Source organism: Hyphomicrobium denitrificans ATCC 51888 (assembly GCF_000143145.1).
GTDB lineage: Bacteria > Pseudomonadota > Alphaproteobacteria > Rhizobiales > Hyphomicrobiaceae > Hyphomicrobium_B > Hyphomicrobium_B denitrificans.
The window spans coordinates 3352467-3408953 of sequence record NC_014313.1 but is presented as its reverse complement, the minus strand read 5'-3'; the positions used below and the strand labels follow the sequence as shown (position 1 = coordinate 3408953).

Below are 56487 nucleotides of genomic sequence, written 5' to 3'. Positions count from 1 at the left end.
ATCTCCTGCCGGCCTTCCCGCTCGACGGCGGCCGCATCTACCGCGACGTGCTCGCGATGTTTACGTCACGCGCCGCGGCCGCCAAGGTCATCGCCGGCCTCGGCGTCATCGTCGGGCTCTGGGCGGCCGTGACGGGCCTGCGCATCGATATCGTGCTGATGCTGATCGGAGCCCAGATCGCCATCATGAACTGGGCCATTCTGAAGCGGCCGAACGATGCCGAGCAGCTTTAGCGCCTCGTGCTTTCCGCACGTCACTCTCGCCGATTTGCCAGACGCGCTCGGCCCGGCCATAACTCGGACGACCTCTACGAACGCTCCGTCGCGATCCGGTCACGAATGTCCGGAACACTCTCCCAACCCCCGCGCCGCCCGGCAACCAACCTCGAACGCCTGACCGATGACCCGCGTTTCCGTCAACCGCACGCTCAAACGCCTCTACTGGCTCCTGACCGCCGTTCTGTTGCTGCTGCTCGCCTCGAAATTCGCCGACGACGCTTCCGGCCTTCCTCCGTTCGTCGTGTCCGCCGCCAATAAAGTCTATGACTTCATGCGCGACATGTCCCTGCTGATCGCGACCGGCGGCGTGGCCTATCTCTCGAACATTTTTCAAAAGCGCTCGAAGTTCGTCGAAAGTCTGGAAGAGGAATGGCGCAACATCGTGCGCACCAAGTCGGCTCTGCTGTCGACGTGTGAGAAGCCTTATCTCGCGACCGACGATTATCTCGCGGCTTTTTACAAGATTAGCGAGACCATCGACACGATGCGCATCGTGTACAAAAACTCCGGCGAAACCGGCACGCTGGTCGGGCTCTATCCGTACGCCCCGCTGCACGATATGCGCCGCGCGCTGCAGACACTCGACCCGCGCATCAATCCGGAGGCGACGGCGGACCAGAAAACCCTCGTTCGCGAGGCGATCCTTCAATCCTTCTTCGCGCTCCGCGAAACCTTCCTGGAAGAGCTCGATCTCGAGGAACCGCAAAGCCCCTTATTAATTTCCGGAGCACGCCGCCTGAAGGTTCCGGGCGCCGACATGGCCGCACGGATCATGCAGGATCATCAACGCCGCCGCCTGGAGCGTGAACCGGCACAGAAGCCCGAGGTCGACGCCTTTCTGACGGCGCTGCGAACGCGCGAAGAGGAAAACGAGCGACCGCAGGCCGAAAAGCCTTTATAAAACGGGTGGTATTCCCGCCGACTGATAAGCCGCACCCGGCCAGAAACCCGCTGCCCTAGCGGCAGGGCAGGCGATCATGCTAGGTGCGGGCGATATTGCGCCGCAGTGCGGTGCCCACCCCGATTCAACTCTAGGTTTCCAATGGCCCTTCGCAATATCGCGATCATCGCGCACGTCGACCATGGCAAGACGACACTGGTCGACGAGCTTTTGAAGCAATCCGGCTCCTTCCGCGAGAACCAGAAGGTTGCGGAACGCGCCATGGATTCCAACGACATCGAGCGCGAACGCGGCATCACCATTCTCGCGAAGTGCACCAGCGTCGAGTGGAAGGGCACGCATATCAACATCGTCGATACGCCCGGCCACGCCGACTTCGGCGGCGAGGTTGAGCGCATCCTGAACATGGTCGACGGCGTGATCGTTCTCGTCGACGCTTCCGAAGGCCCGCTGCCGCAGACCAAGTTCGTCGTCTCGAAAGCCCTGAAGCGCGGCCTCCGCCCGATCGTCGCGATCAACAAGATCGACCGTCCCGACGAACGCCACCTCGACGTGCTGAACGAAGTCTTCGACCTGTTCGCCAATCTCGACGCCACCGACGAGCAGCTTGATTTCCCCGTGCTCTACGGCTCAGGCCGCAGCGGCTGGATGGCCCGCGACCCGTCAGGCCCGAAAGAAAATCTCGCGCCGATGTTCGACTTGATCCTCGAGCATGTGCCGCCGCCCGCCGTCGACGACGGTCCGTTCCGCATGCTGGCGACGACGCTTGACGCCGATCCGTTCCTCGGCCGTATTCTGACGGGCCGCATCACCTCGGGCACCGTCAAGCCGAACCAGGCACTGAAGGCGCTCGACCGCGACGGCAAGGTGCTCGAACAGTTTCGCGTGCAAAAAGTTCTGGCGTTTCACGGCCTCGAACGCACGCCGGTCGAGCAAGCTGGCGCCGGTGACATCATCGCGCTGGCAGGCATGAGCCTCGCGAACGTCGCCGACTCCCTGGTCGACCCCTCCGTCGAGGAACCGCTTCCCGCGCAGCCGGTCGATCCGCCGACGTTGTCGATGAACTTCCGCATCAACGATGGACCGTTCGCCGGACAGGAAGGCGACAAGGTGCAGAGCCGCGTCATCCGCGACCGCCTGCTCAAGGAAGCCGAGCGCAACATCGCCATCCGCGTTCTCGAAAACGAGGACAAGGACAGCTTCACCGTCTCGGGCCGGGGCGAATTGCAGCTCGCCATCCTGATCGAGAATATGCGCCGCGAAGGCTTCGAGCTGACCGTGTCGCGGCCGAAGGTCGTGTTCGAGATCGATCCCGAAACCAAACAGCGGCTCGAACCGATCGAAGAAGTCATCATCGACGTCGACGACAATTTCACCGGCGTCGTCGTTCAGAAGCTTGCCGAGCGAAAAGGCGATCTCCTGGAGATGAAGCCGTCGGGCGGCGGACGCACGCGCATGGTGTTCCACGTTCCGACGCGTGGCCTTCTCGGCTATCAGTCGGAGCTTCTGTCCGACACGCGCGGCACCGGCATCATGAACAAGCTGTTCCACTCCTACAAACCGTTCAAGGGCGAGATTGCCGGACGGCGGACGGGCGTTCTGATCTCGAACAGCCCGGGTGAAGCTGTCGCCTACGCAATCTTCAATTTGCAGGATCGCGGTCCCTTCATGATCAACCCGCAGGATCGGGTTTACGAAGGCATGATCGTCGGCGAGCACACGCGCGACAACGACCTCGAAGTCAACGTCATCAAGGGCAAGAAGCTGACCAACGTTCGCGCCTCCGGCAAGGACGACGCGGTGCTGCTGACGCCCCCGATGCGTCTGACGCTCGAAAAGGCCATGAGCTACATCACCGACGAAGAACTCGTCGAAGTGACGCCGAAGTCCATCCGCCTGCGCAAACGCTGGCTGGATCCGAACGAGCGCAAGCGCCAGAGCCGCAAGAGCGAAGCGGAACGGGCGAGCGGCGCGGCATAATATAGCGGCGATCGGGAAAAATTCCCGGATTGCTTGGGATAATTCACGGCTCCACATATTCGGGGTCACCCCAGCAATCACAGGAGATCCCCGATGAAACGCACGCTGTTGGCTGCCTCCCTGGTCTGCGCCTTTTCGTTGCCAGCTCTGGCGGACGCCCCTTTGAGTGCAGAAGAACAAAAGCAGGCGACCGCAGCCGCCGCGGCTTGGGGCTGCGAAGGCGGCAAATGGGAAAAGGAAACTGAGGGAACCGGCGTCTTCGAACTCGACGACGCCAAGTGCAAGGACGGCGCGGCCTACGATCTGAAGTTCGATAAGGACTTCAAGTTGCGCAGCATCACCGCCGACTGAGCAATTTTCCTCCCTGGACTTGGTGAGCGCACGAGACCTCGGCGGGCCTCGTGCGTTTTTGTTTCCGTTGACTTGAATGGCGAGCTTTCGGATTGTGGATTCGATCCCGAAATCGCCTGGAAGATAAATCGCCGTGATCTGGCCCAAAGGCGTTACGCCGACCCCTGCCTTTGAACGCGCGGCCAGCTTCCTGGAACAGCCCGGCGGCAATCTTTTCGTGACCGGCCGCGCCGGCACCGGAAAATCCACGCTTCTGAAAGCGCTGCGCGACGTCTACGCCGACCGCATGGTTGTACTCGCGCCGACGGGCCTAGCCGCCATCAACATTGGCGGCCAGACGATTCATTCGTTCTTCGGCTTTCCACCGCGCCTGATTCAGGAAAGCGACATCAAGCGCAGCCGCAACGGCCGCGTGATGCGCAAGCTCGAGTTCCTCGTCATCGACGAAGCTTCGATGGTGCGCTCGGATCTGATGTGGGGTATCGACCGGGCGATGCGCGTGAACCGCGGCCGTCCGCGCGAAGCCTTCGGCGGCGCCCGCGTGCTTCTGTTCGCTGATCTTCATCAGCTGCCGCCCGTGATCCAGGAACCCGAAGTGCTCGTGCATCTCACCGAGACCCACGGCAGTCCGTTCTTCTTCCTCATCGAAGCACTGCGAGAAGGCGCCGGCACAGCGCTGCTCGAGCTGACGCAAATCTTCCGCCAGACCGACGACGATTTGATCCGCGTCCTGAATGCGGTCCGCGAAGGCAACGTCAGCGACAGCGATCTCGCATTCATCAACACCTGCGTGCGCCCGATCCGAACCCTTGCCGAAGGCGAGCCCTACGTCATCCTGACGACCACCAACGCCGCCGCCAAACGCATCAACAACCGCTACCTCGAAGCACTGCCCGAGCGGGCCGTTCGCTTCAACGCGACGATCACAGGCGACTTCAACGCCAACATCGAGCCCGCCGACCCGGCGCTCGAATTGAAGCCCGGCGCCAAGGTCATGATGCTGCGAAACGATCCGGACAAACGCTGGGTCAACGGCACGATCGCGCGCATTTCTCGGCTCACCGACAAGCAGGTCTTCGTTGACGTTAACGGCCGCGAATACGAGGTCGAGCCTGTCGCTTGGGAGCACCGCCGCTACGCCTTCGACCAGTCGGCGGAGAAAATCGTCGAAACGGTCGCGGGCACCTTCAAACAGTTTCCGCTTCGCCTCGCCTGGGCGCTGACGATCCATAAAGCGCAGGGGTTGACCCTGGATAAGGTCTACATCGACCTCGGCACCGGCACGTTCGCCCACGGCCAGACCTATGTCGCTTTGTCGCGATGCCGGACGATGCAGGGTCTCGCCCTGGCCAGGCCGCTCACTCGCCGCGACATCATCTTCGACTCTGCCGCTCTCGGCTATCGCGAGGTTTTTCCGCAGCTTCCGACGGAACCTTGAGCCGCCGAATCCGTTTCGCATGTGCGAAGGAGTGGATAGGTATTTACCTACCTAGGAGGGTTAAGATAACCTACTTTCGTAGGCACCAACCATCGTAATCGAGACCAAACGACCCAATTTTTCAGACGCGCTGCAAAAAAGATATTGCGGTGCACAAAACTATCAGCTATATACTTCAGCAAGGTTTCGCCGTCGAGCGTCGACCGCATTTTGAGAGAACGTTTCAAAATTTCTGAGGAGTGTCCCCCATGAACGATGTCTTCACACGTCAAGTCCAGGACTTCACCCGTCAGGCCCAGGAAATGTTTACGGCTGGCAAGGATGCCAAGGTTCCGGAAAACATCTCGGCATTCGCCGAAGATGCGATCGCGAAGTCGCGCGACGCATACCATAAGTTCGCCGCCCTCGCGAAAGACAACGCCAAGGTTGCCGAGGAAGTCCTCCTGACGACCCAGGCTGGCGCGAAGTCGATCGGCGAGAAGATCGTCGCCAACACGCTCGCCAACACGGAAGCCGCTTTCGAAGCCGCTCAGGCCATCGCCCGCGCGCGCACGTTCCCGGAAATCGCACGCCTGCAGGCCAACTACTGGCAGCAGCAGTTCGCGGTCGCCGGTTCGCAGTCGAAAGAGCTCTTCGAACTGTCGAACAAGGTCACGAAGCAGGCTCTCGAGACGGTTGGCGCCGCCACGACGAAGTCTTTCGAGCAGTTCAAAACCGCCGGCTGATCACGCTGCTGCCTTCGGGTGGACGTGTCGGGGCACTTTGAGACGCATGAACGCGAGGCTCCCGCCTCGCGTTTTTTTTATTTGCGATTGCCCATGTGACACTGATGCGTTTTTCCGCGCGCCGCGCTAGAGTGCGCCCATGTTGAACCAGCGTCTGGAAGTGACTGTGCGTAATGCCCGTCCGAGCGACGCTCCGGCGCTGGCCCGTATTTTTCGCGAATCCTGGCGCCTTGCCTATACCGGCATTCTACCGGCGAACCATCTCGAACACGAAATTCAGCGGCGCGACGCAACCTGGTGGCGCCGTGCAATTGCCGCCGAACATAATCTACTCGTCGTCGAACATGGCGAGCATATCGCGGGCTACGCCACGTGCGGACGCGCCCGCGGCGGACGCCGTGATACCGGCGAAATCTACGAACTGTATCTGGCGCCCATCTATCAGGGTATCGGCATCGGGGAATACCTGTTCGAGGCCTGCCGGGCGACGCTCGACCGCCTCGGTCTCGAACGCTTGATCGTCTGGGCGCTTGTCGAAAACGAACGTGCCCGCGCCTTCTACGTTCGCTGCGGCGGTCGCGCGACACGCAAGGCTTGCGTCCGCTTCGGCAATGCGGTTAACGCTCGGATCGCCTACGAATGGTGATATGACGTCCGCCCCGCATTTTCATTTTGACCGCGCATTCGACCTTAGCGGCGTTGTCTCGCGCACCCATTCGCGTCAAAAGTAATCCTGCTAGTCCTGCATCAATCGGAAGGTCGCCCATGCGTCTTGACGCAATCAAGCCCGGCAACACGCCGCCGGAAGACATCAACGTCGTCGTCGAAGTTCCCGTCGGCGGCGAGCCCATCAAATACGAAATGGACAAGGCGTCGGGCGCCCTTGTTGTCGACCGCTTCCTCTACACGCCGATGCGCTATCCCGGGAACTATGGCTTCGTTCCACACACGCTGTCGCGCGACGGCGATCCGATCGACGTTCTCGTCTGCAACACGCGCGCGCTCGTGCCTGGCGCGATCATCAACTGCCGCCCGGTCGGCGTTCTGGTGATGGAAGACGACGGCGGCGGCGACGAAAAAATCATCGCGGTCCCTTCCAGCAAGCTGACCAAGCGCTACGAGTCGGTAAAGACCTACACCGACTTGCCCGCGATTTCGATCGAACAGATCGAGCACTTCTTCGCGCACTACAAGGATCTCGAACCCAACAAATGGGCCAAGATCGATCACTGGGGCCACGCAGACGAAGCCAAGGCCCTGATCATCGCAGCGCTAAAGCGTGCCGAGGGTTAGATAAAACGAATTCCAGGCGCGATTTACGTTGACCATGACGGCAACCGCGGCGATTTCCCGCCCCTGCGCACTTCCTCTCTAGTAGCGACGTTGCTATATCCCGCGGTGTGGGGGTCGCGTTCTCATAACCGCTAGGAGACGAGATGAAGATCGCAGTCATGGGCGCAGCGGGCCGCATGGGCCGTCAGCTGATCGCCGCGATCGCAGCCGAACCCCAAACAATGATCAGCGGCGCGACGGAGCCCATTGGTTCGCCCGCTCTCGGCAAGGATATTGGTGAACTTGCCGGCATCGAGCGTCTCGGCATCGCCGTATCGAGCGATGTCGCCGCCGTGATCGCAGCAGCCGACGCGATCATCGATTTCACAGTGCCAAAAGCAACCGTCGAATTCGCGAGCCTCGCCGCACAGTCGGGCACCGCGCACATCATCGGAACCACGGGCTTCGAAAAAGCCGCGGAGGCCGCCATCGCGGAGGCCGCAACCAAGATCGCCATCGTCAAAGCCGGGAACATGAGCCTCGGCGTCAACCTGCTCGCAGCATTGACTCGACAGGTCGCCGCTGCACTCGGGAACGACTTCGATATCGAAATTGTTGAAATGCATCACCGCATGAAGATCGACGCACCATCGGGAACGGCGTTGATGCTTGGAGATGCCGCTGCCCAGGGACGCGACCTTGACCTGGAAGAGCACTCGGTACGCACGCGCGATGGACATACGGGTCCACGCCATACCGGCGACATCGGCTTTGCCACGCTTCGCGGCGGCACTGTCGTCGGCGATCACACCGTGATCTTCGCGGGCGATGGCGAACGGATCGAACTGACCCACCGCGCGGCCGACCGCGGTATATTCGCAAGAGGCGCGGTGAAAGCGGCACTCTGGACCAAAGACAAGCCGCCCGGGCTCTACGCCATGACCGACGTGCTCGGCATTTCCTGACCTTCTGACGACCGCATCATCGCAAACAAATTGACGAGGCTATGACAGACGCGCTGACAGACAATATTCTCGTGCTCGTGCGCCACGGAGAGAGCGAATGGAACCGGCTCAATCTGTTCACCGGGTGGCGCAATCCGGACCTGACCGAGAAAGGCGTGATTGAAGCTCGCGTCGCCGGCCGCATGATCCGCGATAACGGTGCGAAGTTCGACATCGCATTCACCAGCGTCTTGAAGCGCGCCCAGCACACGCTCGACATCATCCTCTCCGAGCTTGATCAGCCCGACGTTCCGATCGTGCGCGATGCAGCCCTGAATGAGCGCGACTACGGTGAGCTGTCGGGATTGAACAAAGACGAAGCCCGCAAGAAATGGGGCGAGGCGCAAGTCCGCGATTGGCGCCGCTCTTACGATATCCCGCCGCCCGGCGGCGAAAGCCTGAAAGATACGCTGGCGCGCGTGCGGCCGTACTACGACAGCGCGATCTGGCCGCAAATCACCCAGAGCAAGAACGTCATCATCGTTGCTCATGGCAATTCGCTGCGTTCGCTCATCATGATACTCGAAGGGCTCAGCGGCGACGAAATCCTCCAGCGCGAGCTTGCGACCGGCGCACCAATTCTCTATCGCCTCGGAGCAGACGGCAGGGCCATCGATCGCAAGGATCTCCTGCCGGCGCGATCGCTTGCGGCCCCGCCGGAAGATCGCATCGTCTGACAAGCATCTAGTCGCATATCGGGGGTAGTCATGGCGTTTGAAGAACTCGGGCGGGATGCCGATCGCGAGAACTCAAAAGGCCGCGACAAGCTCGTCGGCGTCTATATCGCCATCCTCGCCGTCATTCTTGCGATCTGCAGCCTCGGCGGCAGCAACGCCCAACAGGATGCCACCCAGCAGAACATCGCCGCTTCGAACGTCTGGGCCTTCTTCCAGGCGAAGAACGCGCGCCGCCAAGCGCTCAGACTGCACGCCGACGAATTCGAGGTGATGCTGAAAGCGACGCCCGCAATGCCGGACGACGCCCGAAAATCCATCGAAGAAAAGGTTGCGAGCTACAAAGAGCTGGACAAATCTCTGACGAGCGACCCGAAAAGCGGCGAGGGTCTCGACGAGCTGTTCAACAAGGGCAAATCGCTCGAAGCCGATCGCGATCAATCTCTTCAGCGCGGACCCTACTTCGACTACGGGCAGGCCTTGCTGCAGATTGCGATCGTCCTCGCTTCCGTCGCGATCATTTCCGGCGGAAACCTGGTCCTGTTGGCGAGCTTCTTCCTCGGGGCTCTCGGAAGCGCGGCAACGCTCGGCGGCTTTACGCTTGCGTTTCCACTGCCGTTCGCCGGCTGACGACGAAGCCTGACCGGCTAGCAATCGTCTCTGCACCGTTAACGGGCGAATTCTGCGCCAAAGTGCCTTTTTGCGGCCGGACGCTTGCCCCTGAGCGTCCGGAACGCTAGCACTCCGGCGACTGATTTCCCCTGACAAATGCTGCAAGGACGGCCGCCATGACCACGCATTCGCTTTTGCTTCTGCCCGGCGACGGGATCGGCGTCGAGACGATCGCCGAGGTCGAACGGCTGATCGCCTTCTTCAACGCCAAAAGCAACACGGCGCGCTTTCACGTCGAGCGCGATCTCGTCGGCGGCGCGGCCTATGACGCGCACGGTGTCGCGGTCACCGACGAAGCGATGGACAAGGCCCAGAAAGCCGACGCCGTGATGTTCGGCGCCGTCGGCGGACCGAAGTGGGCCAGCGTTCCCTACCAGCATCGCCCCGAAGCGGGCCTTCTCCGCCTGCGCAAGGATCTCGATCTCTTCGCCAATCTTCGTCCCGCCATCTGCTACCCGGCGCTGGCGGACGCATCGAGCCTGAAGCGCGAACTCGTCGAAGGCCTCGACATCATGATCGTTCGCGAGCTGACGGGCGGCGTCTACTTCGGCGAGCCGAAGGAAATCGTGACGCTCGAGAATGGCGAAAAGCGCGCCGTCGACACCCAGCTCTACACGACGCATGAAATCGAGCGCATCACCAAGGTCGCGTTCGATCTCGCAAAGAAACGCCGCAACCTCGTCCATTCGGCGGAAAAGCACAACGTGATGCGGACCGGCGTGCTCTGGAAACAGGTCACGACCGACGTGCACAAGTCCTACGCGCCGGACGTCAAGCTCGAGCACATTCTGGCCGACAACTGCGCCATGCAGCTCATCCGCAATCCGAAGCAGTTCGACGTCATCGTCACCGACAACCTCTTCGGCGACGTGCTGTCGGATGAAGCCGCGATGATGACCGGCTCGCTCGGCATGCTGCCGTCGGCCTCACTCGGCGCGCCCGATCCCAAGACCGGACGCCGCAAAGCCCTTTATGAACCCGTGCACGGCTCGGCGCCCGATATCGCCGGTCAGGGCCTCGCCAATCCGATCGCGACGATCGCGTCGTTCGGCATGGCGCTGCGTTATTCCTTCGACATGGGCAAGGAAGCCGATCTCGTCGACCAGGCGATCGCGCGCGTTCTCGACAAGGGCCTGCGCACCGGCGACATCATGCAGCCCGGCATGACGAAGGTCGGAACGAGCGACATGGGCAAGGCCGTCGAAACCGAGCTTAGAGCGCTCACAGTCTGAGTTTAACTCCCGCGCGTTGCGGCCGGCTCCCCATAGCGTGCTTCCGGAAAAGTGGGCACCGGTTTTCTGGTGAGAAGCACGCCAAAACGAGAGCTGCAGCCTTCCGCCAATGAAAGGCTGCAGGGGAGTCGCAACGCGCAAAACAAAGAGTCTATCACACGCTCGGCTGATCGTGGCACGAGCTGGCTTGGCCTTGCAGCGCACCACGCGCCGTCCAGGCCGGCTTGCCATCAGCCGGACCGGGCGCTGCTGCCTCGGTTCGCGATACGAAATAGAATTCGTAGCAATTGCTGTCGACGCGTGCGACGCGATAGCACCCGCCCGACGCATCGCCATCGTAAATCGTGCACAAAGTCCCCTCGGTCACCGACCAGCGCCCCGCAAGCGACATCCCTGGCTCCCTGTAGGTGACCCGGCCGTCGGCGGCGTATCGCTCCGTAAACGCCTTCCCGCTCGCATAGCGGCCATCGATCGTCTGATCGCCGAACCGGTTGAGGATTTCTTCGCCATCGAGCCAAACGGGCTGCGACGGAACAGCTGCAAGCGGTCCTGCGGCAAACAGGGCCGCGGCTATGCTAAAACCGGCAAGCGAAGCTGGGTATCTGAGACGCATGACGCCGTCCTGCAACTGAGTGTCCGTAAAGGACCGGCAGATTGTGACCCAAGCATGCCATTAAGGTCCAAAATTGCGAACAAACTTGAAACTCGTGGCCCTCCCGCGTATGTGACTTTCCGTATAAACCATCTGCCGCGCTGGCCGAGCCAATCGCGCGCACCGGCAAACTCAAGGACATGGATGATGGGCTACAAGGTCGCCGTCGTTGGCGCCACCGGCAATGTGGGCCGCGAAATGCTGAACGTGCTCGCGGAACGGAAATTCCCGGTCAGCGAGCTTTACCCGCTGGCATCGCGCCGCTCGATCGGCACCGAAGTCTCGTTCGGCGACTCCGTCCTCAAATGCCGCGACCTTGAAACGTTCGACTTCAAGGGCGTCGACTTCTGCCTGATGTCGGCTGGCTCGTCGGTGTCGAAGGACTGGTCGCCGCGCATCGGCGCGCAGGGCACCATCGTCATCGATAACTCGTCGTGCTGGCGCTACGACCAGGACGTGCCGCTCATCGTCCCCGAGGTCAATGGCGACGCCGTGCGCGGCTTTACGAAGAAGAACATCATCGCCAATCCGAACTGCTCGACAGCCCAGCTCGTCGTCGCGCTGAAGCCGCTGCACGATGTGGCCGGCATCACGCGTGTCATCGTCTCGACGTATCAATCCGTGTCGGGCGCCGGCAAAGACGCGATGGACGAACTCTGGCACCAGACCAAGGGCAAGTACGTTCCGGGCCAGGAAGTCGAGCCGAAGAAATTTCCGAAGCAGATCGCCTTCAATTGCATTCCTCAGATCGACGTCTTCATGGAAGACGGCTACACGAAAGAGGAATGGAAGATGCTGGCCGAGACGAAGAAGATTCTCGACCCGAAGATTCGCCTGACCGCCACATGCGTTCGCGTGCCGGTGTTCGTCGGTCACTCGGAAGCCGTCAACATCGAGTTCGAAAAGCCGATCAGCCCCGATGAAGCGCGCGAAATTCTGCGCGCCGCGCCCGGTATCATGGTCGTCGATAAGCGCGAGCCGGGCGGCTACGTCACGCCCGTCGAGGCTGCCGGCGAGTTCTCGACGTTCGTCTCCCGCATCCGCGAAGACGCGACCGTCGAGAACGGCCTGACGATGTGGATCGTGTCCGACAACCTGCTGAAGGGCGCCGCACTCAACGCGGTGCAGATCGCCGAAACGCTTATCCATCAGCGGCTGGTGCGTCAGGCAGCTTGAGCCGCCCGCAGGTCAAATACGGCGACGTAAACAGGCTGGCGGAACCGCCAGCCTTTTTTATTGCTTGGTGGCTGCTTCCTTGGCCTTGAGCCGGGCCAGCGTCTGAACGATCGCATTCAGATCCTGCAAGAAGCGCTCGCGCTGCGCGACGGCGAGACTCGCCAGAATGCGCTCGTCGACACGACGCGCCAGCGGATCATGCGCTTTGAGAATGCGCGTACCCTGTTCCGTGATCTTGACGGAATAGGCCCGGGCGTCATTGCGCGTCCGCCGTCGTTGCAGCATGCCCTTCTTCAGCATGCGCCGGATGATGTCCGCCAGCGTCGAACGATCGATGCCCGTCAGCTCGACGAGCTGCGTCTGATTCAATCCCTCATTCTGCGCGACCGTGAGCAGAACAGCGTACTGCCGCGGCGTCAGACCATCGGTCCCGAGTTCGATCTGAAACATCTCGGCCGCGCTCTGGCCGGCCCTGTGAAGAAGATGAAGAGGAGACCGTTCAAGTCGGTTGTGTGCAGGTTCCCGTGCCATTCCGCATCCTGACGCTCGCCCGTTTTGGAAAACGGCAAGCCTCGTTGCGCCGCATAAGATGGACACAAGTTTCGAGGCCGCGTGCGTTGTGTTTGAGAAGTTTAAGTAGCCGCCCTAAACCACGAGCAAGAGCATCGCGTCCAGCAAAAATAATTTTCAACTGGGAAACAAATCGTAAAGCAGTGCTTCAACTGACGTATACTGATGATCGTTCCAAAAATACTGCAGGATTGCTTGATCCGATTAAGTACTCTCAGAGGTTGTGTCTTCGTACTTCTTCAATATGCCGATCTGGCAGAGAGCGAATATGAAAGTGATCGGCATAATGCCGAAGACTTTGAACGCGACCCAGGTGTCGGTCGAAAAGAACCGCCACATCACCTCGTTGAGCCCGGCGAGAAACACGAAGAAAAACGCCCAGCGAAACGTCAGGATACGCCATCCCTGATCGGTGAGCCGCATCACTTCGCCGAACACGATCTTCAGAAACAGCCGCCCAGTCGCAAGACCTACGAACAGGATCGCCGCGAACAGGCCGTTGACCATCGTCGGCTTGATCTTGATGAAATGGTCGTCCTGCAGCCACAGCGTCAGACCGCCGAAGACGAGAACGAAGACGCTCGTGATCAGCGGCATGACGGCGATACGCCCGAGCAACGTCCGCGACGCGATCAGCGAAATCACCGTCGCGACCATAAACGCGCCGGTGCCGGTGTAGATGCCGTATCGGCTATTGCCGACGAAGAAGACCAGCAGCGGCCCGAATTCGACGACAAGTTTGATAAGCTGTTTGCGGTCGAAAAACTGCGCGTTCTCCGCTGCAACGACCTTATTCTCGTCCGACATGGCAATCCTTCAGTCGTGAACCGGATCCGGCAGGCGGTACTTTTGCATGAGGCGCGTGACAACCCAAGCGTAGATGCCTGACACCGGCAGCACGATCGCCACCTTGAACAGGATCCACACGTTCACGCCGCTCATCGAGTAGCCGAAAATGCGATAGAATTCCTCGTCGTGGTACACGCGACGCACATACTCGTTCGCGACCGCCGTCAGCAAAAAGAAGATCGCGAAGCTCCACGTGAACTTGTTCCAGCCCTCGTCGGTGTAATGGAACGTCTTGTCGAACACGTACTTGAAGAAGTTGTGCTTGACCCAAAGCCCGCCGACAAGAAACAGCGCGAACAGAGCATTGAAGATCGTCACCTTGATCTGCACCCACATCGGGTCGCCGGTGATGATCGTCAGCGCTCCGAAAACGACCGTGACCGTCGACGCGATCAACGGAAAAATCGGCGGCCGGTGGAACATGTACAGCATCGCGACGATCGCCATGCCGGTCGTGATGATCAGCGCCCACGTGCCGACGTTGATGCCGTAGATGGCATTGACGACGAACATCGTGACGAGCGGGCCGAACTCGCTCAGCAGATTGATCGTCTGCTCCGCGTTGAACGGAAAGAGGCGCTTGCCCGGGCGCGTCCGGACCTCGTTCCCCACGTTCGCGTCTTGCGTCATTCCTGACCTCAATTCCTGATTTTATGTCCCGGCGATGGCGCGTGCGAATTCCGCAGCCTCGAACGGCTGCAAATCGTCGGCCCCTTCCCCAACGCCGATCGCATGTACGGGTAAACCGAATTTGTCGGCGATCGCCACCAGAATGCCTCCGCGCGCGGTGCCGTCGAGCTTCGTCATAACCAACCCTGTGACGCCTGCGCGGTCGCGAAAAACTTCAACTTGCTGCAATGCATTTTGCCCGGTCGTTGCGTCCAGCACGAGGATGACATCGTGTGGAGCAGTCGAATCGAGCTTTTTTAAAACGCGTATGACTTTTTCAAGTTCTTCCATCAAGGCTTGTTTGTTCTGCAGGCGGCCCGCTGTATCGAGCAAAAGCACATCGGCGCCAGTGCCTTGTGCTTGCTTCAACGCATCGAACGCCAGGCCCGATGCGTCTTCGCCGACCTGGCGCGCGACAACGGGACACCCCGTCCGCTCGCCCCAAACCTTCAGCTGATCGATTGCCGCAGCGCGAAACGTGTCGCCGGCCGCGAGCACAACCGACTTGCCTTCCGCCTTGAGCTTCTGCGCGAGCTTGCCGATCGTCGTCGTCTTGCCGGTGCCGTTGACGCCAACCATCATGATGACGTGCGGCTTGCGCGCGGCGTCGACCTCGAGCGGCTTGGCGACCGGTTTCAGGACGCGTTCGACTTCGCTGCTGAGAATGGCGCGAACCTCGTCCGCCGAGATGCCTTTCTCGAAGCGGCCCTTACCGATGGCGTCCGTGATGCGGCCCGTCGTTGCGATACCGAGATCCGCCTGAATGAGAAGATCCTCGAGATCATCGAGCGTCGCCGCATCGAGCTTGCGCTTGGAAAAGAGATCCGTGATGCCGGATGTGAGCTTGGCGGACGTTTTGCCAAGCCCCGATTTCAGCTTTTGAAACCAGCCGCGCGGCTGAGGCTCCGCCTCGGCTGCGGGCACCGGCACGGGCACAGGCGCCGCAACGGATGCTTCGACCGGTGCAGCGACCGGCACTGGCACGTCAGCGACTTCAGGCTCCGGAGCGGATTGAGGTGCAGGCGGCGCGTTCGCTTCCGTCTCTTCGACCGGCTTCTCAGCCTGTTGCGGCTGAGGCTGAGGCTGAGGCTGGGGTTGCGAACCACCGAGAAGCCGCGCGAAGAAACCCTTGCCTTTTTCGCGTTGCTCACTCACGCGCGAACCTCGCCGATCAAACGTGTGGAACTGGCGCCGGTAATGACGGCATGAACGATCTCGCCTGCCTTCGCACCACTGCTGCGCATATCGACTTCCGCGAACTGGGGCGTTCGTCCCATGCCGTCGCTTTCCAGAAGAACATCGACAGTCCGGCCTTGTTGCGCAGCAAGATAGGATGTGAGCACAGCCTGCCCTCTCGCTCGCAACTCGGCGGCGCGTTCCTTGACGATGTTCCCCGGAACCTGCGGCATGCGCGCCGCCGGCGTTCCGCGCCGCGGCGAGAACGGAAATACGTGCAGATAGGTGAGCCCGCACTCGTCGACGATTTTCAGAGAGTTCTCGAACATTGCATCGGTTTCAGTTGGAAATCCCGCAATTAAATCGGCGCCGAAAACAACATCGGGACGCAGCGTCCGTGCCCGCTCACAAAACATGATGGCGTCGGCGCGGCTGTGCCGCCGTTTCATGCGCTTGAGCGTCATGTCGTCTCCGGCCTGCATCGACAGATGCAAATGCGGCATCAGCCGCTCTTCTTCACCCAGCGCGATCATCAGATCTTCGTCCGCTTCGACCTGATCGATCGACGACAGCCTGAGACGAGCCAGATCGGGCACATGCTTCAGAACTTGCCGCACGAGTTTGCCGAGCGTCGCGACACCGGGCAGGTCGCGTCCGTAGGACGTAATGTCAACACCTGTGAGCACGATTTCAGCATAGCCGTTCGCAACGAGACGGCGGACCTGCGTGACGACCTCTCCCGCCGGAACCGAACGCGACGGACCCCGGCCAAAGGGAATGATGCAGAACGTGCAGCGATGATCGCAGCCGTTTTGTATTGCGACGTAAGCCCGCGTGCGCGAACCGAAGCCCTCGATCATATGCGACGCCTGCTCGCGCACCGCCATGATGTCGTTGACCTGCACGCGTGCGCTCGAGGCGATCGAAAGCCCGGCGAACGTTTCCGCGAGCATCTTCTCGCCGTTTCCGACAACGTGGTCGACTTCCGGCATGTCGGCGAAGCGCTGTGCTTCGGTCTGCGCCGCACACCCGGTCACGATAATGCGCGCATTGGGCTTGTCGCGACGAAGACGGCGGATCGTTTGTGATGCTTGGCGCACAGCCTCGCCCGTGACGGCGCAGGTGTTGACGATGATTGCGTCGTCGAGCCCGGCGTCCTGCGCATGCCGCCGCATCACCTCGGATTCGTAGGCATTGAGCCGGCAGCCGAGCGTTATGACTTCGGGTTCAGACATCAGGCGTGGATCGCACATTCCGCAAATGCGCTGGCACAACCGAGCGTGAGTGCTCGTCAGGCCGGCGCGTGAGTGAGTTTCGAGAGATCGATGACGCCCTCGTATTCGAATTCGACGGGGCCCGTCATCAAAATACGATTGTTGTCCGCCCAGGCGACATTGAGAACGCCGCCGGGAAGCGTCACATCGACAGTTCGCTCAGTCAGACGCTTGCGCGCTGCCGACACCGCTGCCGCACAGGCTGCCGATCCGCACGCCCGCGTCAGACCGGCGCCGCGTTCCCACGTCTTGAGCCGAAGCGAGCGCGGCGACGTCACCTGCGCCAGCGAAATGTTCGCGCGCTCCGGAAAAACCGGATGGCATTCCAGCATCGGACCGAGACGCCCGAGGTCGTAGGCTTCGACATCATCGACCCAGAAGATCGCATGCGGATTGCCGACATTGACGACGGACGGCGAATGCAGGACCGGCCTGTCGATCGGACCGATCTGCAATTCGATGGCGCGCGTGTCGCGAAATTCTTCCGCCAGCGGAATATCCTGCCAGCCGAACCTCGGCTCGCCCATATCGACCGTGATGGATGTCTGGTCCCTGACGACGGTATCGAGCACGCCCGCCCGCGTCTCGACCTTGAATTGCTTTCGGCCGATGTCGTTCGCGAGAATCCAGCCGACGCAGCGCATGCCGTTGCCGCAGGCGCCGGCTTCCGAACCGTCAGTATTATAGATGCGAACCAGCGACTCCGTTCCGGGCGTCTTGGCCGGATGCAGCACCATCATCTGGTCGAAATGCGATTTCCCATCGGCCGCGATCGCCGCAGCCTCATCCGCCGTAAAGACCTTCGCGCTCTCCCGCAGATCGACGACGACGATCTCGTTGCCGAGGCCGTTCATTTTGACGAAAGGGAGGGAAGAGGCGGCGTTCATGGGGCCTTATATGGCGAGAAGCGTTCGAATTGACAATTCGGCAGCGGGTCAGGGACACTTATTCAACAGATCGCGCGCCGTGGAGATATTCTCTCGGACGGAACAAGAACCCGCCGAGGGGCATTAACCTCGGCACGCAAACCAATCCCGCCGTTTAGCAGCATGACGCATACCACAGTCCGACGCACACGCCCCCGCCAACGCCCGAACCGCCTCCTGTTCCGCATCGCTTTCGCGAGAGCCCGCCCCTGCTACTGCTACGGCTGCATATGCCTGACGCCGGAGGAGCGCGCCTATGAACGACGGGTGTTCAGACTGGCCCGCGCCTGGGGCCACTTCCTGAAAAAGGAACGCCGAAGGCAGGCTCTTGAGCGTCTTGCCCATAAAGCAGACTAAAACCCGTCCTCTGTGACCCCGGCGCAGCGCATCGTAAATTTCGCAGCCGCCTGCTTGCCGGGCGTCATGAAACGGAGCAGAGCATTGAGCCGCCCTTGGGGGACTTGTTGGCTCATGAATGCTTTGATCCGTGCTGCCACGGTATGCGGTTTTTCAGCGATCCTGGCCGTTGGCGCGGGAAATGCTGCGCTCGCTGACGATCTGCTATACGCCTTGAAAATCGGTGTCTTGGCGCACGACGTGCCGGACCTTTGGAGCGGCTTTCAAGTCGAGCACAACGCCGCCGACATCAACATCGAAGCCCAATTCGCGGCCGCCTGGGCGCTGCCCTGGGGCGCCATCCGCCCCGTCGTCGGCGGCACGATCAACACCCGCGGCGACACCAGCCACGCCTACATCGACGCCCGCTGGCAGGGCGACCTGCCGTCCGGCATCTTCTTCGGGGTTGGTCTCGGAGCGGCGATCCATGACGGCGAAACCGGTGGCGCGGGATCGGACCCCGACATGAAATGGCTCGGCTCGCGCGTCCTGTTCCATATCCCGTTGGAAGTCGGCTACCACATCGACGCCCACAACGACCTCTCGGTCTATTTCGAGCACACCTCGAACGCCTACACGCAGAAGTATAATGAGGGCCTCGACCGCATCGGCGTCCGGTACGGCTACCGCTTCTAGCGACCGGTTGCCGCAGCATGTCGCGTGGCCCGGCGGGCTGCCCTGAAATCGGCAGGCTTAGTTGACTTGCCGACCCCTTTCCCTCATACACGCCCAATTCCGACGGCCCTGACCTCAGAGCCGCCGCCCTGCACATGGCCATTTCCCAGCGAAAAGGTCCGGGAGGCAGGGGGGTTAACATCCGGCAGCGCGTTGCGCCTCCGGGTGCGTTTGTGTTTTGGGCAACGCACAAGCGTTCCCACATCCATCGTCATCCCGGCGAAGGCCGGGATCCATCCAGGTCGAAAGCTTGGGCGGATCCCCGCCTCCGCGGGGATGACGTCCGAAACGGATTAGAAACGCGGGTTCGCACGGCTGAATGTTTCAAAGTCTCTCAGACCGCCTTTCAGGCGTCCTCGATAAGCTCACCCGTCGCGGCGCGCTGACCGAAAGCGACGTCGTCGAGGCGATGCGCGAGGTTCGCCGCGCCCTGCTCGAGGCCGACGTCGCGCTCGATGTCGTCAAGGACTTCACCGAGAAGGTGAAGGCGAAGGCTGTCGGCGCCGAAGTCCTGCGCTCCGTCACGCCCGGCCAGATGGTCGTCAAGATCGTCAACGACGAACTGGTCGCGATGCTCGGCTCCGACGCGCAGCCGATCGACCTGCACGCGGCACCTCCGGTCGGAATTCTGATGGTCGGCCTGCAGGGCTCCGGCAAAACGACGACCACCGCCAAGATCGCCTACCGCCTGACCAACCGCGATCGCAAAAAAGTTTTGATGGCGTCGCTCGATACGCGCCGCCCGGCAGCCCAGGAACAGCTCCGCGTTCTGGGCGAGCAGACGAGCGTCGCGACGCTTCCGATCGTCGCCGGTCAGACGCCGCTGCAGATCGCGCGCCGCGCCGAGGACGCCGCCAAGCTCGGCGGCTTCGACGTCATCATCTACGACACCGCCGGCCGCGTCACCGTCGACGAAGAGCTGATGGACGAAGTCCGCGACGTCAAAGCCGCGATCCATCCGCATGAAACGCTGCTCGTCGCCGACTCTCTGACCGGCCAGGACGCCGTCAATACCGCGAAGGCCTTCGACGGCCGCATCGGCGTCACCGGCATCGTCTTGACGCGCGCCGACGGCGACGGCCGTGGCGGCGCCGCCCTTTCGATGCGCGCCGTCACCGGCAAGCCGATCAAGCTCATCGGCGTCGGCGAAAAGTGGGACGCGCTCGAAGACTTCCATCCTGGCCGCATCGCATCGCGCATCCTCGGCATGGGCGACGTCGTCTCGCTCGTCGAGAAGGCCGCTCAAACGATCGACGTCGAAAAAGCGACGAAGATCGCGGAAAAGATGAAGAAGGGGTCGTTCGACCTCGAAGATCTTTCCGAGCAATTGAAGCAGATGCAGAAGCTCGGCGGCATGGGCGGCGTACTCGGCATGTTGCCCGGCGTCGCCAAGATCAAAGGCCAGATCAACGAAGCCGGCCTCGATAAAAGCCTCGTGCATCAGCGCGCCATCATCTCGTCGATGACGCCGAAGGAACGCCGCAATCCGAAGATTCTCGACGCCAAGAGAAAGCGCCGGATCGCGGCCGGTTCCGGAACCAAGCCGGAAGACATCAACAAGCTCATCAAGATGCACCGCCAGATGGCGGACATGATGAAGACCATGGGCCGCAACGGCGGCATGCTGAACAAATTCCTTGGCCGTACGGGCGGCGGGCCGTCCGAAGCCGACCTTCAATCCATGCAAGCCGAGCTCGCAAAGCTCGATCCCAAAGCCCTCGAACAACTGCCGGCCGATCTCAAAGAACAGATCGCCAAAGGCACGCCGGCAGCGCCCGGCGGTTCCTTGCCCGGCCTCGCGCGCGGGCTGCCGGGCTTTGGCGGCGGCCTTCCGAAAGGTCTTCCGGGCTTGGGTGGTGGAATGCCGAAATTCCCGGGGCTCCCCGGAAAGAAACGTTGATCTGCGAACACACTTTTTCGAACACATAGGAGAACGAAAGCATGTCGGTCAAAATTCGCCTCTCGCGCGGTGGCGCCAAGAAGCGTCCCTACTATTACGTCGTCGTCGCCCACAGCGTCAGCCCGCGTGACGGCCGCTACATCGAGCAGATCGGCACGTTCGATCCGATGCTGAAGAAGGACGATCCCAACCGCATTAAGCTGAACGACGAGCGCGTGAAGCATTGGCTCGGCGTCGGCGCCCAGCCGACCGACCGCGTGCTCCGCCTGCTCGACGTGAAGGGCCTCGCGAAGCGCACCGCATCGAACAACCCGGAAAAAGCCAAGCCGAAGAAGAAGGCCCAGGAACGCGCAGCCGCTGCCGCCGAAAAGGCGAAAGCCGCTGAAGGCGCGCAGGGCGACGCCGCTTAAACCATTAACATCAACGCAGTTTTCAAAGCCTTCCGGTCATCCGACCGGAAGGCTTTGTGTTGCCGATCTCACTGGCCCGAGTCTTGGAGGTGCGCTGGCGTCGAACTTGAAATGATACAAATCCGTAAAAGCCATGCACGCGGACGGACTCTATGAGATTGCTTTATGCCGGCACCGAAAACCTGTCGCTTCGGCAGGCCATGCGCTTCTTGTTTGCCGATCCGGCCGTCTGTTCGGAGCCGACGCGCGCGGTCGCATCTATAAAGGGCGGCTGCGGCTGTACGCGAAGCACGCGGTCCGCAAAGGCTTCCTCGACGCCATTTACGAGACGCCGCCGCGCGTAAAGCCTCGTCGCGGGACGACGGTCGATATGCAGAGCAGTGTTTCGGTCACCGGCGAGATCGACCCGATGGCCCGAATCCAGCTGACCAAACTTCTTGTCGGCCGCAAGACCGTCGCCGTGAAGATAACGTACATCGGCCCCTTGCCGTAACGCCTTGGGCACGGCATCAGAGGCCGATGACAAAAGACGAACATTCAAAACGCATTTTGCTCGGCGAAATCTCGGGCGTGCACGGCATCCGCGGCGACATCCTGGTGCGCACCTACACGGCGACACCCGACGCCATTGCGAGCTACGGTCCGCTGACCGATGCAACAGGCACGAAAACCTTCTCGCTCAAGATCGTCCGCGTGACCGACAAAGGCGTCGTCGCGCGTATTGCGGGAATTTCGGACCGCACCACGGCTGAAGCTCTGCGCGGCACGAAGCTTTTCATTGCACGCGAGAAACTTCCCGAGACCAGCGCTTCGGAATTTTATCATTCCGATCTGATCGGCCTCAACGCCGTCGCAGAAGACAATACGCCAATCGGCAAAATCGTATCCGTTCAGAATTTCGGCGCCGGCGATCTTCTCGAATTGCAGCCGCCCGAAGGCGCGAGCGAGTTCATTCCATTCGAGGACCAATGGGTGCCGAAGGTCGATCTATCGGCGCGCACTGTCGTCATCAGACGGCCACCATCGACCGGCGACGAAACCGAAGACGCCGAAACGGACGAACCGGAGCAAACCTAAATCAAACCGCCTCGCCGCGCGCGAGCTTCGGAAGCTCGCCTGTCAGCCCGGCGGCTTCCGCAAGAATGAGCTTCTTGATGCTACCGACGTGATCGAGCGCACCGAGCGCCGCGCCACGGCCCGCACGCAGCACAATGCCATCGACGGAGAAGATGCGATTGATGCCATCGTAGAGCGACGCCGACATCAGCGAGTCGAACCGCCGCCAGCGCTGATAGATCTCGAGATGCGGACCTGAGCCGATATCGAGACCCAGCCGCGCCGCATCCGCAATCACCTCGATCAGCGCCGCCGCATCACGAAACGCGAGATTGACTCCCTGACCGGCAACCGGATGAACGCCATGCGCGGCATCTCCGATGAGCGCGAAACGCGGCGCGATCAACTCGCGCGGAACGACGATATCGAGCGGCCACGACTGCCGTGGTCCATCGAGAGCGATCGATCCGAACCGGCCGCCGATCCTGAGATCGAGTTCGGCAAGGAACCCTTCATCGTCGAGCGCCGTGACGCGCGCCGCTTCTTCGCGTGCGGCGCTCCAAGTGATGCACGCACGATTGTCTTTGAGCGGCAGAATTGCGAAAGGCCCGCCCGGAAGGAAGTGTTGGATCGCAACGCCGTTGTGCGGCTCACTGAACTTGACCGTCGCGACGATGCCGGTCTGATCATAGCCGCGCCGGAGCGTCGTGATCCCGGCCGCGTCGCGAAGTTTCGATGTCCGGCCGTCGGCCGCGACGACAAGAGACGCGCCGATATGCGACCCGTCGCGCAACGCAATATCCGCCGAGTGCTTGCCGAGGCTCAGGCTTTCGGCCTCCGCCGGCGCGATCCACGTCACGGACCGCTCGCCCTCGATGGATGCAAACAGAGCAGAAGCCAGCGCCGCGGCAGGCACCATGTAGGCCGCCGGCGCGCCATCGTCCGTCAGCGCATCGTATGTGAGGCGCGTCGGCCGGATGCCGTCCGCCAAGGCTGAATCCGAAATCTCGATCGACGTCATCGGCTGCGCGTCCGGCGCGATCGCATCCCAGACGCCGAGGTTGGTAAGGACCGCCTTCGCGCCAGCCCAGATCGCAAACGCGCGGCCGTCATTAGGCGCAACGCCGGGTTTCGCCGCCCGGTCGATGATCGCAATCCGCAAATCAGAACCCAGCGCCTGCACCAGTCCGCGAACGAGAGCGAGCCCAGCAAAGCTGCCGCCCGCCACCGCGATATCGAATTTCTGTTCTGTTGTCCGGCCGTCCATCGCGCCGCAATTACCCCAACTTGCTTTTCAGGCTAAGCGTGAGACCTTAGGCCAGCCGAGGCCCGCTTGTCTGCCGCCGCCTGCATCTTAGCAAACGTTCCGGAAAATCGCTCCATGACAGCCAAGTCCGCTGCTCCAACGGCTCTCGACAGCCTGATCGCGACGCTGACGCCGGAGCCGCTAGAGGACAACCTCTTCCGCGGCCCGCGCTCCAGCGAAGGTTGGCAACGGGTCTACGGCGGGCTCGTGCTCGGACAATCGCTCGCGTCGGCGGCGTTAACCGTCGATCCGTCACGACCAATTCATTCGCTGCACGGCTATTTTCTTCTCGCCGGCGATCCGGAACGCGAAATCATCTACGACGTCGAGCGCATCCGCGACGGCGGTAGCTTCACAACCCGCCGCGTGCGCGCCGTCCAGCATGGCCGCGCCATCTTCTCGATGAGTGCCTCCTTCCATAAGGCCGAAGAAGGCTACGACCATCAGTCGACGATGCCCGACGTGCCGCCGCCGGATAAGCTTCCGAGCGCCCAGGAATTGATGCGCGGCGTATTGGACCACCTGCCGGAAAACATGCGCAAGTATTGGAATCGCGAGCATCCGATCGACGTGCGCATCGTCGACGCTTCCCGCTATGCGAGCCGGAAGCCGCAAACACCCGCGCAATCCATCTGGCTGCGCGCCAACGGCACGCTCCCCGACAGCCCCCACCTGCACCAGGCGATCCTCACCTACGCCTCGGACTTCACCCTCCTCGACACGGCCCTGATCGCCCACGGCAAGGTTCTGTTCGACAGCGATATCCAGCTTGCGAGCCTCGACCACGCGATGTGGTTCCATCGCCCGTTCCGGGCCGACGACTGGCTGCTTTACGTCCAGGACAGCCCCAGCGCCTCCGGTGCACGCGGCTACTGCCGCGGCTCCATCTTCGATCGTCAGGGCCATCTGGTGGCGTCGACGGTCCAGGAAGGCCTGATGCGGCCGCGCGAGACTGCCTTTCAGATTAAATAACAGGCAAACGGCATTCAGTGCATAATTTCTGTGCTTATTGAGCGCGCCAGGACCACCTTCCGCGCCCGCGAAGATAAGTTTTATCTCGTAATATCAATGCATTGAGCATTCGCGCCCAAACTGGCACGCGTCTTGACTCCCTCTTTCCCCATCTCGCTTCGGCGTAGGCCGAAAGCGCAGTCGTGGACATCCGGTTGGAGAGGAGGGGGCGCACCCATGAAACTCATTACTGCTGTCATCAAACCGTTCAAGCTCGAGGAGGTCCGTTCGGCATTAACGGACCTGGCGTTGCAGGGCATGACGGTCACCGAAGTCAAAGGCTACGGACGCCAGAAGGGTCACACCGAGATCTATCGCGGCGCCGAGTACGCCGTGAGCTTCCTGCCGAAAATCAAAATCGAAGTCGTCGTGCCCGCCGCTCAGGTGGACAAGGCCATCGCCGCCATTCAGCGCTCCGCCAAGACGGGCCAGATCGGCGACGGAAAAATCTTCGTCTCTCCCATCGAGCACACGGTCCGCATCCGAACCGGCGAAGCCGACGAAGACGCGCTCTAGGCGATTTTCAAAAACCTGCACTTGTTTTCCTTCAATCAGGGAGCACACAACATGAAGTTTCGAAACTTGGCGCGGTACGCAGGGGCCTTTGCAGCCCTTGGCGCGACCGCGCTCCTCATTGATCCAGCGCTCGCCCAGACCGCGGCCGCAACGCCCGTGCCGAACAAGGCCGACACGGCGTTCATGTACACCGCAGCAATCCTCGTGCTGCTGATGACGGTTCCGGGCCTCGCCCTGTTTTACGGCGGCCTCGTTCGCACGAAGAACATGCTGTCGATGTTCATGCAGGTTCTCGCCACGCTCTGCCTCGTGGCGTTGCTCTGGGTGTTCTACGGCTACTCGCTGGCCTTCACGAACGGCGGCGCGCTGAACGACTTCGTCGGCGGCTTCTCGAAAGCCTTCCTGAAGGGCGTCGATTCGACGACCGTCGCCGGAACCTTCTCCAACGGCGTCTACATTCCGGAATACGTCTACATCGTCTTCCAGATGACGTTCGCCTGCATCACGCCAGGCCTGATCCTCGGCGCCGTCGCCGAACGCCTGAAGTTCTCCGCCATGCTCGTTTTCATGGGCCTCTGGGTGACCTTCATCTATTTCCCGATCGCGCACATGGTCTGGTACTGGGGCGGCCCGGATGCCTTCGCATCCGCCGCAAAGGCGCTCGCTTCGGCAGCTCCCGAAGCGAAGGCGCAGGCTCAGGCCGCCTATGACGCGGTGATGAATGACGCCGGCATTTCCTTCAAGTGGGGCGCGCTCGACTTCGCTGGCGGCACGGTCGTCCACATCAACGCCGGTATCGCGGGCCTCGTCGGAGCCCTCATCCTCGGCCGTCGCATTGGCTACGGCAAGGAGCAGATGCCCCCGCACTCGCTGGTCAACTGCATGATCGGCGCCTCGCTTCTGTGGGTCGGCTGGTTCGGCTTCAACGTGGGCTCTGGCCTCGAGGCAAACGGGTTCGCCGGGCAGGTGTTCATCAACACCTTCGTCGCCACCGCGGCTGCGGCGCTCTCTTGGATGATCATCGAGTGGACCTCGAAGGGTAAGCCTTCCGCTCTCGGCCTTGCATCGGGTGTTGTCGCGGGTCTTGTCGCGATCACACCGGCCTGCGGATTTGCAGGCGTGATGGGCTCGATCGTGCTCGGCCTCATCGTCAGCCCGATCTGCTTCCTGTTCTGCTCGGCGATCAAGAGTGCACTCGGCTATGACGACAGCCTGGACGTCTTCGGCGTCCACTGCATCGGCGGCATCGTCGGCGCGCTCGCAACCGGCCTTCTGGTCAACCCCGATTGGGGCGGCGCCGGCATCGCCGACTACGTATCGAAGCCCGGCGAGATGGTCGCTGGCACTTACGATATGGCGTCGCAGATGGTCGCACAGTTCAAGGCCGTCGGGTTGACCCTGCTCTGGAGCGGCATCGGTTCGGCGATCCTCTTCAAGCTGGTCGACATCATCATCGGGCTGCGTCCGTCGGAAGAGCGCGAGCGCGAAGGCCTCGACATCACCGACCACGGCGAACGCGCCTATCACTACTAAGTGAGAATGAGATCGCTCGCGGCTCCACGGGCTGCGAGCGATCAGCAACCTCTCCCGAGCACGGTCCCCGCTTTATCGTGCTCCCACTTGGCTCGGCACCCTTCGCTGCCGGGCCTTTTTTGTTTCAGCCGCTAAACTTCAATGATGATTTGACTGTGCCGCTTGATCACTTGCAGCACGCGCCTGAGATCAGATGCCCCCAACGCGACGCATCCCTCCGTCGCGGCAAAGCCCGGTCGCGCGACGTGCATGAAGACGGCGCTGCCGCGATGCCGGACACGTGGTGCGTCATTGTGGCCTAGGACGACGACGAGATCGTAAAGATTGTCGTTGCGCCAGAGGCGTTCCACGCTGGCTCCATAAGGCAGCGAAACTCTGCGATTATAATTTCGATCGGACGGGCAATCGCACCAACCGTCAATCTTGCGGATAGAGCGCAGATCTAACTGCGTTCGCGGACGCGCGCATCGTGCGGGATTGTACAAAACACCACGCAACACGAACCTTCCTCGCGGTGTTGCCAAGTCTCGCTCGCGCTTCAGCGCTTTGATTCCGGAACGCCCGAGCGCGCATGGCATGCGGAACGATCCGACCGCGAGACACCCCCGCTGCGCCGCCGCATTCAAAGCTCTGACAACGAGCTTGGTTGATGCGCCATGCCGTTGTATCGGCCGTACCGGGAACATGGGGAACTAGCCATTCCTCTTGTCTGTTTGCCACCAAAGCCTATGTTGCCCCAGCGCGCGATGCTAGTCTTCTGCCCCGCGTGAGCAGTCCAATAATGCTGGAGCCAATCTCCATGAGCACGGCCCGAAAGGTCCTCCTCGTCGACGACGATGATGATTTGCGCACCTCCTTAAAAGATCAACTCGTGCTGCACGACGAGTTTGAGGTGTACGAGGCCGGAACGGCCAGCAAGGGCATGGAAGCCGCACGCAACGGGCGTTTCGATCTCGTCGTCTTCGACGTGGGATTGCCCGACATGGACGGCCGCGAAGCCGTGAAGCTTCTGCGCCGCTCCGGCTATAAAACGCCGATCGTGATGCTCACCGGAAATACGTCTGACGCAGATCAGATCTTGGGACTCGACGCCGGCGCCAACGACTACGTTTTGAAGCCCTTCAAATTCGCCGTCTTCCTCGCGCGCATTCGCGCCCAGCTCCGCCAGCACGAGCAAAGCGAAGACGCCGTTTTCACGATTGGACCTTACACCTTCAAGCCGGCCTCCAAACTTCTCATCGACCAGTCGGGCAGCAAAATCCGCCTGACCGAAAAGGAAACGTCGATTCTGAAGTATCTCTATCGTTCGGGAGACAAGGTCGTTTCGCGTGACGTGCTTCTGCACGAGGTCTGGGGCTACAACGCCGGCGTTACGACGCACACGCTCGAAACGCACATCTATCGACTGCGTCAGAAAATCGAAAAAGATCCCTCGAACGCCGAGCTTTTGATCACCGAAAGCGGCGGTTACAAGCTCGCGCCCTAACACTGCTTCTCAGCATTTCCGTTGCACGATCACACCCATCCACAGACTCATGCCTTCGGATGACTTATCCACGTTCAGCCACAGGCGGACTCGTGTATTGAAAGCCGTTGCTGCCGACATCGGCGGCATGGGCGCGTCGCATCTCGGTCCCATCATGAAGTGTTCATCCTGTGAATTGGACCGATGGCCATCGACGCCCTCGTTAAACCGTTTCTGGCGCTGCCTCTCTTTCGCGATCTCAAACCGCTGCAGATCAGCGAAATTGCGCGCCATGCCGAGCGCATCGTCTACCGCAACGGCGACGTCGTAACCGCCGAAGGCCAGATCGCTGACGCAGCTATTCTCATCGTCTCCGGAACCTGCATTCGGCGCGCCGTCGATCGCAAGCAATCACGCGAAGAAATTCTTCCCGAGGGATCACTCGTGGCGGAGTTGGCGATGATGATCGAAATCGCTCATCCGACGACGATCATTGCGCGCGATCAGGTCAGAGCGCTCCGGATTTCGCGCGAGAAGATGCACGAGCTGATGCGCCAGGATGTCGATCTGGCGTCGCACTTCTCATCATTGATACTAAAACGTCTGCACACGCTTGCGACCGACTTGCTCGCTGTAGAGACATTGCTCTCAGGTTCAGTCACCGCTGCAGTCGCTTCGGAATCGCGACTTGAGTTTTCGCAAGGAGATCGAGCGCGCGCCATGCAATGACTGCGTTGCTCTAGATGACTTGAAAAATACGGGCCACAAAAGAGTGCGCCCAGTCCCGGGGGGAGGGACTGGGCGCGATGCGCATTTACGCGCTCGGTACCGGGAGGGAAACCGATACCAGAGGCGGCGTCTTCGGCTAGACGGGGGGCACTACCGAATACAGGGTGACGCCACCTGCATGTCCATGAGTTAAGCGCAAAGCCGGGAAATTCAATAGAGCCCGCGAGAGCCGATCACGAAAATGTGAACTGGCTCAAAAAAATATCCCCAGGTTGCGCATTGCGTCGGGCAAATGCGCAACACATTGATTCACCGCGAAAATCTTCAGTTCGGCGTCGTACGGTGTGGTCCAAGTGATTGAATTTTAAACAAATTACTATCGAGGTCGTTGCTTTTTTCCAGACCCAGCAGCTCCACCCGGGTGTTCAGACCCTGCGCGTCGGTGGTCACCCATTCTTTCAATTCGATGTTGGGCTTGGTCGCGAGGTAGAGTTTGATCTTGCCCGGAGCGTCGGGATCTTTGTCTTCGAGGCCTAGCACGATCAGATCGTCCGCCTGCTGGACTTCCGTGATCTTTGCATCGCGCAGCAGATCGACATCCTTGCGCAGCAGCATCCTGAACGGCGTCTGATCTAGCGACACCCGGTCCTCGTTGTTCAAGTCGAGATCCTGGATCGCGAGGTTCTCGCCGTCCGAAATGATGATCTGCTTGGAGGGAAGCGAGTAGTCGAACCGGAACCGGCCAGGACGCTTGACGAAGAACTTGCCCTTCATCCGCTTGTTGTCGGCATCGACCTGAACGAATGCACCCTTGAGCCCCTGCACGGAGCCGAAATAATCGCTCACCTGCTTCACGAGCTTGGTCTGCTCGGCGTCGAGCACCACAGTGCCATCGTTTTTCGCGGCCTCAACCTGACCCGTCCAGCCTTTGACAGCCGTCTTGTCTTTCGCCGCAACCGGGTTGGCCAGGGTTTCGGACGGTCCGCTCGGGTCCTGGCCGAAAGCGTGGCCGCCGAATGCGAGCGCAAAAACTGCCGTAGCAGCCAGCAGGCGCTGGAAATCCCTCATGTAGCTCCCCATAGCGGCCCCCACGGCCCCGAGCCCAACGGGCTCCAATCGCAGATTACTCGTTTCGACAAAGATTGCGTCCAGAACTTGGCGAATCGCTGCCGCGCTATGCGTAAAGCGCCCGCCATGAGAATCGCAAGCATGCAATGCGCATGTGATTGTGAGATGCGTTCAAATGTTACGCGGCAGCATCCGCGCCGCTACCACGCGACATCAGGATCTCGCGTTTGCCGACGCCGTTCGCGGGCGAAATGAGCCCGTCGCGCTCCATCCGTTCGATGAGATCCGCAGCGCGATTGTACCCGATCGACAGACGGCGCTGAATGTAGCTCGTCGAAGCCTTGCCATCCCGCATGACGATCGCGACGGCGCGATCATAGAGATCTTCTTCGCCCGTACCCGAGCCGCCGAGTGCAGGCTCGGCAGCCGAAGGCATATCTGTGATCCCTTCGACATATTTGGGGGCGGCTTCTTGCCTCAGAACGTCGGCGAACGCGACGACTTCTTCGTCCGAAACATAAGCGCCGTGCACGCGCACGCACTGTCCCGCGCCAGTCGAATAGAGCATGTCGCCCTGTCCGAGCAGTTGCTCCGCGCCCTGCTCGTTCAAGATCGTGCGGCTGTCGATCTTCGACGTGACCTTGAACGATACGCGCGTCGGGAAATTCGCCTTGATCGTGCCGGTGATGATGTCGACCGACGGACGCTGCGTCGCCATGATCAGATGGATGCCAGCGGCGCGCGCCATCTGCGCGAGACGCTGAACCGACGCTTCGACCTCTTTGCCCGCGACGATCATCAGATCGGCGAACTCGTCGACGATCAGCACGATGCGCGGCAACGGCTCGAGGTCCATCTTCTGCGTTTCGAAACGTGCCTGTCCCGACGTGTCGAAACCCGTCTGCACACGGCGCGACAGGATTTCGCCGCGCTTCTTCGCATTGCGCACGCGATTGTTGAACACGTCGATGTTGCGAACCGAAAGCGCCGCCATCTGCTTGTAGCGCTCTTCCATTTCGCGAACTGCCCAGTTCAAGGCGGCGACGGCTTTATGCGGATCGGTGATGACCGGCGTCAAAAGATGCGGAATGCCGTTGTAAACCGACAGCTCCAGCATCTTCGGATCGATCATCAGCAAGCGGCAATCGTCGGGCGAATGACGATAAAGCAGCGACAGCACCATCGCGTTGATGCCGACCGACTTGCCCGAACCCGTCGTGCCCGCGACGAGCAGATGCGGCATGCGCGCGAGATCGGCGACAACAGGCTCGCCGCCAATGGATTTGCCAAGTCCGATCGGCAACGTCAGCGCGTCGGATTTGAACGGATCAGCTTCGAGGATCTCACGCAGCAGAACGGTTTCGCGCCGCGCATTCGGTAGTTCGAGCCCGATCGCATTGCGTCCGGGAACCACGGCGGCACGCACGCTCGCGAGACTCATCGAGCGCGCGATGTCTTCCGCGAGCCCGATGATGCGCGACGACTTCGTGCCGCGCGACGGCTCGAATTCATACAGCGTCACGACCGGACCCGGCCGAATATCCTTGACCTCGCCTTTGACGCCGAAGTCAGCGAGCACGTCTTCCAGCAGCCGCGCGTTGCCGCGCATGACCGTTTGCGACAGCTCGGGATTTGGTTTCGCCGCGGTCGGACGCTTGAACATGTTGAGCGACGGCCGCTTCCACTGCGGGGCCGCGCGATTTTTGAGACCGCCGAGCAGCCCGCCCGCGGCTTTCGGAGCCGCCACAGGCTCCGGCGCGGCTGGCTGCGGGACCGGCGGTTGTGCTCGGGATACTGGAGGCGGAGGTGCGGACGGCGCGACGCGGCCCTTCGCGGACGCCGGAGCAAAGCGCGCCGCAATCGCACGGCTCGAGTCTTCAATATTGTCGTCGAACGCGTAGATCGGATCGTTTAGATCATCGACCGGAACGTCCTCGACACCATGAGAAGCTGCCGCATGCGAAACAGCGCCGTGCGGCACAGCCGGTGCAGCCGGATGCCGCTCGCGCGCCGGCGATGCAGCCGCCGCTGCCGGCATCGCAAGCGTATGGGCTGCGAATTCGGTCGGCCCGCTGCGCGGATCGTCATGCAGGCTATCGATCTCGAGACGGCCGAACGCATCGGGAGCATGGCTGAGGCTCGGCTCGGCCGGATGCGGCGCGCCGTAAGATTCAAGAGAGGTGTACGACTGATCGTCGGCCGCGGCGCCTCGGAAACGCGCCCACAAACCCGTCGCGGATGTCACCGCAACAGCGGGCGCTGTCCGGATGATGTCCGCGCGCGGCTTCGTCATCGCCTGATGGAATGCGGCGCCCATCGATTTGAAGAACGTGCGAACGATAGCTTCGGCCTCGAAGCCCATCGCTTTGCCGGCAGTCTGAAAAGCAGCAGCAGCCAGGACAAGGCCCGCCGCGATCGGCGCGCGCTCATCGCTCAAGATGCTGAAGACCTTGGTTGCGAGATGCAGCAACGAATCTCCGAGCAATCCGCCATAACCGTGCCGCAGCGGCCAGCCGTCGAAAACGGGGAGCGCCGAGATGGAGCCCGCAAATGTCAGAATGGAGATCGGATAGAAGCCAAGCTTCGAGCGTCCGCCCGCGACCTGTTCGGTACGGAGCAATTCGATGCTCCAGACGAACGGCGCGATCAGCGCGACGACTGCCCCGAAGCCGAGCGTCTGAAACAGAAGATCGGAAATGATCGCGCCGACCGGCCCGGCGAAATTGCGTGCTTGGACCGTCGTCGTGTGCGTGAGGCTCGGGTCGAGAACCGACCACGACGCGAGGCTCGCCCAGACCACGAGCGTCGAGGCAAGCAGAAAGGCTCCGCCGAAGCGGCCCATCCAGCCTAAAAGCCGGTCCTCCAACGACTGCGGCAGCAGTCTACGAGGATCGATCCCTCTCGTATCCAGCGACATCTCAGCGAACGTACTTCTTTGACGCAGCACGGAAATCGTGCGTTCGAGCGATTTCTGGAATTGTCGCTAGACTTCGCCTTCGCTGCTTACGCGCACGTCGGGTACAGTCTTGGATCAACGCCAAAGGCCGCCGCAGTAACCTTGACGCCGCCGGGTTGCCATATGGTTACCGCTGCCGACCATTCGACTCGGATTGAGCCATTGAATTCGCGGGGATATCAGTTGCACCAGCAAGCGCTCGACATGGAAGTCAGCGCCGGACGTTCGCCAGGCTGCGAGAGGCGGGGGCACCGAAGATGCGGCGGAACTCGTGCGCGAAGTGGGCCTGGTCGCAGTAGCCCGCAGCGTGCGCCGCCGTCGTCAGATTGGAGCCGCCCACGACATCGCGCACCGCCGCCCGCATCCTGAGCCAGCAGAGGTAGCGGCGATAGGGAACCCCGACCTCCGCCTTGAAGACATGCTGAAACCGCGACGTCGAGATTCCCGCGTCGACGGCAGCCGTTGAAACCGACGGCAGATCGTCGCCATCGCGTGCGAGGCTGTCGCGACCGGCCAGCGCATCGACGGCACGAGCGATGCGGGGATCAATCTGCCGCCGTGCCCGCGCGTTCGAAAAATCGACGAGGTCAACAATCGCCGGCGCGACCCATGTCGCGCTGTCCGGATCTTCATAGATCGCGCGAAGAGCCGCGACTTCGCCGTGCCGGCTGATCAACGCGCCCGGAAGCTCCTCGACGTCGCGCATCAACGTCGCGAAGCCCTCGGCGGAAACAACATTCGGCTCGCCGTAGATGACGGCGAGCGGCCGGCCTCCGGCATCGAATTCATAAGGTATGCCGGCGCGGATGACGGCCATTCGGCACGTGACCCACCGCCCTTTGCCGACCCTCAGTTCGAAATCATCATAGAGACCGGCGAGCAGAACCGACGTGCTGTGGCTGTGCAGCGTGTTGCGCCCGAGACATCCCGCAAACAGCATGCGCGAGGTCCCGACATGCCACAACGGCTTCAAGTCCTGAACGCCAGTTGCAGCAGATTGATACAAGCGCAGTTCTCCGCCCGCGGATTACCTTAGACCTTCGCACGACAGTCTAACGTCCGAACGGTCCGGAGGCCACAAACTATGAGCGATACGTCAGAGCCGATAAAGCGACCCTTCAACCTCGATCGCAGACAGCTGCTCGCGGCGAGCCTCGGGCTTGCCGCCGCACCCGCGCTTTCTTTCGCAACGAGTTCGAACGCCCGCGCCGCAGCGGCGCTCCTAGGATCTGCACAGCCGAAGTTCTACCGCTTCAAGCTCGGGGATTTCGAGATCACGACGATCTCCGACTCGGACGTTTTCATCGACGGACCGTTTCCGCTTATCGGCGGCAACGCCAGCGAGCCCGACGTGCACGCGCTGATGCGCGACAATCTCTTGCCCGAACGCAAATATCAGCCGGGCTTCACGCCGACGATCGTCAACACCGGCAAGCAGCTGATCTTGCTCGACGCCGGCAACGGCGCCAACGGCTTCGTGCCACGCCCCAACGGCGGATGGCTTGCGGCGCAGCTCGGACCGGCAGGCTTCAAGCCGGAAGACATTGATGTGGTGGCGCTGAGCCACGGCCACCCGGACCACGTCGGCGGCATCATTGAAAACGGCAAGCCGCTCTTTCCCAACGCGCGCTATGTCATCGGGCAGATCGAGCACGATTTCTGGACGCCGGAAGGCAAGCTGCCGGATGACCTGGAAAAGTTCGCGCAGGTTTATCGCGCCAACTCAAAGCCGGTGATGGAGAAGATAAACTTCATCAAGCCGGGCGACGATGTCGTGACCGGCATTCGCGCAATCGAAGCCTATGGCCACACACCCGGCCACCTCGCCTTCATGATCGAAAGCGGAGGCAAATCGCTTCTCTGGTGGGGAGATTGCGCGCATCACCAGGTCGCGTCGCTCGCACGTCCCGACTGGCATTGCGTCTTCGACGCCGACAAACCACTGGCCGCCGCTACGCGTCGTCGCGTGTTCGACATGGCCGCCACCGATCGCCTTCCGGTGATCGGCTATCACATGCCGTTCCCGTCGATTGGCTTCGTCGAGAGAACTGCCCCCGAGAGCTACGGCTGGCTCGCACACACCTATCAGCTCAACCTCTGAGCCGAACCGCAAGCGCCTGGGCAGACCGAAGCCTCGGTCTGCCCAATGCGACTTCGATTAGCCGACGCGGAAGACGGCGCCCGCAACCGAGCGTGCACGCTCGCGCACGGCATTGCCGTCGTTGCCGGACTTCACGATCCACTGACCGTTCGATGCCCGCCCCGTGATGATGCCGACGTGATGCGGCCACACGACCACGGCGCCGACCTGCGGACCGCTCGAGCGACCGTAACGCCGCCAGTTGGCTGCCAGATTATATTCCGGACCGCCCCCGAGCTGGGTGCGCATCCACCAGCCGCACCATGCGCGCGGACGACCGCCGACACCTGCCGACGCGTAACGGCGCCCCGTATGCCGCTGCGCATAACGACGGCTTACGCCCTGCCGATGTGCATATCTGGAATTCTGATTAATCACGCGCCGTCCGTAAGAACCGCGGTAGGAATGACTTGCGTATCTGTGGCCCCGCCGTTGCGAATAGCCGCGGTTCGAATACCGCTGCTTCCCCGACCATTTCGCATGGGTCCGCTCAATCCGATGACTATTATAGCCCTTGTACGGATGAGCCTCGACCGACGGAACGCCGACAATGACTGCCAGCAGCGCCGCCACTGCGAACAAGCTCAATCGCATGGTTACTCTCCTCACTTGTCTTAACAAACGGCGCGCATCGAGCGTCGTAATGCGGCGGAAACAAGGGAGGATTCGCCGCGCGACATATCGTCGTCGACGTTTGCAACTGGCACGCGTGTCGATATTTTTCGGGGCTTTTTCGGACCTTAACGGCGATTAATCAGTATCCAGATGGTCCGATCGCTACCAATAAGCGAAAAAATTGTGAAGATTGCGAACGGAATTGGCAATTCCGTGATCGCAATTGTTTCTAATTTACATGCCTATTTGATGAGTGCGGTGTGGCGATGTTCCGCATTCGCGCGCCCTGAAAAAGGCAATTGCCAGCATTCGAGGAACTCATAATGGAATATCGACGCCTCGGCTCGTCCGGATTGACTGTTCCACTCCTTTCTTTTGGCGCGGCGACGTTTGGCGGCGCGAGCGAATTCTTTCGCGCCTGGGGTTCGACGGACGTCACGGCAGCCCGCCGGATGATCGATCTCTGCCTCGACGCCGGCGTCACATTATTCGATACCGCCGATGTCTATTCCGACGGCGTATCGGAACAGGTTCTCGGTGAAGCCCTCAAAGGCCGCCGCGATAAGGTTCTCATCTCGACGAAAGCCACGTTCCGTTTCAGCAACGCCCCCAACGACGTCGGCTCGTCACGTTTTCACCTTTTGAAATCCTGCGACGAAGCGCTGAAGCGCTTGCAGACGGACCATATCGACATTTTCCAGTTGCACGGCTTCGATGCGATGACGCCGCCGGAGGAAGTGCTGTCGACACTCGATCAATTGGTGCGCGCCGGCAAAATCCGCTACGTCGGCGTTTCCAATTTCTCCGGCTGGCACTTGATGAAATCGCTCGCCGTCGCCGACCGCTACGGCTATCCGCGCTACGTCGCCAATCAGACATATTATTCGCTGCTCGGCCGCGACTATGAGTGGGAGCTGATGCCGCTCGGACTCGACCAGGGCGTCGGCGCTCTCATTTGGAGTCCTCTCGGCTGGGGACGTTTGACCGGAAAAATCCGCCGCGGTCAGCCGCTGCCCGAGACGAGCCGCCTGCATCAGACGGCCGACAAAGGACCGCCTATCGAGGATGAGCGTCTTTTCCGCATCGTCGATGTGCTCGACGAAATCGCGAAGGAAACCGGCAAGTCGATACCGCAGATCGCGCTCAACTGGCTGTTCCAGCGCCCCACCGTTTCGAGTGTCATTATCGGCGCGCGTGACGAGAAGCAGCTCAAGGACAATCTCGGCGCCATCGGCTGGAACCTGACGCCGGAACAGGTCGCCAAGCTCGACGCCGCAAGCGAGACGACGAAACCGTACCCATATTGGCATCAGTCCGGCTTCAGCGAACGCAACCCGTCTCCGGTCTGAGACGAACAGGATTTTCGAGCCGCGCCAAAGGCTAACACTGTCATAAGCCTGTCATCGGGTTCGCGTGTCTATGGCCGGTATCGCCGAAGAGACCGCCACAGGACCAAACATGATTGACGAACGCGAGAAGTACGACGGCATGGCAGCGCGCATCGAAGCTGAGATTGCCGACAGCCTCGATGAAGAACTCGAGATGGAGCTGGACGACGATCGTCTGCAAAAGCTCATCGACGGGAAAGAGCAATCAGACAGCGACAGCGCGCTCGATCGCAAAGTCTATTTCCAGGAACTGTTCCGCCTGCAGCGTGAGCTGATCAAATTGCAGGATTGGGTCGTAACGCAGAAACTGAAAGTCGTCGTGCTCTTCGAAGGGCGCGACGCTGCAGGCAAAGGCGGCGTCATCAAGCGCATCACGCAGCGCCTCAATCCGCGCGTCGTGCGCGTCGTGGCGCTCCCGGCGCCAAGCGAACGCGAACGTTCGCAATGGTATTTTCAACGCTACGTTCCGCATCTTCCGGCGGCCGGCGAAATGGTTCTGTTCGATCGCTCCTGGTACAATCGCGCCGGCGTCGAACGCGTCATGGGCTTCTGCTCGGACTCGGACGTCGAAGAGTTTTTCCGTACCGTTCCCGAATTCGAAAAGATGCTCGTGCGCTCCGGCATCACGCTCATCAAGTACTGGTTCTCGATCTCCGACGACGAACAGCATCTGCGCTTCCAGATGCGCATTCACGATCCGATCAAGCAGTGGAAGCTGTCGCCGATGGATCTCGAATCCCGGCGACGCTGGGAAGCCTACACCAAAGCCAAGGAAGCGATGCTCGAACGCACGCACATTCCAGAGGCGCCGTGGTGGGTCGTGCACGCCGACGACAAGAAGCGCGCGCGCCTCAACTGCATCAGCCATCTCTTGACGCAAATTCCCTATCAGGAAGTCGTGCGCGCGCCGATCGCGCTTCCGGATCGCGTGCACAATCCCGATTATCTGCGTGAGCCCGTGCCGGACGACATGTACGTGCCGGCCAACTATTGATCCGCGAGACCGTGCTTTGAAAAACAATTCGGCGGGCGATGCCAAGCATCCCCGCCGATATTTTTATGCGAACGCCGGCGAGCCTTCGCCGAAACGCGATGCTCAGCGGATGCGCCGCGGATTCATATAGAGATCGGCTTCCTGACGCTGGATATTGGGCTTGATGCGCCCGTCGCGAATGTCATGCGCCAAGGCTTTTACGTGGCGTCGTGCCTGGCGATTGAAGACGATCATGCCCGTAAACAGCTTCATCACCTGAATGAGACGCGGATCGGCATGATCGCCACGCACCTTGCAGCGCCATCTGCCGCCGATGGTCAGAATGGCGCCATCGATATGGCCCACATGCTCGTCGTGCTGGTTGATGAGGGTGTAATCGCCGCCAAGATTGATGAAGTCGCGCCGGAACCGATAGAATTTCGGCTCACCGCCCTCCATCAGAAAAAATGAGAAGTTCTCCGGCAACAGCGGCCATTTGTTTGCCGATCGCTCGAGATAGACGAGATAGTCGTCTTCGCTGGTGTTGATCGAATACGTGGTCACCGGAACGCCGCGCGCGCCAAGCGTCTGCTGAATCGAACGGCCGAGCATCATGTCCATGCTCGCTTTCCAGTTTAGCGTGTCGGAGAACAGCTTGAACACAAGTCGCTTATCCATGCCCGACGCGTCTTTCCAAATCTCCTTGCGATAACCGAGGACGCCGGTCCGCGTGCCGTTCTCGATGATCTCGGCGAAGATATCCATGTCGGTGGTAAACTGGCGCGACTTGCCGCGATTGCGCTCACGCTTCCACGGACCGAACTCGATCGAGTTGAAGTTCGTGATCCAGACGTTGACCTCGAAATCGTACCACTTCTTGCGCGCATCGGTCGTCGCGTCTTTTTCGGCTTTCTTCAGCTTCGAGACGGCGGCCTTGCTTGTGGTGGCGTCCTTGCTCTTCTCGAGAATTTCCGCTCGCACGTCACGGGCGGCTTCCGCCGCCGACGCATTTGCCTCAGCTTCGATCGGATCTTTCTTCTGAGAAGACGCGGTCATGTCGAGCCCCTATCGCGCACCGGCCCAAATACGCAGCCGAATCAGCGACGGAGCCTAGCACCGCGACTCGAGATCGATGCGGCGGCCACAAAAAATGCAGTGGGAAACGACCGGCGTGCTTCACACACCCGCTTTACCGTCCCCCGAATATCGCGCTCCCGACGCGAACGTGCGTGGCCCCGAAGGCAATCGCCGTCTCGAAATCGCTACTCATGCCCATGCTGAGGCTTTTGAGACCGCCTTCTTTCGCGAGCTTCGCGAGAAACGCGAAATGCACCGCCGGCTCTTCGTCCACCGGCGGAATGCACATCAGCCCGACGATCGGCAGCTTGAGATCCGATCTGCAAAAATCGACGAACGCTTTCGCCTCGCTCGGCGGCACGCCGGCCTTTTGCGGCTCTTCGCCCGTGTTGACCTGCACGAAAAGTTTGAGCGCCCGCCCCTGCCGCGAAATTTCTTCCGCAACCGCGCGCGCGATCTTCTCGCGATCGATCGTATGAATGACGTCGAACAGCGCGACCGCGTCCTTGGCCTTGTTCGATTGCAACGGCCCGATCAGATGCAATTCGACATCCGCGAACTCGCGCTTCAGCTCCGGCCACTTGCGCTCGGCTTCCTGCACGCGATTTTCGCCGAACACGCGTTGCCCCGCAGCCAGCACCGGACGCACGGCGTCGGCGTCGAAAGTCTTTGAAACTGCAATCAGTTCGATATCTGCTGGCGAGCGCTTGACCGCCTCTGCGGCCGCGACGATCTCATGCCTTACGCGCTTTAACCTATCCGGCGCGGTATCGTGGTAGGTGTCGTCTGTCACGCTCTGTCCCTGAACTGCTCACCCTCTCCATAACGCTTCCGCCGCTTGAAGAACAAGTGTCGCAATGGTGTGCGGAGAGCCAACGCATATATGCGCATCGTCATCTTTGGATCGACAACAGGAGCCCCCATGCTGAAACTCGAAGACGCCCGCCGCATCATTGACGCCGCCGAGAAGAAGGCAATCGAGATCGGCCAGCCGATGAACATCGCTGTGGTGGACGAAGGCGCCAACCTCATCTCCCACATCCGCATGGACAAAGCCTGGATCGGCTCAATCAACATCGCAATCAACAAGGCGTTCACCGCGCGCGCGTTCAACATCTCGACCAAGGAACTCGCCGACAACAGTCAGCCGGGCGATCAGTTTTATGGCATCCACGTTTCGAACCACGACCGCGTCATGATCTTCGCGGGCGGCATCCCGCTCAAGGATCAGAACGGTGTCGTGATCGGCGCCATCGGCGTCTCGGGCGGCAGCGGCGTTCAGGACCAGACCGTCGCCGAAGCCGGTGCCGCGGCGCACACCTGCTGACACTTGCCTTTATGAGTTGAAGGATTGCTGCGGGTCGCACGTCACGTGCGGCCCGTTCTCATTTCTTCGACTGCGCCGATGCCGCCGGCTCGATCTTCGCAAAGGCATCGAATGTGTTGGCGTCGCCGCTGAGAAGCGCCGCATAGCGCACGTTGAGAAAAAGCTTCTCGCGCCCGACTTTGATTTCGCGCAGCACGCCGATGGCGACGAGATGCTTCAGATCCCGCGATGCCTTTTCCCGATGCGCAAGTCCGCGTTCGACGACATTCTGAATGCGGCTGTAGGGCTGCATGAAAATGACGTCGACAAGTTCGCGCGTATAAATCTTCGGCGCCGCGTCGCGGACATAAGCAACCGTCGCATCGATGAGATCGTAGATCGCGCCGATCTTTTCCGCCGTCCATCGCGCGGTATTCTCGATGCCGTCGAGCATGTAGAGAATCCACGCCTCCCAGGCCTGCTTCGTCGTTACGTCGAGAAGCAGCCGATAGTAGTCCGCCCTGTTCGCAAGAATATACCTGCTGAGATACAGCGTCGGCAGGTCGAGCAATCCCTGCTCGATCAGAAACAGAATGTTGATGACGCGTCCCGTGCGGCCGTTGCCGTCGATAAAGGGATGAATGGCCTCGAACTGATAATGTCCGACGGCCATGCGCACGACGGGATCGAGCTCCGTCGCGTCATTCAAGAAACGCTCCCAGTTCGCGAGCAGCTCGCGCAGCAGAACTTCGCCTTCGGGCGGCGTATAGATCACGTCGCCGGTATTCGTGTTGCGAAGCTTCGTGCCGGGCACGCTCCGCACATCGAGATCGACGCCCTTGAGGTCGGAACAAATATCGACAGCGGTCCGCGTCGTAATCGGCCGATGCGCTAATGTCTGAAAGCCAAGCTGCAGAGCCGATCGATAGCGCGACGCTTCTTTGGTGGCCGGGTCCGCGTCGCTGTCGTCTTTCAAACTGGCGTCGCGGAACAGTGCATCGCTCGTCGTGACGATGTTTTCGATCGCCGAGCTGTCCTTGGCTTCCATGATCGGGATCGCATTGATGAGAACGCTTTGATCCGGAATGCGGCGGCCTCGCTCCTTGAGCGCGGCAAGCGCGGCGTGCACCGACGCGCATTTTTTCAGGACGGCTTTCGTCTCCAAGTCGCCGGCAGGCGGCAGCTTGGGCAAAGCATTATAAGGACTAGTCGGATCGAAAGTTTTCATGTGTCGGCAATTCCGGATCTCGCCGACACGTCAGCCCGATATGTCGGCGGCAACGACATATGACCAATACATGTCGTGAAAACAATATTTATACGACATATTATAGGGGATATGTCGGACGCTACGACACGTTCTCCATATATGTCGCAGAAACCGCATTATTGCGACATATCAGCCAGCGAAGCCGACGACTTGACCCTCTCGACCTTTCGGGCTTTTTACGGCGCTAACCAATTCAAAATCCCAGAAAGAATGGGCCCCATGGCCACTGAACGCTACAACGCACCCGACCGCGAACGTTATTGGCAGCATATCTGGGACAAAAACCAGATTTTCCGCGCCTCCGAAGATCACAAGCAGGCCAAATGCTACGTCCTCGAGATGTTTCCCTACCCCTCGGGACGCATCCATATGGGCCACGTCCGCAACTATGCGATGGGCGATGTCTTTGCCCGCTTCAAGCGGGCAAAGGGGTTCAACGTCCTGCATCCGATGGGCTGGGACGCATTCGGCATGCCGGCCGAGAACGCCGCGATGGAGCGCAAGGTCCACCCGGGCACATGGACCTACGCCAACATCGACACGATGCGCGGCCAGCTGAAGTCGATGGGTCTGTCGCTCGACTGGTCACGCGAGATCGCGACCTGCTCGCCGAACTACTATCGCCATCAGCAGAAGCTGTTCCTGGACCTGCTGAAAAAGGGCCTCGCCTATCGCAAGTCCTCGAAGGTCAACTGGGACCCGGTCGACCACACCGTTCTCGCCAACGAGCAGGTGATCGACGGCCGCGGCTGGCGCTCCGGCGCGCTGGTCGAACAGCGCGAGCTGACGCAATGGTTCTTCAAGATCACCGACTACGCCGAGGAATTGCTGAGCGACCTCGATACGCTCAACAACTGGCCCGAGAAGGTGCGCCTGATGCAGGCGAACTGGATCGGACGCTCCGAAGGCATGCTGATCCGCTGGGCATTGGACAAGGACACGGCGCCCAAAGGCTTCTCCGAGCTTGAAGTCTACACGACGCGGCCCGACACGCTATTCGGCGCATCGTTCCTGGCGGTCGCCGCCGATCATCCGATCGCGCGCGCCGCCGCTGAGAACAATCCGGCTCTCGCCGCGTTCTGCGACGAGTGCCGCCGTCTCGGAACCTCGGTCGCCGAAATCGAGGCCGCCGAAAAGCGCGGCTTCGATACCGGCATTCGCGCCGTGCATCCGCTCGACAAATCCTGGCAGCTGCCGGTCTACGTCGCGAACTTCATCCTGATGGACTACGGCACCGGCGCCATCTTCGGCTGCCCGTCGGGCGATCAGCGCGACATGGATTTCGCGCGCCGCTACGAGCTTCCGGTCGTGCCCGTCATCCTGCCGCCGGGTGAAAACAAGGACACGTTCGAGATCAAGAACAAGGCCTATTCCGAAGACGGCACGATGATCAATTCGCGCTTTCTCGACGGCCTGACGATCAAGGCGGCCTTCGACAAAGCTGCCGATATTCTCGAACAGCAGAAACTGGCGAACCGGCCGCAGGGCGCGCGCAAGGTCAATTTCCGCCTGCGCGACTGGGGCATCTCGCGCCAACGCTATTGGGGCTGTCCGATCCCCGTCATCCATTGCGAAAAATGCGGTGTCGTCGGCGTTCCGGAACAGGACCTGCCAGTGACGCTGCCGGAGGACGCGACCTTCGACAAGCCGGGCAATCCGCTCGAACGGCATCCGACGTGGAAGCACGTCAAATGCCCGACCTGCGGCGGCGACGCGACGCGTGAAACCGACACGATGGACACCTTCGTCGATTCCTCCTGGTATTTCGTGCGCTTCACGGCGCCGGAAGCGAAGACCCCTGTCGACAAGGACGCCGCGCATTACTGGCTGCCGGTTGACCAATACATCGGCGGCATCGAGCACGCGATTTTGCATCTGCTCTATTCGCGCTTTTTCGCGCGCGCCATGTGCGACACCGGCCACCTGAAATTTGCGTCGAACATCCGCGAGCCGTTCTCGGCCCTCTTCACGCAAGGCATGGTGACGCACGAGACGTACAAGTCTCAGGACGGTTTCTGGCTGTTGCCGAACGACGTTCGTCTCGAGGGCGAAGGCGCCAGCCGCCAGGCGATCGAGATCGCGACCGGACGTCTCGCCGCCATCGGCGCCATCGAAAAGATGTCGAAGTCGAAAAAGAACCTTGTCGACCCCGACGACATCATCGCCCATTACGGCGCCGACTGCGCCCGCTGGTTCATGCTGTCCGACAGTCCGCCGGAACGCGACGTAATCTGGACGGAAGCGGGCGTTGCGGGCGCGAGCCGTTTCATTCAGCGCGTCTGGCGTCTGATGGACGACATCCTCGAAGCTTATCCTCAGAAGCCCGACAAACGTCCCGACACGTTTGGACCGGATGCGCTGGAGCTTCGCAAGGCCGGACATCGCGCGCTCGACAACGTCGGCAAGGCCATCGAAGCCCTGCGCTTCAACGTGGCCGTCGCCAACATCCACGAGTTCTCGAATGTTCTCCAGACCGTTCTAACCAAGAGCGAACCGGGCCTCGCCTGGACCGCGCACGAGGCCGGCGCCCTGTTGGCTTCGATGATCGGCCCCATGATGCCGCATTTGGCGGAGGAATGCTGGGCGCGGCTCGGTTACAACACGCTGCTCGCGAACCAACCGTGGCCGGCCGTCGAACCGGACCTACTCGTTGACGATCAAGTGACCATTGCCGTACAGGTGAATGGTAAGCGACGGGACGAGCTCGTGGTTTCGCGCACTGCGAAATCCGAGGAGGTGGAAGCGGCAGCGTTGAAGCTGGATTCGGTGGTCCGTGCCCTTGATGGCCGCGCCCCGAAAAAAGTCATCGTTGTCCCGCAAAGGATCGTGAATGTCGTTGGGTGACGGGATGAGGGGGCAGACAGGGGCTCGCCGGTCGAAGTACCGGACCGGGCTGCTGTCGACGTTTGGCATTGCCGTAATCTGCGCCCTCGCCGGCTGCAGCGACGGCGCCAGCTTTCGCCCGCTCTATGGCTCGGCGGCCCTCGGCGGCGCCGCGACCCAGGAAAAGCTCGCGACGCTCGACATTGCCCCGATCCCGGGCCGCGTCGGCCAGAGAATTCGCAACGAGCTGATCTTCCAGACGACCGGCGGCGGCAAAGCTCAAACGCCGCAATACCGGCTCGACATCGCAATCCGCGAATCCGTGGTCTCGACACTCGTCATGACCAACGGCAACGCGGGCGGACAGATCTACAGCATCGAAGCCTCGTACAATCTGATCCGGCTGAGCGATAAGAGCGTCGTCGCCTCGGGCAAGAGCTACGGCCGCGCCTCGTTCGATCGCGTCACGTCGATCTTCGCCAACGTCGAAGCCCGCCAGGACGCTGAAAATCGGGCGGCTTCGTCGGTCGGCGAAGAATTGCGCACGCGCCTGCTCGCGATCCTGTCTTCGACCGCCTGATCGCGCGCCTAAGACAAGCGCCGTTTATTCGTGAGCTTCCCGCATGGTCGCCATCAAGGCTCATCAGGCCGAGTCGTTCATGAAGTCGCCGCCGGCGCAATTGGCGGCGGCACTGTTCTTCGGCTCCGATCCGGGACTTGTCAGCGAGCGTTCGACGGTGCTGGCGCGCACCCTCGCGGCGCGCGAAAACCCGCCCGGCGAAATTCTGCGGCTCGATGACTCCGAACTCGACGAAGATACGGGCCGCCTCGAAACCGAGCTGCAAATGCGCCCGATGTTCGCCTCGCGCCGCATCGTTCGCGCCATCGCCGGACGCCGCATCTCCGCACAGCTTCTGAAGCCAATTCTCTCGTCCCCATTCGAGGGCCTGCTGATCGTTGAAGCCGGCAACCTCAAAACCGACGACACCCTGCGCGCGCTGTTCGAGAAGACCGAAAACTGCTTCGCCGTCGCCTGCTATCCCGACGCTGCCGCCGACATCGACGGCCTCATCGCGGAAGTGCTCTCGTCATTCTCGCTGTCGATCGAAGGTGACGCGCGAGCGCTATTGCAGTCCCGCCTCGGCGCCGACCGGGCGCTCTCGCGCGCCGAGATCGAAAAACTTGCGCTGCACAGCCTCGGCAAGCAGATGATTACGCTCGAAGACGTCGAAAACGTCGTCGGCGACGCGGCCGACCTCGCGCTCGAACGTATCGCCGAGGCTGCCGCCGAAGGCCGGACTGCAACCGCTATGACCGACTTCGGCCGCGCGCTGGCGGCTGGCGAAAGCGCACAGGCGATCATTCTCGTGACCCAGCGCTACTTCCTGAAACTCCACAAGGTTCGCAGCGACGTCGATGCCGGCCAACGCCTCGACGACGCGCTCAAAGCTGTGCGGCCGCCGATCTTCTTCAAGCAGCGCGATGCCTTTGCGCGCCAGATCCGCAACTGGCCGAGGCCGCAGCTCGACCAGGCGCTGCGCCGGATTGCCGAAACGGCCAAGTCCGCGCGTCTTTCGAGCCGGTACGAAGATCTTTACGCCGAACGCCTGCTTCTGGCCCTCGCCTCAATGGCCGCCGCCGGCCTTGCCGCGTCTCCTCGCCGCTAAGCCCAGCCTTGCGGCACGTCCTCCCCCTTCTATAGTGCCGCGCAAATTCATTCAGGGGATCTTCATGACAGCGGCACGCTTTGACGTCATCGGAATTGGCAACGCGATCGTCGACATCATCGGCCGCTGCGACGAAGCCTATCTTGCAACCATCGGCGCAAGCAAAGGCAGCATGCGCCTCGTCGGAGCCGACGACGTCAAAAACATTTACGCCACGATGGGAAGTGCCGTCGAAGTCTCCGGCGGCTCGGCGGCCAACACGATCGCAGGCGTTGCGTCCTTCGGTGGCAAAGCCGCATTCATCGGCACCATTGCGAATGACGAGTTCGGAAAAATATTCACGCACGACATTCGTTCCATCGGTGTCGAATTCGATGTTGCGCCGATCGCAAACGGCGCACCGACGTCGCGCTCTCTCATTCTCGTCACGCCCGACGGCGAGCGCACGATGAATACATTTCTCGGAATTTCGACGAGCCTCGATGAATCGCAATTGAATCTCGATTTAATTCGCGACTCCGCAATTCTTTATCTCGAAGGTTATCTCTTCGATGAACCGCAAGCGAAACAGGCATTTCGAAAAGCACTGCAAACCGCGAAAGCAGCGGGCCGCAAAGTCGCGCTGACTCTATCGGATGGCTTTTGCGTCGATCGTCATCGCGCCGAATTTCTCGAACTCATTCGTTCCGGCATCGACATTCTTTTCGCAAACGAATCCGAGATCAAATCGCTTTATCAAACCGAGTCATTCGAACTCGCATCGAAGAACGCGAGCAAGGATGCGAAGCTTGCAGTGCTGACACGCAGCGCAAAAGGTTCGGTTATTTTTTCCGACGGCGACGCAATTGAAATTTCGCCCGAGCCCATTTCCGAATTGATCGACACGACGGGCGCCGGAGATCTCTACGCGGCCGGTTTCCTATTCGGATATTCGAAGGGATATAGCCTCGAAATTTGCGGCCGTTTGGCCAGCCTCGCGGCGGCCGAAATTATCAGCCATATCGGCGCCCGCCCCGAACTTCCGCTCAATCAATTAGCTCAGCAGCGCGGTGCCATTTAGAGGTATCCGAATCCCGGAAAGGCAATCGCGCCGTCCGCATTTCATATACTATTCCAAATGAACGGCGTTCAAAAAGAGAATCTTTAGGGGGTATTTCGTGTCCAATTTGGCGAATTAATTATTCTCCCTGGAAATAGGGGAATTCTTCGAGCAATGTCGGAATCAACGAATCGCTTCGTTTTGAGGTTCGCCTGATGCTCCACACTCCCATTCGTCGCGGCCGGCCGAAAGGCACTGGAATTGACGATAACCAGCGTCTCGCACAGCTTGCCGAACTCTTGAGAATTCGGCCGGACCTGCGCCCGACGACGGCAATCCGGCAAATGGGTTATTCCGACCCGTCCGCCATCCGGCGGCTGCGCGACAAATACAAAGTCTTCGCATTGGGCACCCACGCTTCGTTCAAAGACCTGGTCGTATCGGCCAACGCTTCGAACGACGCGAAACATGCGCAATCAGTCGCTCGCTAGAGTGCTTCCGGAAAAGTGGGAACCCGTTTTCCGATAAGAAGCACGATCAAACAAAGGCTCTAGACGCGCCGATCGCAATTCCTTCGTGCACTTTATACTCCTGTGATATCTCCGAGGGCCGCTACCCCAAGCGGCCCATTTTTTTGCGCGCGCTCTGGCGCATCGAAGATCAAAGCTTGCGCAGCAGCGCCGCCTTCACACGATGATTTTCGGCCTTCTGCAAAATAAGCTGCGCGCGCCGGCGCGTCGGCAAAATATTCTGCTCCAGGTTCTTCAAGTTGATGTTGCGCCAAAGGCTGAGCGCCGTGCGCCGCACTTCGTCGGGAGCCATCGCCGCGTACTTGTGAAAATAAGCGCCGGGATCGCGAAACGCCGTGCTGCGCAAACGCATGAACCGCGCCATATACCACTTCTCGATCGTCGCGACATCGGCGTCGATATAGATCGCGAAATCGATGAAGTCGGAGACGAACGGAATTGTCGTTCCGTCCTTGGGCATTTCGGCGGGCTGCAGAATATTGAGCCCCTCGATAATCAGAATATCAGGCTGCTCGATCGTGATTTCCTGCCCCGGAAGCACGTCGTATTGAAAGTGCGAATAGACCGGCGCCGACACCTGCGCGACGCCCGATTTGATATTGCCGAGGAAGCGCAAAAGCCGCTCGGTATCGAAGCTTTCAGGAAAGCCCTTGCGATCCATCAGCCCGCGCCGTTCAAGCTCGGCGTTGGGATACAGAAATCCATCTGTGGTCATCAGATCGACGCGCGGATGATCCGGCCAGCGCGCCAGCAGCGCTTTCAAAATACGCGCCGTCGTGCTCTTGCCGACGGCAACGGAGCCTGCAACGCCGATCACGAACGGAACCTTCGTGTCCTTGCGCCCAAGGAATTCCGAGCTGACGGAATAAAGCTTTTGCGCCGCCGCCACGTAGAGATTGAGCAAGCGCGACAGCGGTAGATAAATCGCTTCGACTTCCTCGACGGAAACGTCTTCGATAATACCCGACAGCTGTTCGAGTTCATGCCGCTGCAAGGGCATCGGCGTATCGGCGCGAAGCCGCGCCCATTCCGCGCGCGTGAAAACGCGATACGGAGAGAAAGGCTTGCCCTCGATCTCCCCGCTGGCGTCATCGGTTTTCGAAGTCTTACGCACCTCGAAACTGACGCGGCCCTTCACGATGTGCTCTGTGGACGTGACGCCTTCTCCTCGATGCCGGACATGCCCATGCGCCCTTCGAGAACACGCAAAACATCGTCGAAGGCGACATGACGCGATTCAAGCAGAACCAAGAGATGATAGAGCGTGTCGGCGGCCTCGGCCCTTAGAGCCGACGCATCTGAACCGAGCGCGGCGATGACCGTTTCAACCGCTTCTTCGCCGAACTTCTTTGCGCACCGTTCTGGCCCTGCGTTCAACAGTTGGGCCGTATACGATTTGTCCGCGCTATCGGAGCGGCGCGAATGGATCAGCGCCGCCAGCTTCGTCAATGTATGCGTATCACTCATGAACTCTTTATCTCGCGGCGGCGCGCTGGACGCCATGCGACCGCACACCATCAACCCGCCGCCTGAACGTCAAGCGGTCGAAAGGAGGATTACCGCGAAAACCTTAAAACTCAGCCGCCGCCGAGCCGCTGGCGGATATAATCGAGCTGGTCGTAGTTGCCGTACTTGACGACCAGCGTGCCGCTTTCGCCCGAACCCTTCCGGATCTCGACCTTAAGGCCCAGAAGATCCGTGAGTTCCTTCTCGAAGGCTTTGGTATCGGCGTCCTTGTCACGCAGCTTGCGGATACCGCCCGCCGTACCGGTTTCGCTGCCGAGCCCGTGAACCATGGCCTCGACGTCGCGAACGTTCAAACTGTCACTGATGATCTTCTGCGCCAGCACCTCGGCGTCATCGCGTCCGATCAGCGCCCGTGCGTGACCCGCCGTCAGCTGCCCCTGTTGTACCAGCGACTGAACGCCGGTCGGTAATTTCAGAAGCCGCAACGTATTAGCGACGTGACTTCGGCTCTTGCCGATGATTTCCGAAAGCTGCTCCTGGCTGTAATCGAAGCGCTCGACGAGTTCCCTATAGCCGGTCGCCTCTTCGATCGCGTTCAAGTCCTGCCGCTGCACGTTTTCGATGATCGCGAGTTCGAGCAGCTCGCGATCCGTCAGCTCACGGATGATGACCGGGATGGTATGAACGCCGGCCTTTTGCGCCGCGCGCCAGCGGCGTTCGCCCGCGACGATCTCATAGCCGCCCGCCATTCCGTTCGGCCGGACGACGATCGGCTGGACAAGACCTTTCGTGCGGATCGACTCCGCAAGCTCCGCCAAATCCTCATCGCGAAAATCCTTGCGCGGGTTCAGCGGGCTCGACTTTACTTCCGCGATCGACACCATGCGCTGCTCGCCTTCCGGCGGCAGGCGATGTCCGAGGGGCGCCGGTTCTCCGATCAAAGAGGCCAGGCCGCGGCCAAGTCGGCTCTTCGGTACGACGGAGTTCATTTTCGGACTGCCCCCTGCTCACAAAGTCTCGGTTTCACAATAAGCACAATTCGATTCGCCTTACGCGGCCTTGAAGCGCTTTTCCCGTTCGATAATTTCGGTCGCGAGCCGAATGTAGGCTTGGCTTCCCGCACAATCGTAATCGTAGAGCAGCAGCGGCTTGCCGTGCGACGGCGCTTCCGCGACGCGCGTGTTGCGCGGGATCACCGTCTCGTAGACCTTCGGCCCGAAGAACGCGCGCACGTTGTCGGCAACCTCGCGTGACAGCGACGTGCGTTGATCGTGCATCGTCAGCACGACGCCTTGAATTTCCAAACGCGGATTGAGGCTGGCGCGGATCTGCTCGATCGAATCCTTGAGCTGCGAAATACCTTCGAGCGCGAAGAATTCGCATTGCACCGGAACAAGTACCGCGTGCGCCGCTGTCATCGCATTGAGCGTCAGAACGTTGAGCGACGGCGGACAATCGATCAGCACGTAGCTGAAATGCGTGTCGGCCGGGCGGTTACGTTGCTGCCCGACCAACGCCGTCACCGCATCGCGCAGCTTGAACGGTCGCGTCTGCGGATCGCCCGCAAGCGCCGTATCGATGCCGACGAGATCGCTGTTCGCCGGAACGACGAAAAGATTTGGAACCGCCGTTTTCAGCACGGTATCGAGGATTGACGCCGCACCGGTCAGAATGTCGAATGACGTCTTGAAGCGCGACTCCGGATCGATGCCGAGGCCGGTCGACGCGTTGCCCTGCGAGTCGAGGTCGAGAACGAGCACGCGCTCGCCCACGGCCGCGAGCGCCGTACCGAGATTGATGGCCGTCGTCGTTTTGCCGACGCCGCCCTTCTGATTGGCGATTGCCACCACGCGCGGACCTGCGCTGGCGCCGCCCGCGCCTGAAACGTAGCCGGCCACGGGACTACCCCTCCCTCTTGGGCTTCAACGCGTTGAGCAACACGATACGGGCATCCGCATCCGTCATGCTCGGCTTCAGTTCACAATCGAACTGCCAGGCCTGCGCGGCTTGCTCGACTTCGGCCGCCGCATCCTTGCCTTTTAGAAACAACCCGAGCGTCGCGGACGTAAAATAAGGAGCCGACATTTCAAGCAGGCGCGGAAGCGGTGCGAGTGCGCGCGCCGTCAGGCAGTCGACCGACTTTACTTTAGCGCGAGTCTCGGAATTTTCGATTCGCATGCACAGGATGTCCACAGTGATGCCGGTCGCACGGGCCACTTCCCGCAAGAAAGCGGCTTTACGCGCGTCGCTTTCGATCAAGATATGGTGAGTCGCCCCGGTTTCGGCACCAATGATTGCGAGCACAAGTCCGGGAAATCCGGCGCCCGAGCCGATGTCGAGCCAATTCCGGGCGTTCGGCGGCCGAAATCGCCAGAGCTGGGCGCTGTCGGCGAAATGCCGATTCCAGATATCGCCGAGCGTGCTCGGCGCCACCAGGTTGATCGTCGCCTGCCAGCGCGTCAGAATTTGCGCATAAGTTGTTAGACGATCTAGCGTTTCACGTGAAATTCCGAACTCAGCCTGAAACGATTCGGGGGCATCGATCCGCTTGAGAGGCGCCATTACGCGGACTTGCGGGCGCGACCCGCCTTGACGCGCGCCAGCAGCGTCAGCAACGCCGCCGGGGTAACGCCCTCGATCCGTCCCGCTTGCGCGATCGTCCCGGGCCGGTGCTGAACCAATTTCTGACGAACCTCAGCCGAAAGGCTTGGAATAGCGCCGTAATCGAAATCCACCGGAATGCTCACGGCTTCATCCCGCTTGAGTTGCGCCACGTCTTCGTCCTGTCGCCGAAGATAGGCGGCATAACGCGCGTCCACGCCCAATTGCGCGGCGATCTGCGGTGCAAGGCCCCCAAGCTCCGGCCAAATCGGCATGAGGTGATCGAACGAGATATCCGGAAACGACAAAAGCTCGAACGCCGTCCGCCGCCGGCCGTCACGATTGACCGTCAACCCATGCCGCGCCGCTTCGGTCGGCGTCAGCGAGAGTTGGTTCAACAAGCTCAGGCCTTCGCTGAGCGCCTTCGTTTTCGCTTCGAAATGCGCCTGACGCGCGCGCCCGACGCATCCCAGCACGATTCCCGCAGCTGTCAGGCGCTGATCGGCGTTGTCCGCCCGGAGCTTCAGCCGGAACTCGGCGCGCGACGTGAACATCCGATAGGGCTCCGAAACCCCGCGCGTCACGAGATCGTCGACCATGACGCCGACATACCCGTCCGTCCGCGAGACCACGAACGGATCGCCCGCGCCTCCCGCCGCCAGCGCCGCGTTGATGCCGGCAAGCAGCCCCTGCGCGCCCGCTTCCTCGTACCCGGTCGTACCGTTGATCTGCCCGGCAAGAAACAACCGCGGCAGACGCTTCACTTCCAACCCGGACGTCAGCTCCCGCGGATCGACATAGTCGTATTCGATCGCATAGCCGGGCCGCTTGATGACGACATTGGCGAGGCCCGGCATCGTCCTGAGAAACGCGTCCTGCACCTCGACCGGCAGCGACGTTGAAACGCCATTCGGATAAATCGTGTCGTCATCGAGCCCTTCCGGCTCGAGGAAAATCTGATGCGAGGAGCGGTCCGCGAAACGCACGACCTTGTCCTCGATCGACGGGCAGTAGCGCGGCCCAATGCTCTCGATTTGCCCCGAAAACATCGGCGAACGCGCGAGATTCGCACGAATGATGTCGTGCGTTTCCGGCGTCGTGTAGGTGATCCCGCACGCGATCTGCGGCGTCGTCACCCGCTCGGTGAGAAACGAGAACGGCACCGGCTCGTCGTCGGCCTTCTGCATCTCGAGGCCGGACCAATCGATCGACTTGCCGTCGAGACGTGCGGGCGTTCCGGTCTTCAGGCGCCCGAGCTTCAGACCCAGCGCATAAAGACGATCCGACAGCTTCAAGGCGGGCGCTTCCCCGGCGCGACCAGCCGGGATCTTCTGCTCGCCCATATGAATGAGGCCGTTGAGGAACGTGCCCGTCGTGAGCACCACCGCCCCGGCGCTCAAAGCTCGGCCGTCGCCCGTAACGACACCCGCGACCCGGCCATCCTCGACGATCAGGTCCTCGACTCCGCCCTCAACGACATCGAGTCCAGGAATGGCGGCGATTTCCGCCTGCATGGCCTGACGGTAAAGCTTCCGGTCGGCCTGGGTCCTCGGACCATGTACCGCCGGCCCCTTCGAACGATTGAGCAGCCGGAACTGGATGCCGGCTACGTCCGCGACCCGGCCCATCAGACCGTCGAGCGCATCGATTTCCCGGACGAGGTGCCCTTTTCCGAGCCCGCCGATCGCCGGATTGCACGACATCTCGCCGACGGTCGCGAACGAATGGGTCACCAGTGCCGTGCGCGCACCCATCCGCGCTGCAGCGGCCGCTGCCTCGGTCCCGGCGTGCCCGCCGCCGACAACAATCACGTCGTAGGTTCGAGAAGTCATGGGCAGATCCCTACCTCATCCCCAAACGGCGCAAAAGGGCGCTTCTTCGCGCCTCAACGCCCGGCGAGGCCTCAAAAACACCGCCTCAGCGTTCGAGTTGGTTAACAAACTTTGATTCACGTGAAACAAAACGGTTCAGCCGGACTGAGTCCCGTCAAGCTGATTCACGTGAAACACTCTGTTAACCACGTCATTTCCCGATGCAGAACCGGCTGAAAACCTGATCCAGCACGTCCTCGACATCGACGCGGCCCGTAATTCGCCCGATGGCATGAGCCGCCCGCCGAACGTCCTCAGCCCGGAGCTCGACCGCTCCAGAATCCCCGTTCAGAAACGCTTGGATCTCGTCCCTGGCCGCTTCGAGGCTTTGCCGGTGCCGCACCCGCGTCAACGCTGGGTCCGTCCGCGTCCCGACGGCCTCGCTGGCACGCCGGGCAATCTCAGCCACCAGCCGGTCCAGGCCCTCGCCGGTTACAGCCGAGACCGCCAGCAAATCTGCTGTTGATTCCCGGCAAAGATCAGCTTTGGAACGAATTGCAAGGCTTGTTTCACGTGAAATTGGCTCGGGAGGCGTTGAGTCGCCCGCCTCGCTCAACCAAACTACGAGATCGGCATCACGGGCGGCGGCAAGACTGCGCCGAATGCCCTCCTGCTCGACCAGGCTCTCCGCTTCGCGAATTCCGGCGGTGTCCGAGACGACCACCGGCAAACCGGCCAGATCCAGCCGAACCTCGATCACGTCGCGCGTGGTCCCGGCTTCCTCCGACACGATCGCGGCGTCGCGCTTCGCCAGCGCGTTCAGCAGGCTCGACTTGCCCGCATTCGGAGCCCCGAGAAGCGCCACGCGAAACCCGTCGCGCACGATCTCGCCCCGATGCCCGTCATCGAGATGCGCGCCGATTTCCGCCGACAGCGCATCCGCCCGCTTTCGCGCGTCTGCAAACGACGACGCCGAAACGTCCCCTTCGTCGGAAAAGTCGATCGCCGCCTCGGTCAATGCCGCAATCTCGATCAACCGCGTCCGCCAGCTCTCGTAGAGCTTCGACAGCGTCCCCGACGATTGTGCCAAAGCCTGCCGGCGCTGGGCTTCCGTCTCCGCCTCGATGAGATCGCCAAGACCTTCGATCTCGGCCAGATCCATCTTGCCATTCTCGAAGCCGCGGCGCGCGAATTCGCCGGGTTCCGCCAGGCGGCATCCTTTGACTGTTCCCAGCGCACCGAGGATGGCAGCGACCGCAGCCCGGCTGCCATGCCCCTGGAACTCGGCGACGTCTTCTCCTGTTTCGCTGTTGGGTGCCGCGAACCACAATACCACCGCACGATCGAGCGCTTCCCCGGTGTCCGGATGCCGGATGGTCCGGAATGCTGCGACGCGCGGTTTCGGAACCGGCGCCGTCATCGTCTCCAGCACGTTCCGCACGGCCGGACCGGAAATACGAATGACGGACAGCGCCGCACGTCCCGGTGCGCTCGAAAGCGCAAAGATAGTTGAAGCATCAGTCATGGCATTCGCGTACTCGTACATCCGCGCCTTCGCAACATGATCCACCCTTCAGACCGCCGAGCAGACAGTCCGACATGAGCGAAAACCGACTGCAGTACGAGACGAGCCCCTATCTTCTTCAGCACAAGGATAACCCGGTGCATTGGTGGGCCTGGGGTCCCGAAGCGCTCGCGGAAGCCAAACGCACCGGCAAACCGATCCTTCTGTCCGTCGGTTATGCGGCCTGTCACTGGTGCCACGTGATGGCGCACGAGAGCTTCGAAGATCCCGGCACCGCCGAGGTCATGAATGAGTTCTTCATCAACATCAAAGTCGATCGCGAGGAGCGTCCCGATATCGACGCGATCTACATGGGCGCGCTGCATCAGCTCGGTGAGCAAGGCGGCTGGCCGCTGACGATGTTCCTCGACAGCGATGCGAAGCCGTTTTGGGGCGGCACCTATTTTCCACGTGAAGCGCGCTACGGCCGTCCTGCGTTCGTGACGGTGCTGCTGCGGATCGCGGAAGCCTACGCCAATCAGCGCGACGACGTGCGCAACAACACCGAAGCTCTGCTCGCTGCGTTGAAGACGGCCCCAGGAGACAACGCGCCCCGGCAGCCGCGACCTGCCACCGAGGATGTGGCCGCTGCCATCTCGCGCGCCGTCGATCGCGAGTATGGCGGACTGTCCGGAGCGCCGAAGTTCCCGCAGTGGAGCATCTTCTGGCTGCTCTGGCGCGTCGGCATTCGCGATGACAATGCGGACGCCAAGAACGGCGTCATCACGACCTTGCGCCATATCTGCCAGGGCGGCATCTACGATCATCTCGGCGGCGGGTTCTCGCGCTACTCGGTCGATGAGTACTGGCTCGTCCCGCACTTCGAAAAGATGCTCTACGACAACGCGCTGCTGATCGATCTGATGACCGAGGTCTGGCGCGAAACACAGGACCCTCTCTTCAAGACACGCGTCGCCGAAACGATTGCCTGGATCGAACGCGAGATGATCGGCGAGGCTGGAGGCTTTGCCGCTTCGCTCGACGCCGATAGCGAAGGCGAGGAAGGCAAGTTCTACGTCTGGAACGCAGACGAAATCGAAGACGTATTGGGCGCGGAGGACGCTGCGTTCTTTTCACGTGTGTACGGCGTCGTCCCCGGCGGCAACTTCGAGGGTCATACGATCCTCAATCGACTGGGCTCTCTCGCATTCCTGTCGGAGGAAGACGAAGCGCGTCTCACGAGTCTGCGCGCGAAACTGCTGGAGCGCCGCGCCTCGCGCATCCGGCCGGGATGGGACGACAAGATCCTCGCCGATTGGAATGGTCTCGCGATCGCCGCGATCTCGCGAGCCGCAATCGTGCTCGAACAGCCCGCGTGGCTCGCGCTAGCGGAACGCGCGTTCTCAGCCATCACTACCAAACTCGCCGCCTCGGAC

General features: G+C 61.1%; 56 protein-coding genes (2 of these 56 running past the window's edge). 33 read left to right on the top strand and 23 right to left on the bottom strand.

The features are described 5' to 3' along the window. From HDEN_RS16490 to leuB, 12 genes are all read left to right on the top strand, one after another. Window positions 1-233, top strand: the 3' portion of a protein-coding gene (locus tag HDEN_RS16490; RefSeq protein ID WP_013217286.1) for a site-2 protease family protein. 502 nt of this gene lie to the left of the window's left edge; the window shows 233 of its 735 coding nt (coding positions 503-735); the start codon falls outside the window, past its left edge; it ends in the stop codon at window positions 231-233. Window positions 234-399: 166 nt separating this feature from the next. Beyond that, the gene (locus HDEN_RS16485) at window positions 400-1179 is read left to right on the top strand and encodes a hypothetical protein (protein ID WP_013217285.1); all 780 of its coding nucleotides are present in this window, start codon (window positions 400-402) and stop codon (window positions 1177-1179) included. 141 nt (window positions 1180-1320) lie between these two features. Further along, window positions 1321-3159 (top strand): translational GTPase TypA, encoded by a 1839-nt coding sequence (typA, locus tag HDEN_RS16480; RefSeq protein WP_013217284.1) that lies wholly within the window; start codon window positions 1321-1323, stop codon window positions 3157-3159. 93 nt (window positions 3160-3252) lie between these two features. Beyond that, entirely contained in the window at window positions 3253-3510 is a 258-nt protein-coding gene (locus tag HDEN_RS16475; protein WP_013217283.1) for a hypothetical protein, read from the top strand. Window positions 3511-3643: 133 nt separating this feature from the next. After that, window positions 3644-4948, top strand: coding sequence for an ATP-dependent DNA helicase (locus HDEN_RS16470; RefSeq protein ID WP_013217282.1), 1305 nt, complete (start codon window positions 3644-3646; stop codon window positions 4946-4948). Window positions 4949-5196: 248 nt separating this feature from the next. Beyond that, window positions 5197-5673, top strand: coding sequence for a phasin family protein (locus HDEN_RS16465; RefSeq protein WP_013217281.1), 477 nt, complete (start codon window positions 5197-5199; stop codon window positions 5671-5673). A gap of 139 nt (window positions 5674-5812) precedes the next feature. Beyond that, complete coding sequence (locus tag HDEN_RS16460) at window positions 5813-6319, top strand: GNAT family N-acetyltransferase (protein ID WP_013217280.1); 507 nt, start codon at window positions 5813-5815, stop codon at window positions 6317-6319. Between the two features lie 119 nt (window positions 6320-6438). Continuing rightward, a complete protein-coding gene (gene ppa, locus HDEN_RS16455; protein WP_013217279.1) occupies window positions 6439-6966 on the top strand; it encodes an inorganic diphosphatase in 528 nt (175 codons plus the stop codon). 143 nt (window positions 6967-7109) lie between these two features. After that, window positions 7110-7910, top strand: a complete 801-nt coding sequence (gene dapB / locus HDEN_RS16450; RefSeq protein ID WP_013217278.1) for a 4-hydroxy-tetrahydrodipicolinate reductase — start codon at window positions 7110-7112, stop codon at window positions 7908-7910. Between the two features lie 53 nt (window positions 7911-7963). Continuing rightward, complete coding sequence (locus HDEN_RS16445; protein WP_245256808.1) at window positions 7964-8626, top strand: 2,3-bisphosphoglycerate-dependent phosphoglycerate mutase; 663 nt, start codon at window positions 7964-7966, stop codon at window positions 8624-8626. Between the two features lie 30 nt (window positions 8627-8656). Beyond that, window positions 8657-9253: a DUF4337 domain-containing protein gene (locus tag HDEN_RS16440; RefSeq protein WP_013217276.1), complete on the top strand. Its 597-nt coding sequence runs from the start codon at window positions 8657-8659 to the stop codon at window positions 9251-9253. Between the two features lie 158 nt (window positions 9254-9411). Continuing rightward, window positions 9412-10527: a 3-isopropylmalate dehydrogenase gene (leuB, locus tag HDEN_RS16435; RefSeq protein ID WP_013217275.1), complete on the top strand. Its 1116-nt coding sequence runs from the start codon at window positions 9412-9414 to the stop codon at window positions 10525-10527. A gap of 154 nt (window positions 10528-10681) precedes the next feature. Here leuB and HDEN_RS16430 read toward each other — a convergent pair whose 3' ends face one another. After that, on the bottom strand, window positions 10682-11140 hold the full coding sequence (locus tag HDEN_RS16430; protein ID WP_013217274.1) for a hypothetical protein: 459 nt from the start codon (window positions 11138-11140) through the stop codon (window positions 10682-10684). A gap of 186 nt (window positions 11141-11326) precedes the next feature. Here HDEN_RS16430 and HDEN_RS16425 point away from each other — a divergent pair, with 186 nt between their 5' ends. Further along, a complete protein-coding gene (locus HDEN_RS16425; protein ID WP_013217273.1) occupies window positions 11327-12355 on the top strand; it encodes an aspartate-semialdehyde dehydrogenase in 1029 nt (342 codons plus the stop codon). Between the two features lie 57 nt (window positions 12356-12412). Here HDEN_RS16425 and HDEN_RS16420 read toward each other — a convergent pair whose 3' ends face one another. From HDEN_RS16420 to dapF, 6 genes are all read right to left on the bottom strand, one after another. Continuing rightward, window positions 12413-12805 (bottom strand): MarR family winged helix-turn-helix transcriptional regulator, encoded by a 393-nt coding sequence (locus tag HDEN_RS16420; protein ID WP_245256670.1) that lies wholly within the window; start codon window positions 12803-12805, stop codon window positions 12413-12415. A gap of 324 nt (window positions 12806-13129) precedes the next feature. Further along, complete coding sequence (locus HDEN_RS16415) at window positions 13130-13732, bottom strand: septation protein A (protein ID WP_013217271.1); 603 nt, start codon at window positions 13730-13732, stop codon at window positions 13130-13132. 9 nt (window positions 13733-13741) lie between these two features. Further along, the gene (locus tag HDEN_RS16410; protein WP_013217270.1) at window positions 13742-14404 is read right to left on the bottom strand and encodes an inner membrane-spanning protein YciB; all 663 of its coding nucleotides are present in this window, start codon (window positions 14402-14404) and stop codon (window positions 13742-13744) included. 21 nt (window positions 14405-14425) lie between these two features. After that, window positions 14426-15598, bottom strand: coding sequence for a signal recognition particle-docking protein FtsY (ftsY, locus tag HDEN_RS16405; protein WP_013217269.1), 1173 nt, complete (start codon window positions 15596-15598; stop codon window positions 14426-14428). Then, window positions 15595-16854, bottom strand: a complete 1260-nt coding sequence (mtaB, locus tag HDEN_RS16400; RefSeq protein WP_013217268.1) for a tRNA (N(6)-L-threonylcarbamoyladenosine(37)-C(2))-methylthiotransferase MtaB — start codon at window positions 16852-16854, stop codon at window positions 15595-15597. The genes ftsY and mtaB overlap by 4 nt, the downstream gene beginning before the upstream one ends. Before the next feature lie 56 nt (window positions 16855-16910). Further along, window positions 16911-17780 carry a diaminopimelate epimerase gene (gene dapF / locus HDEN_RS16395; RefSeq protein WP_013217267.1) on the bottom strand — a complete coding sequence of 290 codons (870 nt, stop codon included), beginning with the start codon at window positions 17778-17780 and terminating at the stop codon, window positions 16911-16913. 510 nt (window positions 17781-18290) lie between these two features. On the opposite strand from dapF, the gene HDEN_RS16390 reads away from it, so the two are divergent. From HDEN_RS16390 to rimM, 5 genes are all read left to right on the top strand, one after another. Beyond that, window positions 18291-18851 carry an acyloxyacyl hydrolase gene (locus HDEN_RS16390; protein WP_013217266.1) on the top strand — a complete coding sequence of 187 codons (561 nt, stop codon included), beginning with the start codon at window positions 18291-18293 and terminating at the stop codon, window positions 18849-18851. 358 nt (window positions 18852-19209) lie between these two features. Beyond that, complete coding sequence (gene ffh, locus HDEN_RS16385; RefSeq protein WP_013217265.1) at window positions 19210-20790, top strand: signal recognition particle protein; 1581 nt, start codon at window positions 19210-19212, stop codon at window positions 20788-20790. A 41-nt stretch (window positions 20791-20831) separates the two neighbouring features. Further along, entirely contained in the window at window positions 20832-21200 is a 369-nt protein-coding gene (gene rpsP / locus HDEN_RS16380; RefSeq protein ID WP_013217264.1) for a 30S ribosomal protein S16, read from the top strand. A gap of 133 nt (window positions 21201-21333) precedes the next feature. After that, the gene (locus HDEN_RS16375) at window positions 21334-21693 is read left to right on the top strand and encodes a hypothetical protein (RefSeq protein ID WP_013217263.1); all 360 of its coding nucleotides are present in this window, start codon (window positions 21334-21336) and stop codon (window positions 21691-21693) included. Window positions 21694-21719: 26 nt separating this feature from the next. Continuing rightward, complete coding sequence (gene rimM / locus HDEN_RS16370) at window positions 21720-22277, top strand: ribosome maturation factor RimM (protein WP_013217262.1); 558 nt, start codon at window positions 21720-21722, stop codon at window positions 22275-22277. Between the two features lies 1 nt (window position 22278). Here the strand turns inward: rimM and HDEN_RS16365 are convergent, their stop codons facing one another. Then, window positions 22279-23523 (bottom strand): FAD-dependent monooxygenase, encoded by a 1245-nt coding sequence (locus HDEN_RS16365; RefSeq protein ID WP_013217261.1) that lies wholly within the window; start codon window positions 23521-23523, stop codon window positions 22279-22281. A 114-nt stretch (window positions 23524-23637) separates the two neighbouring features. On the opposite strand from HDEN_RS16365, the gene tesB reads away from it, so the two are divergent. The 3 genes from tesB (at window position 23638) to HDEN_RS16350 (ending at window position 26622) form a co-directional block, all read left to right on the top strand. Next, entirely contained in the window at window positions 23638-24534 is an 897-nt protein-coding gene (gene tesB / locus HDEN_RS16360) for an acyl-CoA thioesterase II (protein ID WP_013217260.1), read from the top strand. A gap of 216 nt (window positions 24535-24750) precedes the next feature. Next, window positions 24751-25089 (top strand): P-II family nitrogen regulator, encoded by a 339-nt coding sequence (locus HDEN_RS16355; RefSeq protein ID WP_013217259.1) that lies wholly within the window; start codon window positions 24751-24753, stop codon window positions 25087-25089. 51 nt (window positions 25090-25140) lie between these two features. Beyond that, entirely contained in the window at window positions 25141-26622 is a 1482-nt protein-coding gene (locus tag HDEN_RS16350; RefSeq protein ID WP_013217258.1) for an ammonium transporter, read from the top strand. 131 nt (window positions 26623-26753) lie between these two features. Here HDEN_RS16350 and HDEN_RS16345 read toward each other — a convergent pair whose 3' ends face one another. Further along, window positions 26754-27200: a L,D-transpeptidase family protein gene (locus HDEN_RS16345; RefSeq protein ID WP_245256669.1), complete on the bottom strand. Its 447-nt coding sequence runs from the start codon at window positions 27198-27200 to the stop codon at window positions 26754-26756. 221 nt (window positions 27201-27421) lie between these two features. Between HDEN_RS16345 and HDEN_RS16340 the strand changes: the two genes are divergently transcribed. Together HDEN_RS16340 and HDEN_RS16335 are read left to right on the top strand one after the other, a co-directional pair. Continuing rightward, window positions 27422-28108, top strand: coding sequence for a response regulator transcription factor (locus tag HDEN_RS16340; protein WP_013217256.1), 687 nt, complete (start codon window positions 27422-27424; stop codon window positions 28106-28108). A gap of 183 nt (window positions 28109-28291) precedes the next feature. Beyond that, window positions 28292-28816 (top strand): cyclic nucleotide-binding domain-containing protein, encoded by a 525-nt coding sequence (locus tag HDEN_RS16335; RefSeq protein WP_013217255.1) that lies wholly within the window; start codon window positions 28292-28294, stop codon window positions 28814-28816. Between the two features lie 324 nt (window positions 28817-29140). Here HDEN_RS16335 and HDEN_RS16330 read toward each other — a convergent pair whose 3' ends face one another. The 3 genes from HDEN_RS16330 to HDEN_RS16320 form a co-directional block, all read right to left on the bottom strand. Next, window positions 29141-29884: a LolA family protein gene (locus HDEN_RS16330; RefSeq protein ID WP_245256668.1), complete on the bottom strand. Its 744-nt coding sequence runs from the start codon at window positions 29882-29884 to the stop codon at window positions 29141-29143. A 178-nt stretch (window positions 29885-30062) separates the two neighbouring features. Further along, the gene (locus tag HDEN_RS16325; RefSeq protein WP_013217253.1) at window positions 30063-32801 is read right to left on the bottom strand and encodes an FtsK/SpoIIIE family DNA translocase; all 2739 of its coding nucleotides are present in this window, start codon (window positions 32799-32801) and stop codon (window positions 30063-30065) included. Window positions 32802-33051: 250 nt separating this feature from the next. Beyond that, entirely contained in the window at window positions 33052-33846 is a 795-nt protein-coding gene (locus tag HDEN_RS16320) for a helix-turn-helix domain-containing protein (protein WP_013217252.1), read from the bottom strand. 78 nt (window positions 33847-33924) lie between these two features. Here HDEN_RS16320 and HDEN_RS16315 point away from each other — a divergent pair, with 78 nt between their 5' ends. Beyond that, window positions 33925-34941 (top strand): MBL fold metallo-hydrolase, encoded by a 1017-nt coding sequence (locus tag HDEN_RS16315; protein WP_013217251.1) that lies wholly within the window; start codon window positions 33925-33927, stop codon window positions 34939-34941. A 57-nt stretch (window positions 34942-34998) separates the two neighbouring features. Here HDEN_RS16315 and HDEN_RS18425 read toward each other — a convergent pair whose 3' ends face one another. Next, complete coding sequence (locus tag HDEN_RS18425) at window positions 34999-35574, bottom strand: C40 family peptidase (protein WP_013217250.1); 576 nt, start codon at window positions 35572-35574, stop codon at window positions 34999-35001. Between the two features lie 344 nt (window positions 35575-35918). Here HDEN_RS18425 and HDEN_RS16305 point away from each other — a divergent pair, with 344 nt between their 5' ends. Both HDEN_RS16305 and ppk2 read left to right on the top strand, forming a co-directional pair. After that, window positions 35919-36944 carry an aldo/keto reductase gene (locus tag HDEN_RS16305; protein WP_013217249.1) on the top strand — a complete coding sequence of 342 codons (1026 nt, stop codon included), beginning with the start codon at window positions 35919-35921 and terminating at the stop codon, window positions 36942-36944. 109 nt (window positions 36945-37053) lie between these two features. Continuing rightward, on the top strand, window positions 37054-37977 hold the full coding sequence (gene ppk2, locus HDEN_RS16300; protein ID WP_013217248.1) for a polyphosphate kinase 2: 924 nt from the start codon (window positions 37054-37056) through the stop codon (window positions 37975-37977). 102 nt (window positions 37978-38079) lie between these two features. Here ppk2 and HDEN_RS16295 read toward each other — a convergent pair whose 3' ends face one another. Together HDEN_RS16295 and HDEN_RS16290 are read right to left on the bottom strand one after the other, a co-directional pair. Next, window positions 38080-39012, bottom strand: a complete 933-nt coding sequence (locus tag HDEN_RS16295) for a hypothetical protein (RefSeq protein WP_013217247.1) — start codon at window positions 39010-39012, stop codon at window positions 38080-38082. Window positions 39013-39145: 133 nt separating this feature from the next. Continuing rightward, window positions 39146-39826, bottom strand: a complete 681-nt coding sequence (locus HDEN_RS16290; RefSeq protein ID WP_013217246.1) for a YggS family pyridoxal phosphate-dependent enzyme — start codon at window positions 39824-39826, stop codon at window positions 39146-39148. 129 nt (window positions 39827-39955) lie between these two features. On the opposite strand from HDEN_RS16290, the gene HDEN_RS16285 reads away from it, so the two are divergent. Further along, entirely contained in the window at window positions 39956-40360 is a 405-nt protein-coding gene (locus HDEN_RS16285; protein WP_013217245.1) for a GlcG/HbpS family heme-binding protein, read from the top strand. 58 nt (window positions 40361-40418) lie between these two features. On the opposite strand, the gene fic is transcribed toward HDEN_RS16285, so the two are convergent. Then, a complete protein-coding gene (fic, locus tag HDEN_RS16280) occupies window positions 40419-41567 on the bottom strand; it encodes a protein adenylyltransferase Fic (protein WP_013217244.1) in 1149 nt (382 codons plus the stop codon). Window positions 41568-41828: 261 nt separating this feature from the next. Here fic and leuS point away from each other — a divergent pair, with 261 nt between their 5' ends. The 5 genes from leuS to HDEN_RS16255 all read left to right on the top strand — a co-directional run bounded on the left by leuS (window position 41829) and on the right by HDEN_RS16255 (window position 47629). Then, on the top strand, window positions 41829-44453 hold the full coding sequence (gene leuS / locus HDEN_RS16275; RefSeq protein WP_013217243.1) for a leucine--tRNA ligase: 2625 nt from the start codon (window positions 41829-41831) through the stop codon (window positions 44451-44453). Then, window positions 44440-45012 carry a hypothetical protein gene (locus HDEN_RS16270; protein WP_013217242.1) on the top strand — a complete coding sequence of 191 codons (573 nt, stop codon included), beginning with the start codon at window positions 44440-44442 and terminating at the stop codon, window positions 45010-45012. Before leuS ends, HDEN_RS16270 begins: the two co-directional genes overlap by 14 nt. 43 nt (window positions 45013-45055) lie before the next feature. Beyond that, complete coding sequence (gene holA, locus HDEN_RS16265; protein ID WP_013217241.1) at window positions 45056-46099, top strand: DNA polymerase III subunit delta; 1044 nt, start codon at window positions 45056-45058, stop codon at window positions 46097-46099. Between the two features lie 64 nt (window positions 46100-46163). Then, the gene (locus HDEN_RS16260) at window positions 46164-47159 is read left to right on the top strand and encodes an adenosine kinase (RefSeq protein ID WP_013217240.1); all 996 of its coding nucleotides are present in this window, start codon (window positions 46164-46166) and stop codon (window positions 47157-47159) included. A gap of 194 nt (window positions 47160-47353) precedes the next feature. Further along, a complete protein-coding gene (locus HDEN_RS16255; protein ID WP_013217239.1) occupies window positions 47354-47629 on the top strand; it encodes a hypothetical protein in 276 nt (91 codons plus the stop codon). A 169-nt stretch (window positions 47630-47798) separates the two neighbouring features. Here the strand turns inward: HDEN_RS16255 and coaA are convergent, their stop codons facing one another. From coaA to mnmE, 7 genes are all read right to left on the bottom strand, one after another. Then, entirely contained in the window at window positions 47799-48806 is a 1008-nt protein-coding gene (gene coaA, locus HDEN_RS16250; RefSeq protein WP_013217238.1) for a type I pantothenate kinase, read from the bottom strand. Then, the gene (locus HDEN_RS16245; RefSeq protein WP_013217237.1) at window positions 48803-49135 is read right to left on the bottom strand and encodes a phosphoribosyl-ATP diphosphatase; all 333 of its coding nucleotides are present in this window, start codon (window positions 49133-49135) and stop codon (window positions 48803-48805) included. Before HDEN_RS16245 ends, coaA begins: the two co-directional genes overlap by 4 nt. 110 nt (window positions 49136-49245) lie before the next feature. Further along, complete coding sequence (locus tag HDEN_RS16240) at window positions 49246-50124, bottom strand: ParB/RepB/Spo0J family partition protein (protein ID WP_013217236.1); 879 nt, start codon at window positions 50122-50124, stop codon at window positions 49246-49248. A gap of 60 nt (window positions 50125-50184) precedes the next feature. Then, window positions 50185-51033 carry a ParA family protein gene (locus HDEN_RS16235; RefSeq protein WP_013217235.1) on the bottom strand — a complete coding sequence of 283 codons (849 nt, stop codon included), beginning with the start codon at window positions 51031-51033 and terminating at the stop codon, window positions 50185-50187. A 4-nt stretch (window positions 51034-51037) separates the two neighbouring features. Further along, window positions 51038-51697, bottom strand: a complete 660-nt coding sequence (gene rsmG / locus HDEN_RS16230; RefSeq protein ID WP_013217234.1) for a 16S rRNA (guanine(527)-N(7))-methyltransferase RsmG — start codon at window positions 51695-51697, stop codon at window positions 51038-51040. Continuing rightward, complete coding sequence (gene mnmG / locus HDEN_RS16225; RefSeq protein WP_013217233.1) at window positions 51697-53568, bottom strand: tRNA uridine-5-carboxymethylaminomethyl(34) synthesis enzyme MnmG; 1872 nt, start codon at window positions 53566-53568, stop codon at window positions 51697-51699. The genes rsmG and mnmG overlap by 1 nt, the downstream gene beginning before the upstream one ends. Window positions 53569-53758: 190 nt before the next feature. Further along, window positions 53759-55072: a tRNA uridine-5-carboxymethylaminomethyl(34) synthesis GTPase MnmE gene (gene mnmE / locus HDEN_RS16220; protein ID WP_041922109.1), complete on the bottom strand. Its 1314-nt coding sequence runs from the start codon at window positions 55070-55072 to the stop codon at window positions 53759-53761. 74 nt (window positions 55073-55146) lie between these two features. Between mnmE and HDEN_RS16215 the strand changes: the two genes are divergently transcribed. Continuing rightward, window positions 55147-56487: the 5' portion of a thioredoxin domain-containing protein gene (locus tag HDEN_RS16215; protein ID WP_013217231.1), read on the top strand. Its footprint extends 696 nt past the window's final position; 1341 of the gene's 2037 nt are visible here — the first part of the coding sequence; its start codon is at window positions 55147-55149; the stop codon falls past the right edge of the window.

Excerpts from the sequence above, each read along its gene's own strand:
- HDEN_RS16485 (WP_013217285.1), top strand. The coding sequence starts at position 400 with ATGACCCGCGTTTCCGTCAACCGCACGCTCAAACGCCTCTACTGGCTC.
- typA (WP_013217284.1), top strand. The coding sequence starts at position 1,321 with ATGGCCCTTCGCAATATCGCGATCATCGCGCACGTCGACCATGGCAAG.
- HDEN_RS16475 (WP_013217283.1), top strand. The coding sequence starts at position 3,253 with ATGAAACGCACGCTGTTGGCTGCCTCCCTGGTCTGCGCCTTTTCGTTG.
- HDEN_RS16465 (WP_013217281.1), top strand. The coding sequence starts at position 5,197 with ATGAACGATGTCTTCACACGTCAAGTCCAGGACTTCACCCGTCAGGCC.
- HDEN_RS16460 (WP_013217280.1), top strand. The coding sequence starts at position 5,813 with ATGTTGAACCAGCGTCTGGAAGTGACTGTGCGTAATGCCCGTCCGAGC.
- ppa (WP_013217279.1), top strand. The coding sequence starts at position 6,439 with ATGCGTCTTGACGCAATCAAGCCCGGCAACACGCCGCCGGAAGACATC.
- dapB (WP_013217278.1), top strand. The coding sequence starts at position 7,110 with ATGAAGATCGCAGTCATGGGCGCAGCGGGCCGCATGGGCCGTCAGCTG.
- HDEN_RS16440 (WP_013217276.1), top strand. The coding sequence starts at position 8,657 with ATGGCGTTTGAAGAACTCGGGCGGGATGCCGATCGCGAGAACTCAAAA.
- leuB (WP_013217275.1), top strand. The coding sequence starts at position 9,412 with ATGACCACGCATTCGCTTTTGCTTCTGCCCGGCGACGGGATCGGCGTC.
- HDEN_RS16430 (WP_013217274.1), bottom strand. The coding sequence starts at position 11,140 with ATGCGTCTCAGATACCCAGCTTCGCTTGCCGGTTTTAGCATAGCCGCG.
- HDEN_RS16425 (WP_013217273.1), top strand. The coding sequence starts at position 11,327 with ATGGGCTACAAGGTCGCCGTCGTTGGCGCCACCGGCAATGTGGGCCGC.
- HDEN_RS16420 (WP_245256670.1), bottom strand. The coding sequence starts at position 12,805 with ATGTTTCAGATCGAACTCGGGACCGATGGTCTGACGCCGCGGCAGTAC.
- HDEN_RS16415 (WP_013217271.1), bottom strand. The coding sequence starts at position 13,732 with ATGTCGGACGAGAATAAGGTCGTTGCAGCGGAGAACGCGCAGTTTTTC.
- HDEN_RS16410 (WP_013217270.1), bottom strand. The coding sequence starts at position 14,404 with ATGACGCAAGACGCGAACGTGGGGAACGAGGTCCGGACGCGCCCGGGC.
- mtaB (WP_013217268.1), bottom strand. The coding sequence starts at position 16,854 with ATGTCTGAACCCGAAGTCATAACGCTCGGCTGCCGGCTCAATGCCTAC.
- dapF (WP_013217267.1), bottom strand. The coding sequence starts at position 17,780 with ATGAACGCCGCCTCTTCCCTCCCTTTCGTCAAAATGAACGGCCTCGGC.
- HDEN_RS16390 (WP_013217266.1), top strand. The coding sequence starts at position 18,291 with ATGAATGCTTTGATCCGTGCTGCCACGGTATGCGGTTTTTCAGCGATC.
- ffh (WP_013217265.1), top strand. The coding sequence starts at position 19,210 with ATGTTTCAAAGTCTCTCAGACCGCCTTTCAGGCGTCCTCGATAAGCTC.
- rpsP (WP_013217264.1), top strand. The coding sequence starts at position 20,832 with ATGTCGGTCAAAATTCGCCTCTCGCGCGGTGGCGCCAAGAAGCGTCCC.
- HDEN_RS16375 (WP_013217263.1), top strand. The coding sequence starts at position 21,334 with ATGCACGCGGACGGACTCTATGAGATTGCTTTATGCCGGCACCGAAAA.
- rimM (WP_013217262.1), top strand. The coding sequence starts at position 21,720 with ATGACAAAAGACGAACATTCAAAACGCATTTTGCTCGGCGAAATCTCG.
- HDEN_RS16365 (WP_013217261.1), bottom strand. The coding sequence starts at position 23,523 with ATGGACGGCCGGACAACAGAACAGAAATTCGATATCGCGGTGGCGGGC.
- tesB (WP_013217260.1), top strand. The coding sequence starts at position 23,638 with ATGACAGCCAAGTCCGCTGCTCCAACGGCTCTCGACAGCCTGATCGCG.
- HDEN_RS16355 (WP_013217259.1), top strand. The coding sequence starts at position 24,751 with ATGAAACTCATTACTGCTGTCATCAAACCGTTCAAGCTCGAGGAGGTC.
- HDEN_RS16350 (WP_013217258.1), top strand. The coding sequence starts at position 25,141 with ATGAAGTTTCGAAACTTGGCGCGGTACGCAGGGGCCTTTGCAGCCCTT.
- HDEN_RS16345 (WP_245256669.1), bottom strand. The coding sequence starts at position 27,200 with ATGCCATGCGCGCTCGGGCGTTCCGGAATCAAAGCGCTGAAGCGCGAG.
- HDEN_RS16340 (WP_013217256.1), top strand. The coding sequence starts at position 27,422 with ATGAGCACGGCCCGAAAGGTCCTCCTCGTCGACGACGATGATGATTTG.
- HDEN_RS16335 (WP_013217255.1), top strand. The coding sequence starts at position 28,292 with ATGGCCATCGACGCCCTCGTTAAACCGTTTCTGGCGCTGCCTCTCTTT.
- HDEN_RS16330 (WP_245256668.1), bottom strand. The coding sequence starts at position 29,884 with ATGAGGGATTTCCAGCGCCTGCTGGCTGCTACGGCAGTTTTTGCGCTC.
- HDEN_RS16325 (WP_013217253.1), bottom strand. The coding sequence starts at position 32,801 with ATGTCGCTGGATACGAGAGGGATCGATCCTCGTAGACTGCTGCCGCAG.
- HDEN_RS16315 (WP_013217251.1), top strand. The coding sequence starts at position 33,925 with ATGAGCGATACGTCAGAGCCGATAAAGCGACCCTTCAACCTCGATCGC.
- HDEN_RS18425 (WP_013217250.1), bottom strand. The coding sequence starts at position 35,574 with ATGCGATTGAGCTTGTTCGCAGTGGCGGCGCTGCTGGCAGTCATTGTC.
- HDEN_RS16305 (WP_013217249.1), top strand. The coding sequence starts at position 35,919 with ATGGAATATCGACGCCTCGGCTCGTCCGGATTGACTGTTCCACTCCTT.
- ppk2 (WP_013217248.1), top strand. The coding sequence starts at position 37,054 with ATGATTGACGAACGCGAGAAGTACGACGGCATGGCAGCGCGCATCGAA.
- HDEN_RS16295 (WP_013217247.1), bottom strand. The coding sequence starts at position 39,012 with ATGACCGCGTCTTCTCAGAAGAAAGATCCGATCGAAGCTGAGGCAAAT.
- HDEN_RS16285 (WP_013217245.1), top strand. The coding sequence starts at position 39,956 with ATGCTGAAACTCGAAGACGCCCGCCGCATCATTGACGCCGCCGAGAAG.
- fic (WP_013217244.1), bottom strand. The coding sequence starts at position 41,567 with ATGAAAACTTTCGATCCGACTAGTCCTTATAATGCTTTGCCCAAGCTG.
- leuS (WP_013217243.1), top strand. The coding sequence starts at position 41,829 with ATGGCCACTGAACGCTACAACGCACCCGACCGCGAACGTTATTGGCAG.
- HDEN_RS16270 (WP_013217242.1), top strand. The coding sequence starts at position 44,440 with ATGTCGTTGGGTGACGGGATGAGGGGGCAGACAGGGGCTCGCCGGTCG.
- holA (WP_013217241.1), top strand. The coding sequence starts at position 45,056 with ATGGTCGCCATCAAGGCTCATCAGGCCGAGTCGTTCATGAAGTCGCCG.
- HDEN_RS16260 (WP_013217240.1), top strand. The coding sequence starts at position 46,164 with ATGACAGCGGCACGCTTTGACGTCATCGGAATTGGCAACGCGATCGTC.
- HDEN_RS16255 (WP_013217239.1), top strand. The coding sequence starts at position 47,354 with ATGCTCCACACTCCCATTCGTCGCGGCCGGCCGAAAGGCACTGGAATT.
- HDEN_RS16245 (WP_013217237.1), bottom strand. The coding sequence starts at position 49,135 with ATGAGTGATACGCATACATTGACGAAGCTGGCGGCGCTGATCCATTCG.
- HDEN_RS16240 (WP_013217236.1), bottom strand. The coding sequence starts at position 50,124 with ATGAACTCCGTCGTACCGAAGAGCCGACTTGGCCGCGGCCTGGCCTCT.
- rsmG (WP_013217234.1), bottom strand. The coding sequence starts at position 51,697 with ATGGCGCCTCTCAAGCGGATCGATGCCCCCGAATCGTTTCAGGCTGAG.
- mnmG (WP_013217233.1), bottom strand. The coding sequence starts at position 53,568 with ATGACTTCTCGAACCTACGACGTGATTGTTGTCGGCGGCGGGCACGCC.
- mnmE (WP_041922109.1), bottom strand. The coding sequence starts at position 55,072 with ATGACTGATGCTTCAACTATCTTTGCGCTTTCGAGCGCACCGGGACGT.